The sequence below is a fragment of the Halomonas campaniensis genome (assembly GCF_014193375.1).
Taxonomy (GTDB): domain Bacteria; phylum Pseudomonadota; class Gammaproteobacteria; order Pseudomonadales; family Halomonadaceae; genus Halomonas; species Halomonas campaniensis.
Genome location: NZ_JACHZF010000009.1, coordinates 114,072 through 165,617, shown reverse-complemented (window position 1 = coordinate 165,617; position 51,546 = coordinate 114,072). Strand labels below are relative to the sequence as shown.

General features: G+C 69.3%; 46 protein-coding genes (1 of these 46 cut by a window edge). 15 read left to right on the top strand and 31 right to left on the bottom strand.

From position 1 onward, the window contains the following. Positions 1 to 96 precede the first annotated feature (96 nt). From BDK63_RS07925 to guaB, 5 genes are all read right to left on the bottom strand, one after another. Entirely contained in the window at positions 97 to 903 is an 807-nt protein-coding gene (locus tag BDK63_RS07925; protein WP_183330822.1) for a CPBP family intramembrane glutamic endopeptidase, read from the bottom strand. A gap of 98 nt (positions 904 to 1,001) precedes the next feature. After that, positions 1,002 to 2,378, bottom strand: coding sequence for a hypothetical protein (locus BDK63_RS07920; protein ID WP_221202551.1), 1,377 nt, complete (start codon positions 2,376 to 2,378; stop codon positions 1,002 to 1,004). Between the two features lie 2 nt (positions 2,379 to 2,380). Then, on the bottom strand, positions 2,381 to 3,142 hold the full coding sequence (locus BDK63_RS07915) for an ion transporter (protein ID WP_183330821.1): 762 nt from the start codon (positions 3,140 to 3,142) through the stop codon (positions 2,381 to 2,383). Positions 3,143 to 3,376: 234 nt separating this feature from the next. Then, complete coding sequence (guaA, locus tag BDK63_RS07910) at positions 3,377 to 4,954, bottom strand: glutamine-hydrolyzing GMP synthase (RefSeq protein ID WP_183330820.1); 1,578 nt, start codon at positions 4,952 to 4,954, stop codon at positions 3,377 to 3,379. 82 nt (positions 4,955 to 5,036) lie between these two features. Further along, positions 5,037 to 6,506: an IMP dehydrogenase gene (gene guaB, locus BDK63_RS07905; protein WP_183330819.1), complete on the bottom strand. Its 1,470-nt coding sequence runs from the start codon at positions 6,504 to 6,506 to the stop codon at positions 5,037 to 5,039. Positions 6,507 to 6,716: 210 nt separating this feature from the next. Here guaB and BDK63_RS07900 point away from each other — a divergent pair, with 210 nt between their 5' ends. The 3 genes from BDK63_RS07900 (at position 6,717) to BDK63_RS07890 (ending at position 9,614) form a co-directional block, all read left to right on the top strand. Beyond that, on the top strand, positions 6,717 to 7,271 hold the full coding sequence (locus BDK63_RS07900; RefSeq protein ID WP_343065290.1) for a PRC-barrel domain-containing protein: 555 nt from the start codon (positions 6,717 to 6,719) through the stop codon (positions 7,269 to 7,271). 121 nt (positions 7,272 to 7,392) lie between these two features. Beyond that, complete coding sequence (xseA, locus tag BDK63_RS07895) at positions 7,393 to 8,793, top strand: exodeoxyribonuclease VII large subunit (RefSeq protein ID WP_183330817.1); 1,401 nt, start codon at positions 7,393 to 7,395, stop codon at positions 8,791 to 8,793. Positions 8,794 to 8,960: 167 nt separating this feature from the next. Then, positions 8,961 to 9,614 (top strand): peroxiredoxin, encoded by a 654-nt coding sequence (locus BDK63_RS07890; protein WP_183330816.1) that lies wholly within the window; start codon positions 8,961 to 8,963, stop codon positions 9,612 to 9,614. A 110-nt stretch (positions 9,615 to 9,724) separates the two neighbouring features. Here the strand turns inward: BDK63_RS07890 and glrR are convergent, their stop codons facing one another. The 7 genes from glrR to BDK63_RS07855 all read right to left on the bottom strand — a co-directional run bounded on the left by glrR (position 9,725) and on the right by BDK63_RS07855 (position 18,688). Further along, the gene (gene glrR, locus BDK63_RS07885) at positions 9,725 to 11,113 is read right to left on the bottom strand and encodes a two-component system response regulator GlrR (protein WP_183330833.1); all 1,389 of its coding nucleotides are present in this window, start codon (positions 11,111 to 11,113) and stop codon (positions 9,725 to 9,727) included. Between the two features lie 58 nt (positions 11,114 to 11,171). Continuing rightward, a complete protein-coding gene (locus BDK63_RS07880) occupies positions 11,172 to 11,747 on the bottom strand; it encodes a hypothetical protein (protein ID WP_183330815.1) in 576 nt (191 codons plus the stop codon). 4 nt (positions 11,748 to 11,751) lie between these two features. After that, the gene (locus BDK63_RS07875; protein WP_183330814.1) at positions 11,752 to 13,245 is read right to left on the bottom strand and encodes a sensor histidine kinase; all 1,494 of its coding nucleotides are present in this window, start codon (positions 13,243 to 13,245) and stop codon (positions 11,752 to 11,754) included. Between the two features lie 870 nt (positions 13,246 to 14,115). Then, positions 14,116 to 15,153, bottom strand: a complete 1,038-nt coding sequence (locus BDK63_RS07870; protein WP_183330813.1) for a C45 family autoproteolytic acyltransferase/hydrolase — start codon at positions 15,151 to 15,153, stop codon at positions 14,116 to 14,118. A gap of 57 nt (positions 15,154 to 15,210) precedes the next feature. Continuing rightward, positions 15,211 to 16,524 (bottom strand): amino-acid N-acetyltransferase, encoded by a 1,314-nt coding sequence (gene argA, locus BDK63_RS07865; RefSeq protein WP_183330812.1) that lies wholly within the window; start codon positions 16,522 to 16,524, stop codon positions 15,211 to 15,213. 136 nt (positions 16,525 to 16,660) lie between these two features. Beyond that, a complete protein-coding gene (locus BDK63_RS07860; protein ID WP_183330811.1) occupies positions 16,661 to 17,926 on the bottom strand; it encodes an inorganic phosphate transporter in 1,266 nt (421 codons plus the stop codon). Between the two features lie 81 nt (positions 17,927 to 18,007). Further along, the gene (locus BDK63_RS07855) at positions 18,008 to 18,688 is read right to left on the bottom strand and encodes a TIGR00153 family protein (protein ID WP_183330810.1); all 681 of its coding nucleotides are present in this window, start codon (positions 18,686 to 18,688) and stop codon (positions 18,008 to 18,010) included. A gap of 104 nt (positions 18,689 to 18,792) precedes the next feature. Here BDK63_RS07855 and BDK63_RS07850 point away from each other — a divergent pair, with 104 nt between their 5' ends. Both BDK63_RS07850 and BDK63_RS07845 read left to right on the top strand, forming a co-directional pair. Next, a complete protein-coding gene (locus BDK63_RS07850) occupies positions 18,793 to 19,644 on the top strand; it encodes a CYTH domain-containing protein (protein WP_183330809.1) in 852 nt (283 codons plus the stop codon). A 33-nt stretch (positions 19,645 to 19,677) separates the two neighbouring features. Further along, positions 19,678 to 20,586 carry an ion transporter gene (locus BDK63_RS07845; protein WP_183330808.1) on the top strand — a complete coding sequence of 303 codons (909 nt, stop codon included), beginning with the start codon at positions 19,678 to 19,680 and terminating at the stop codon, positions 20,584 to 20,586. 52 nt (positions 20,587 to 20,638) lie between these two features. Here BDK63_RS07845 and BDK63_RS07840 read toward each other — a convergent pair whose 3' ends face one another. Next, positions 20,639 to 21,262, bottom strand: coding sequence for an L-threonylcarbamoyladenylate synthase (locus BDK63_RS07840; protein WP_183330807.1), 624 nt, complete (start codon positions 21,260 to 21,262; stop codon positions 20,639 to 20,641). A gap of 41 nt (positions 21,263 to 21,303) precedes the next feature. Then, entirely contained in the window at positions 21,304 to 22,233 is a 930-nt protein-coding gene (locus BDK63_RS07835; RefSeq protein ID WP_183330806.1) for a PHP domain-containing protein, read from the bottom strand. A gap of 121 nt (positions 22,234 to 22,354) precedes the next feature. On the opposite strand from BDK63_RS07835, the gene BDK63_RS07830 reads away from it, so the two are divergent. Both BDK63_RS07830 and mnmC read left to right on the top strand, forming a co-directional pair. Then, on the top strand, positions 22,355 to 22,654 hold the full coding sequence (locus BDK63_RS07830) for a YciI family protein (RefSeq protein WP_183330805.1): 300 nt from the start codon (positions 22,355 to 22,357) through the stop codon (positions 22,652 to 22,654). 160 nt (positions 22,655 to 22,814) lie between these two features. Next, positions 22,815 to 24,869 (top strand): bifunctional tRNA (5-methylaminomethyl-2-thiouridine)(34)-methyltransferase MnmC2/FAD-dependent 5-carboxymethylaminomethyl-2-thiouridine(34) oxidoreductase MnmC1, encoded by a 2,055-nt coding sequence (mnmC, locus tag BDK63_RS07825; RefSeq protein WP_183330804.1) that lies wholly within the window; start codon positions 22,815 to 22,817, stop codon positions 24,867 to 24,869. 186 nt (positions 24,870 to 25,055) lie between these two features. On the opposite strand, the gene BDK63_RS07820 is transcribed toward mnmC, so the two are convergent. The 13 genes from BDK63_RS07820 to ccmA form a co-directional block, all read right to left on the bottom strand. After that, a complete protein-coding gene (locus tag BDK63_RS07820) occupies positions 25,056 to 25,325 on the bottom strand; it encodes a YheU family protein (RefSeq protein ID WP_183330803.1) in 270 nt (89 codons plus the stop codon). Continuing rightward, a complete protein-coding gene (gene ligA / locus BDK63_RS07815; protein WP_183330802.1) occupies positions 25,322 to 27,382 on the bottom strand; it encodes an NAD-dependent DNA ligase LigA in 2,061 nt (686 codons plus the stop codon). Before ligA ends, BDK63_RS07820 begins: the two co-directional genes overlap by 4 nt. Before the next feature lie 123 nt (positions 27,383 to 27,505). Further along, on the bottom strand, positions 27,506 to 29,194 hold the full coding sequence (gene zipA / locus BDK63_RS07810) for a cell division protein ZipA (protein WP_183330801.1): 1,689 nt from the start codon (positions 29,192 to 29,194) through the stop codon (positions 27,506 to 27,508). 226 nt (positions 29,195 to 29,420) lie between these two features. Beyond that, entirely contained in the window at positions 29,421 to 32,912 is a 3,492-nt protein-coding gene (gene smc, locus BDK63_RS07805; RefSeq protein ID WP_183330800.1) for a chromosome segregation protein SMC, read from the bottom strand. Positions 32,913 to 32,931: 19 nt separating this feature from the next. Further along, a complete protein-coding gene (ccmI, locus tag BDK63_RS07800) occupies positions 32,932 to 34,176 on the bottom strand; it encodes a c-type cytochrome biogenesis protein CcmI (RefSeq protein WP_183330799.1) in 1,245 nt (414 codons plus the stop codon). After that, on the bottom strand, positions 34,173 to 34,646 hold the full coding sequence (locus BDK63_RS07795) for a cytochrome c-type biogenesis protein (protein ID WP_183330798.1): 474 nt from the start codon (positions 34,644 to 34,646) through the stop codon (positions 34,173 to 34,175). The genes ccmI and BDK63_RS07795 overlap by 4 nt, the downstream gene beginning before the upstream one ends. Next, a complete protein-coding gene (locus BDK63_RS07790) occupies positions 34,637 to 35,170 on the bottom strand; it encodes a DsbE family thiol:disulfide interchange protein (RefSeq protein ID WP_183330797.1) in 534 nt (177 codons plus the stop codon). The genes BDK63_RS07795 and BDK63_RS07790 overlap by 10 nt, the downstream gene beginning before the upstream one ends. Further along, positions 35,167 to 37,185, bottom strand: a complete 2,019-nt coding sequence (locus BDK63_RS07785) for a heme lyase CcmF/NrfE family subunit (RefSeq protein WP_281379254.1) — start codon at positions 37,183 to 37,185, stop codon at positions 35,167 to 35,169. Before BDK63_RS07785 ends, BDK63_RS07790 begins: the two co-directional genes overlap by 4 nt. 12 nt (positions 37,186 to 37,197) lie before the next feature. Beyond that, positions 37,198 to 37,719, bottom strand: coding sequence for a cytochrome c maturation protein CcmE (ccmE, locus tag BDK63_RS07780; RefSeq protein ID WP_183330831.1), 522 nt, complete (start codon positions 37,717 to 37,719; stop codon positions 37,198 to 37,200). Between the two features lies 1 nt (position 37,720). Continuing rightward, positions 37,721 to 37,960, bottom strand: coding sequence for a heme exporter protein CcmD (gene ccmD, locus BDK63_RS07775; protein WP_183330796.1), 240 nt, complete (start codon positions 37,958 to 37,960; stop codon positions 37,721 to 37,723). Beyond that, a complete protein-coding gene (locus BDK63_RS07770) occupies positions 37,960 to 38,700 on the bottom strand; it encodes a heme ABC transporter permease (protein ID WP_183330795.1) in 741 nt (246 codons plus the stop codon). Before BDK63_RS07770 ends, ccmD begins: the two co-directional genes overlap by 1 nt. Positions 38,701 to 38,714: 14 nt before the next feature. Next, positions 38,715 to 39,437, bottom strand: a complete 723-nt coding sequence (gene ccmB / locus BDK63_RS07765; RefSeq protein WP_183330794.1) for a heme exporter protein CcmB — start codon at positions 39,435 to 39,437, stop codon at positions 38,715 to 38,717. Positions 39,438 to 39,444: 7 nt separating this feature from the next. Continuing rightward, positions 39,445 to 40,089: a cytochrome c biogenesis heme-transporting ATPase CcmA gene (gene ccmA / locus BDK63_RS07760; protein WP_183330793.1), complete on the bottom strand. Its 645-nt coding sequence runs from the start codon at positions 40,087 to 40,089 to the stop codon at positions 39,445 to 39,447. A 216-nt stretch (positions 40,090 to 40,305) separates the two neighbouring features. Between ccmA and lexA the strand changes: the two genes are divergently transcribed. Further along, a complete protein-coding gene (gene lexA, locus BDK63_RS07755; protein ID WP_183330792.1) occupies positions 40,306 to 40,791 on the top strand; it encodes a transcriptional repressor LexA in 486 nt (161 codons plus the stop codon). Further along, entirely contained in the window at positions 40,791 to 41,408 is a 618-nt protein-coding gene (locus BDK63_RS07750) for an IMPACT family protein (protein WP_183330791.1), read from the top strand. Before lexA ends, BDK63_RS07750 begins: the two co-directional genes overlap by 1 nt. Positions 41,409 to 41,434: 26 nt before the next feature. On the opposite strand, the gene BDK63_RS07745 is transcribed toward BDK63_RS07750, so the two are convergent. Next, the gene (locus BDK63_RS07745) at positions 41,435 to 42,085 is read right to left on the bottom strand and encodes a GntR family transcriptional regulator (protein ID WP_246385937.1); all 651 of its coding nucleotides are present in this window, start codon (positions 42,083 to 42,085) and stop codon (positions 41,435 to 41,437) included. A 185-nt stretch (positions 42,086 to 42,270) separates the two neighbouring features. On the opposite strand from BDK63_RS07745, the gene BDK63_RS07740 reads away from it, so the two are divergent. The 6 genes from BDK63_RS07740 to BDK63_RS07715 all read left to right on the top strand — a co-directional run bounded on the left by BDK63_RS07740 (position 42,271) and on the right by BDK63_RS07715 (position 48,165). Further along, on the top strand, positions 42,271 to 42,843 hold the full coding sequence (locus tag BDK63_RS07740) for a chromate transporter (protein WP_183330789.1): 573 nt from the start codon (positions 42,271 to 42,273) through the stop codon (positions 42,841 to 42,843). After that, positions 42,840 to 43,370 (top strand): chromate transporter, encoded by a 531-nt coding sequence (locus BDK63_RS07735; protein WP_183330788.1) that lies wholly within the window; start codon positions 42,840 to 42,842, stop codon positions 43,368 to 43,370. Before BDK63_RS07740 ends, BDK63_RS07735 begins: the two co-directional genes overlap by 4 nt. Positions 43,371 to 43,500: 130 nt before the next feature. Next, positions 43,501 to 44,475: a Bug family tripartite tricarboxylate transporter substrate binding protein gene (locus BDK63_RS07730; protein WP_183330787.1), complete on the top strand. Its 975-nt coding sequence runs from the start codon at positions 43,501 to 43,503 to the stop codon at positions 44,473 to 44,475. 59 nt (positions 44,476 to 44,534) lie between these two features. After that, positions 44,535 to 45,005 carry a tripartite tricarboxylate transporter TctB family protein gene (locus tag BDK63_RS07725; protein WP_183330786.1) on the top strand — a complete coding sequence of 157 codons (471 nt, stop codon included), beginning with the start codon at positions 44,535 to 44,537 and terminating at the stop codon, positions 45,003 to 45,005. Positions 45,006 to 45,023: 18 nt separating this feature from the next. Further along, positions 45,024 to 46,538, top strand: coding sequence for a tripartite tricarboxylate transporter permease (locus BDK63_RS07720; protein ID WP_183330785.1), 1,515 nt, complete (start codon positions 45,024 to 45,026; stop codon positions 46,536 to 46,538). Positions 46,539 to 46,557: 19 nt separating this feature from the next. Next, positions 46,558 to 48,165, top strand: coding sequence for a gamma-glutamyltransferase family protein (locus BDK63_RS07715; RefSeq protein WP_183330784.1), 1,608 nt, complete (start codon positions 46,558 to 46,560; stop codon positions 48,163 to 48,165). Between the two features lie 88 nt (positions 48,166 to 48,253). Here BDK63_RS07715 and BDK63_RS07710 read toward each other — a convergent pair whose 3' ends face one another. The 3 genes in view from BDK63_RS07710 to BDK63_RS07700 are tightly spaced (at most 52 nt apart) and all read right to left on the bottom strand, a layout consistent with a single transcriptional unit that may run on beyond the window. After that, positions 48,254 to 49,576: a sodium ion-translocating decarboxylase subunit beta gene (locus tag BDK63_RS07710; RefSeq protein ID WP_183330783.1), complete on the bottom strand. Its 1,323-nt coding sequence runs from the start codon at positions 49,574 to 49,576 to the stop codon at positions 48,254 to 48,256. A gap of 11 nt (positions 49,577 to 49,587) precedes the next feature. Beyond that, the gene (gene oadA, locus BDK63_RS07705; RefSeq protein WP_183330782.1) at positions 49,588 to 51,417 is read right to left on the bottom strand and encodes a sodium-extruding oxaloacetate decarboxylase subunit alpha; all 1,830 of its coding nucleotides are present in this window, start codon (positions 51,415 to 51,417) and stop codon (positions 49,588 to 49,590) included. A 52-nt stretch (positions 51,418 to 51,469) separates the two neighbouring features. Next, positions 51,470 to 51,546, bottom strand: the 3' end of a protein-coding gene (locus BDK63_RS07700) for an OadG family protein (RefSeq protein WP_183330781.1). Its footprint extends 175 nt past the window's final position; 77 of the gene's 252 nt are visible here — the last part of the coding sequence; the start codon falls outside the window, past its right edge; the stop codon is at positions 51,470 to 51,472.

Sequence of the window (51,546 nt, the reverse complement as noted above, 5' to 3'; positions counted from 1 at the left end):
AACATCCCGGTCGGTGGAGCGGTTCCACTCGGAACTGGACACCGCGCCGGACGGTCTGGCTGAACCCGGACCAGGAAGACCCGCTGGTTCAACGCATCAGCGATTAGAAGCCGCCTGATTCCAGGTTCCAACAATCTTGACAGGCATCGGCCCGGTCCAGAGATAGACCAGGCCATAGAGCAGCCCGGCACCGAAGGCCACCAGCACGAAGGCGCCACCGCCCGCCAGGTGGGCGATGCCGAACAGGGCGCTGGACGCCACCAGGGCCAGAGCGACGCCCCAACGGGCCATCAGCCAGCGCTGCAGCATGCCGCGGAACAACAGCTCCTCGGCCACGCAGGTGTTGAGCAGGTTGGCGACGGCGAAGACCCAGAAGCCGGCGGGCAGGCCCGGCCGCCAGTCGATCAGCCCCAGCGCCGCGGCCAGCGCCATCAGCAGCCCTACCCCGCCCGCCACCAGGAGCGACAGCGCCCAGGGCGGCAACGGCCCGGGTGGAGACAGACTGCGCCCGAACAGCGGCACCCACCCGAGCAGCGCCCAGGCCACCAGCACCTTGTCGTGGTTGAAGTAGAGGCCGGTGGGCAGGCTGCCCTCCTTCCACACCATTCCCTCGGCCAGCGCCAGCCCGTCGTACCCCGGCCAGGCGTGCAGCACCAGGCCGGTGCTGGCCACCAGCCAGACGGCGATTCTCGCCGCCTGCAGCCAGGGCGGCAGCCGCTGCCCCCGCATCCAGGCGGTCAGCGCCACATAGCCCAGCGCCAGCACCACGAAGAGCCAGGTGGCATAGCCGACAAGCCCCGCCAGCAGCAGCACCGCCACCGCCCCGCCGACGCGCCAGCGCGCCTCGGCGCACAGGCCGAAGAGAATCAGAAGAAGGGAATAGGTGATACCGAAGGCGAGCAAGCGGACTCCATATCACTATAAATGCTGGTGGTGAGGCTCGCGGAATGACGGACGGCCTTCCCAATCATTTGCGCATTGGCGGCTATTCCCAGCCCCTCTTATTCCGCCGAATTCAAACCTTCTTCATTCGCTTTTCTTGCCTCCGACTCTTCATCATCAACATCGCCTTTCTTGTTGACTGGGTCGTTCCGGTGCAGCCGAGGCGGGGGGGCGACCCAAGCCCTGAGCCTTTGCCCGACCTGCTGGTAAAAATGCGGCACCGCTTTTTCCAACTCTTCGATAAATATCTTGTTGCCGGCAAAGCGATGGCCGAGATCAGCCATATAGAACACTTCGAAGGCACTAGGCACCACATTGGTTGTCGAGGACTCAATGATTGCCGCGTCCTCGATTACCTGGGCGAGTGGCTTCTGGGTCTCCTCGGCACGGCCAGGCCGAACCGCCTTGACGAACATGTTTTCCGTTTCAGCCTTGGCTAACTGCCTAGTAAGCCAGTTTACACGCGCGGTGCTACGCTTCTTGTCCTGCGGCGCAGAGAGGCGCATAGAGCAGACAATAGTTCGCTTGGTCAGATCAGCTGTTACGTCCAGATCGGTGGCGGCATCAGGCACTTCCAAACAGCAATTGAGCACCTTCTCCTTAGACAGCACCTCACAATCGTCCTTCAGCCGCTTCACAGGATCTGTACGATGGGCCCTGGGCAGCTTCAGCTTTACCGGCCTGCCCAGCTTGCGGCTCATCACGAGGCAAAGGTCTCGCTGCTCTTGGTGCCAGCTCGAGACGGTGTTCTCCACCTCCTCGCTTCCCTTGCCCAATACGGCGCCACTCTTTACCTTGCCGACCACCTCTTTCCACTCGCGGTTCATGCTGTCAAAACGAGAGATGCCGCTGGATTCATGGCCGAGGTAACGCAGCACCTCTTCCAGTAAGAATCGCTGATCTGGCGAAGTGATTTCGCCGGACTCCAATAGCAACGTTGCCTGAGTTACTGCATACATCCAAGACCAGTGATATAGCTCAACACCCTTGAGCATCGATTTTGGCACTTTCACTGGATGATGCGAGGGCATGGCAACAAATTGGTTGGTGACGGTAATCACCGCATCCACTTTATGTTTCTTTGCCTGCTGAAGGTATTGCTTAAGCTGCTCTTCGCCAATTTCAGCATTCCCGATCTTGGCCTCGACCAAGGCACTCCATGACTTGCGCCCAGTCTGCAGTAAGATCAACCCATCTGGGCGGTCACTCTTGGGCACGCCGGGATCGGCTTCCAAAACGATCTCGGTCCAGGCTCCCAATATGGCACGTCTTCCCACTCGCACTCCCAGGGAAAGAAGCATTTGCTGTCGGAACTCATGCACCCCACGCAGAGCAGCAAGCAGTACAGATGCCGCACGTTGCTCGCGATTGGTATCTGCAACGACGGGAATCAGTCGTGCTACATCTCCACGCTTTGCGAAATCAGGCCGTTCCATTGTCACTCTCCTTGCGTATTATCATTATTTTGAAAGGCATCACTGAACGCAGCGGCCAAGATACCGGTTGGCATAGCAATGATGCCAATGCCTGCTATGGCGGTCATGCCGGCAAATATCTTGCCAAGGGCGGTAATAGGTGTGACGTCGCCATAGCCCACGGTGGTCAGTGTGGCGATGCTCCACCAAAGGGCCCTCGGTACGCTGCCAAATGCCTCAGGTTGTTCTGCGGCTTCCACCACATAGAGGCAGGCAGAAGAAAACAACAACAGTAGGGCTGCCACTCCTACGCTGAGAAGAAGTTCATGGACACGAGCATTCAGGGCTTCGGCCAGTGCCGACCAAGCTCGACTGAATCGTCCCAGACGCGAAAGGCGCAATATGCGAAGGATGCGTAGCAACCGCAGCAGAAAGGCATTGCTATGAGTGAGAAAGCCCAAGAAGAAAGGCAGGATGGCCACTAGATCAATCAGGGCCCAGATGGAGAAGACATAGCGTATGCGGCCGCCAATTCCGCGATACCGTGGATCTTCTCCTGCCACATAGAGGCGTAGCAGATATTCTAAGATGAAGAGTGAGACGAATACCACCTCGAGAAAGGAGAGCACCCCCGGTATCAAACGGCGCACATTCGGCTCGGTCTCGAGGATGGCAACCAGCGAGGCCAGCAGGATCAGGATACAGATGAGCTTGTTGAGCGGTGACAGGCCTGGTTGATGCCAGGCTTCCGGGGCCAACTGCCGATGGAGGATGCTTCTATCCATACCTCTTGCCCACCCAGCGCCCTCTAAAGCATGGTACCGTCCGGCTCCGATAGGCGTGATAGACCCGCATGCCACCTCCCTTCGACAGATCCTTAGTCCATTACCACTTGCCACTGGCGGTCATCTCAAGTGACGTTAGCTTCAGTACAACGAACCCTGTAACGAAATGCAAAAAAAGGGGCCTACCCATTGGTAGGCCCCCTGACTGACAGGAGGGTCAATCTTTGGTGGCACTCACTCCCACTCGATCGTCGCGGGCGGCTTGCTGCTGACGTCGTAGGTGACGCGGGAGACGCCGGTGATCTCGTTGATGATGCGGTTGGAGACCGTTTCCAGGAGCTCGTAGGGCAGGTGGGCCCAGCGGGCGGTCATGAAGTCGATGGTCTCCACGGCGCGCAGGGCGATGACCCACTCGTAGCGGCGGGCGTCGCCGACCACGCCGACGGACTTCACCGGCAGGAAGACGGCGAAGGCCTGGCTGGTCTTGTGGTACCAGTCCGCGCGGTGCAGCTCCTCGATGAAGATGGCGTCGGCATCGCGCAGGATGTCGGCGTACTCCTTCTTCACCTCGCCGAGGATGCGCACGCCCAGGCCCGGTCCCGGGAAGGGGTGGCGGTAGACCATGTCGTAGGGCAGGCCGAGCTCCAGGCCGAGCTTGCGCACCTCGTCCTTGAAGAGCTCGCGCAGCGGCTCCACCAGCTTGAGCTTCATGGTCTCAGGCAGGCCGCCCACGTTGTGGTGGGACTTGATGACGTGGGCCTTGCCGGTCTTGGCGGCGGCGGACTCGATGACGTCCGGGTAGATGGTGCCCTGGGCCAGGAAGTCGACGCCCTCGATCTTCGCGGCCTCGGCGTCGAAGACGTCGATGAAGGTGTTGCCGATGATCTTGCGCTTGACCTCGGGGTCGGCCTCGCCCTCGAGGCGCGAGAGGAACTGCTCCTCGGCATCCACGCGGATCACCTTCACGCCCATGTGGCGGGCGAAGGTCTCCATCACCTGATCGCCCTCGGCCTTGCGCAAGAGGCCGTTGTCGACGAACACGCAGGTCAGCTGGTCGCCGATCGCCTTGTGCAGCAGGGCCGCCACCACCGAGGAGTCGACGCCGCCGGAGAGGCCGAGCAGCACGTGGCGGTCGCCCACCTGCTCGCGAACGCGATGGATCTGGTCCTCGATGATCTGGGCCGGGGTCCAGAGGCGCTCGGCGCCACAGATCTCCAGCACGAAGTGCTCGAGGATGCGCTGGCCCTGCAGGGTGTGGGTCACCTCGGGGTGGAACTGCACCCCGTAGAAGCGCTTCTCCTCCCAGGCCATGGCGGCGATGGGGCAGCTCGGCGTGGAGGCGGTGACGGTAAAGGCATCGGGCACCCTGGCCACCTTGTCACCGTGGCTCATCCACACGTCCAGCAGGCTCTTGCCCGTGGCGTGGTCGATATGGTCGGAGATGTCGCGGAACAGCGCGGTCGGCTCGTCGACGCGGATCTGGGCGTAGCCGAACTCGCGGACGTGGGAGCCCTCCACGGCGCCGCCGAGCTGCTCGGCCATGGTCTGCATGCCGTAGCAGATGCCCAGCACCGGCAGGCCCATCTCGAACACGCACTGGGGGGCGCGGGGCGAGCCCAGCTCGGTGACCGACTCCGGGCCGCCGGCGAGGATGATGCCGTTGGGGTTGTACTCGCGGATCTCGGCCTCGGTGATGTCGAAGGCGCGGATCTCGGAGTAGACACCGATCTCGCGCACGCGGCGGGCGATCAGCTGGGTGTACTGGGAGCCGAAGTCGAGGATCAGGATCTTGTGGGCGTGAATATCGGTCATGAAAGCGTCTCGGTATGGCGGCAAGCCGGATCCAAAAGCGAACGGCGGGGTTGCCCCCGCCGCGTCAGATCGGTGTGCGGGATCACCCCGCCCGGTAGTTCGGGGCTTCCTTGGTGATCTGCACGTCGTGCACGTGGGACTCGGCGAAGCCGGCCCCGGTGATCTGCACGAATTCCGGCTTGGTGCGCATCTCCTGGATGTCGGTGCAGCCGGTATAGCCCATGGAGGCGCGCAGGCCGCCCATCAGCTGGTGGACGATGGCGCCCATCATGCCCTTGTAGGGCACGCGGCCCTCGATGCCCTCCGGCACCAGCTTCTCGGCACCGGCATTCTTGTCCTGGAAGTAGCGGTCCGCGGAGCCCTGGCTCTGGGACATGGCGCCCATGGAGCCCATGCCGCGGTAGGCCTTGTAGGTGCGGCCCTGGTAGAGCTCGATCTCGCCCGGGGCCTCCTCGGTGCCGGCCAGCAGGCCGCCGACCATCACCGCGCTGGCGCCGGCGGCGATCGCCTTGGACAGGTCGCCGGAGAAGCGGATACCGCCATCGGCGATCAGCGGGATATCGAAGGGCTCCAGGGCCGCGGCGACGTTGGAGACCGCGGTGATCTGCGGCACACCGACGCCGGCGACGACCCGGGTGGTGCAGATGGAGCCGGGGCCGATGCCCACCTTGACCGCATCGGCGCCGGCCTCGGCGAGGTCACGCGCCGCCGCGGCGGTGGCGATGTTGCCGCCGATCACCTGGATCTGCGGGAAGTGCTCCTTCACCCAGCGCACCCGGTCGATCACGCCCTTGGAGTGGCCGTGGGCGGTGTCGACGACCACCACGTCCACGCCGGCCTCGGCCAGGGCGGCCACGCGGTCCGGGGTCTCGGGGCCGGTGCCCACGGCGGCGCCGACCAGCAGGCGGCCGTCGCCGTCCTTGGCGGCATGGGGGAAGGTGCGCGCCTTCTCGATGTCCTTGAAGGTGACCAGGCCGCGCAGGTGGAAACGGTCGTCCACCACCAGCATCTTCTCGACGCGGTGCTCCTGCATCTTGGCCTTGATGACATCCAGGCCCGTGCCCTCGGGCACGGTGACCAGGCGGTCGCGGGGGGTCATGATGTCGGAGACACTGTCGCCGTGGTTGGGCTGGAAGCGCATGTCGCGCTCGGTGACCAGGCCCACCAGGGTCTCGCCTTCCACCACCGGGAAGCCGGAGAAGCCGTGCTCCTCGGCCATGGCCAGCAGGTCGGCCAGCTTGGCCTTGGGCCCCACGGTGACCGGGTCCTTGACGATCACGCTCTCGTGCTTCTTGACCTTGCGCACCTCGGCCGCCTGGTGGGCGATGGTCATGTTCTTGTGGATGATGCCGATGCCGCCCTCCTGGGCCATGGCGATGGCCAGGCGGGCCTCGGTCACGGTATCCATGGCCGCGGAGACGAGCGGAATGTTCAGGAAGAGGTCGCGGGTCAGGCGGGTCCGGAGACTGACGTCCTTGGGCAGGACCTCCGAGTAGCCGGGCACGAGTAATACGTCATCGAACGTAAGAGCTTCTTGGGCCATACGTAGCATAATCGGCAACACCCAGTGAGCTGGTGGGAAGGAGGGAGGTGAAGTTAATCGACCATTATAACGGCCAAGGGCGGGTGCCGTCACGGGGTAGACGTGTCTCGAGCGGGTAACCGGCGACTACATTGGCACACACGGAATAACTGTCAGGCCGTCGCCCCTCGGCTAGGGTGTTAGGTGTCAGTCAGCCCACCCAAGGAAAGGAGTGACGACATGATGCGCAAGCAGACACTGACCCTCGCCGTTGCCGTGCTGTCCGGCGGCCTCGCCCTCGGCGCCCAGGCCCAGCCGGCCTACGAGCCCCAGGGCCTCTACTCCGCCGAGGACATTCTGGACGCCGATGTCTACCTCACCCGCGACCCCGACGAGCGGGTCGGCGAGGTCGAGGACATCCTCTTCGACGAGGCAATGCAGGTCACCGCCCTGGTGGTCGAGAGCGGCAGCGTGCTGGGACTCGGCGGTCGCGAGTTCATCGTCGAGCCCGGCCAGTTCACCCTGACCACCCACCGCGACGACGATGGCGACACCGAGCACCGCGTGATGCTGGAAGCGAGCGCCGAGCAGATCGAGGGCTACCCCGTCTACAGCGATGACTGGTGGGAACGGGCCCGCGAGCGCTCCCGCGAGGCGTGGCTGCAGACCCAGGAGGGCGCCGAGAGCGCCTGGCAGACCACCCAGGAAGGGGCCGAGCGCGCCTGGGAGACCACCCGCGAGAACGCCCAGCGCGCCTGGGAAGCGGCCCGCGACGCGGTGGGTGCCAACGACTGACCCCCGCCATCGCCCTCCCGAGAAGACCGAACTGCCGCCGGGCCCCGTGCCCGGCGGCACGTCGTTACGGCGCCCGGCGACGGACGTGGTAGGCTTGGGCAAACCGTCCTGCGAGCCCCGCATGTCCCTGTTCGACCCCGACACCCCCTCCCCGACTTCCCCCCAGGCCCTCTCCGTCAGCGACGTGAACCGCCGCGCGCGCCAGACCCTGGAGCGCGACTTTGGCGAGCTGTGGGTGGAGGGCGAGCTCTCCGGCGTCTCGCGGCCGGGCTCGGGACACGTCTACTTCACCCTCAAGGACGCGCGGGCGCAGCTGCGCTGTGCGCTGTTCCGCGCCCGGGCGCGCTTCGTCGGCGCCCCGATGCGCGACGGTGACCTCGTCAAGGTGCGGGGTCGGCTGTCGATCTTCGAGCCCCGCGGCGACTACCAGCTGATCGTCGAGGCGGTGCAGGCGGCTGGCGTCGGCGAGCTGCTGGCCGCCTTCGAACGGCTCAAGGCGCGGCTCGCCGAGGAGGGCGTGTTCGCCAATGCGCGCCCCCTGCCCTGCCCGCCGCGCCACCTGCTGGTGCTGACCTCGCCCACCGGGGCGGCGATCCGCGACGTGCTGGCGGTGCTGACCGCCCGCTGGCCGCTGGCCAGCGTGACGCTGATCCCGGTGCCGGTGCAGGGCCGCGAGGCCGCGCCGGCGATGATCGCCGCCCTGGGCCTGCTCAACCGCCAGCAGGCGCTGGACCCGGCCCGGGACGCCATCCTGATCACTCGCGGCGGCGGCAGCCTGGAGGACCTGTGGGCCTTCAACGACGAGCACCTGGCCCGCGCCATCTTCCACTCGCGGCTGCCGGTGATGTCGGCGGTGGGCCACGAGGTGGACGTCACCCTGGCGGACTTCGCCGCCGATGCCCGGGCGCCCACCCCGTCCGCCGCGGCGGAGCAGCTGGTGCCCGACCGACACGACCTCGACCAGCGCCTGGCGGTGCTGGCCGGGCGCGTGCGGCGCGCCACCCAGGGGCGGCTCGATCGCGAGGGGCAGCGCCTGGACCACCTGCGCGCCCGCCTGCGCCACCCGGACGAGGTGCTGGCGCGCCAGCGCACTACCCTGGCCCAGCTGGAGGGACGCCTGGCCCGTGCCATGCAGGGCCGGCTCGCCACCGAGCGGCGTCGGGCGCATCACCTGCGCCAGCGCCTGGCCGCCCACCCGCCGGGACGCCAGCGGGAGCAGGCCGCCCAGCGGCTGGCCGGCGCCCGGGATCGCCTGCACGCCGCCATGCCGCGGGCGCTGGCCCTGCATCGGCAGCGCCTGGCGGCGGTGGCCCGGGAGCTCCAGGCGGTCAGCCCGCTGGCGGTGCTGGGGCGGGGCTACGCGATCCTCGAGGATGAGCAGGGCCAGGTCATCCGCCGTGCCGGGGAGACCTCGCCCGGCCAGACGGTGACCGCCCGGCTGGGCGAGGGGCGGATCGAGCTCGAGGTCAAGCGACAAGCGGTATGCGACAACCTGCCTCGCTCGGGTAGCCCATCGAATTGATAGATTTTGGAATATGTATATTCCAACTGATGATAACTAAGCTTGTTCCCAACGACACCTTGACGCACCGGGCTCCATGCCTGATACGTCAAGGAACCAGACGCCTCCCCGAGCCCGACCGCCGGCCGACCGGGGAGGCATCGCCCACCCGACCAGGGAGATAGACCATGTCAGTGCGTATCAATGATGTCGTACCGGACTTCGAGGCCGACACCAGCCAGGGCCCCATTCGCTTCCACGAGTGGATCGGCGACAGCTGGGCGATCCTCTTCTCTCACCCCAAGGACTTCACCCCGGTCTGCACCACCGAGTTCGGCGCCGTCGCCAAGCTCAGTGAGGAGTGGAAGAAGCGCGGCACCAAGGTGATCGGCATCTCGGTGGATGGCGTGGAGGATCACAAGAAGTGGATCAACGACATCTCAAGCTATGCCAGCTGCGATGTCGGCTTCCCGATCATCGCCGACGAGGACCTGAAGGTCGCCAAGCTGTTCGACATGCTGCCGGCCGACGCCTACCTGCCGGACGGCCGCACCCCGGCCGACAGCGCCACCGTGCGCTCGGTGTTCATCATCGGCCCGGACAAGCAGCTCAAGCTCTCGATGACCTACCCGATGACCGTGGGCCGCAACTTCGCCGAGGTGCTGCGCGCCCTGGACGCCCTGCAGGCCACCACCAGCAAGGGCGTGGCCACCCCCGCCGACTGGACCGTGGGCCAGGACGTGATCATCCCGCCGTCGGTCTCCGACGAGGACGCCAAGGCCAAGTTCGGCGAGTTCGAGACCATCTTCCCGTACCTGCGCAAGACCAAGCTGCCGAAGTAAGGCCGCAGCGCCGACCCGCAAGCGCCACGGGCGCGTCTCGTGGCTCCCGCGCCCCCTGCTCCGGCAGGGGGCGCTTTCGTTCGGGCGGCAAGACGGCAAGGCGTCGAGGGCTACTCCTCGGCGTGGCGGGCGGCCGGCTTGAAGGTGCTCGGCTCCAGGTCGTGGCGGGCCAGCAGCTTGTAGAAGTCGGTGCGGTTGCGCCCGGCGATGCGCGCCGCCTGGGTGACGTTGCCCTCGGTGATCTTGAGCACCTTGATCAGGTAGCTGCGCTCGAAGGCGGCGCGGGCATCGTTGAAGGTGGGCAGGGCGTTGTCCTCGGCGGCCAGGGCCTGGGCCACCAGCGCCTCGGGGATCATCGCCGAGCTGGTCAGCGCCACGCACTGCTCCACCACGTTGACCAGCTGGCGCACGTTGCCGGGCCAGGCGCTGGCCGCCAGCAGGTTGAGGGCCTCCGGCGAGAAGCCCTTGACGAAGGGCTTGTGGCGGGCGGCGGCCTGGGCCACCTGGTGCTTGGCCAGCAGCGGCACGTCCTCGGCGCGCTCCTTGAGGGCGGGCAGGCGCAGGTTGACCACGTTGAGGCGGTAATAGAGGTCCTCGCGGAACTCCCCCTCGCGCATGGCCCGGTCGAGGTCGCGGTGGGTGGCCGAGATGATGCGCACGTCGATGGGCACCGAGGTGGTCGACCCCAGCGGGCGGATCTGCCGCTCCTGCAGCGCGCGCAGCAGCTTGACCTGCAGCGGCAGCGGCATGTCGCCGATCTCGTCGAGGAACAGGGTGCCGCCGTCGGCGGCCTGGAACAGCCCCTGGTGCTCGCTCACCGCCCCGGTGAAGGCGCCCTTGGCGTGGCCGAACAGCTCGCTCTCCAGCAGCTGCTCCGGCAGGGCCCCGCAGTTGATCGCCACGAAGGGCTTGCCGGCCCGGGGGCTGGCCTTGTGGATGGCGTTGGCCAGCAGCTCCTTGCCCGAGCCAGAGGGGCCGGTGACCAGCACGCTGACGTCGGAGGCCGCCACCATGCGGGCCTGCTCGAGGATGCGCTCCATCTCGGGGCTGCGGGTGATGATCGCCGCGCGCCACGACTCGTCGCCCTCGGCGACCTGGCCGGGGGCCTGGGCCAGGGCCTCCTCGATGGCGGCGAACAGCTCGTCGCGGTCCACCGGCTTGGTGAGGAAGCTGAACACCCCCTGGCGGGTGGCGCTGACGGCGTCGGGGATCGAGCCGTGGGCGGTCAGCAGGATCACCGGCAGGCCGGGGGCCTGGCGCTGGACCTCCTGGAACAGTGCCAGGCCGTCCATCTCGTCCATGCGCAGGTCGGTGAGGACCAGCTCGGGGCGGTCGGTGTCCAGCACCTTGAGGGCCTCGCGGCCGCTCTCGGCGGTGGTCACGCGGTAGCCGCGGCTCTCCAGGCGCATGCCGAGCAGCTTGAGCAGGCTGACGTCGTCGTCCACCAGCAGGATGTGGGGGCCGGCCGCACGATGGCCGGCCGCCCTCGCGCCGGGCAGGCGGGCGCCCTGGGTTCGCGCTTGCAGGGGGGTCGGATGCTTCACGTGTCGTCTCCCATCATTCGTTCTGCTGTCGCAGGTTGATGCTCTGCTCGATGGCGGTGAGCGCCTCGAGCTTCTCGGCCAGGGCGGCGTTCTCCTCCTCCATGGCGGCGGTCTGCTCCTCCAGGTCGGCGAGGGCCTGGTTGGAGGTCGCGAGACGCCCGGCCATGGCGCGGCGCCCTTCCAGCTCGTTGAGCCAGTAGCGCAGCAGCGGCTGCAGCTCAACCGGCGCGGCATGCAGGTCGGCCTTGTAGAGCTCGGAGGCCCGGTCCCACTCGCCCTCGCTGCCCCAGGCCAGGGCCACGGCGCGGGCCAGGCGCCGTTCGGCACCGGGGCCCTCCAGGCGCGACAGCATGGCATCGCGCCAGGCGCGGTTGCCGCGCTGGGAGGCGAGGCCGAAGGCCACCCAGTCGTTCAGCAGGCACTCCTCGTTGGCGAAGCCGGGCATGCCGGCATGGCAGCCCGTGGCCGCGGCCGCCGCGGAGGTGGTGGAGGACGACCTGGCCGGCTGGCCGAACGGGGCCTCGGGCAACAGTTCGCATCCGGCGAGCCAGGTGGCCGCCAGGCAGACCAGCAGGGGGCGAAGGTGCATGTCGTCAATTCCTTGCGTGAAGGCTCGCTTCTCCGGCGAGCGTCGAGGTGTCGTCGGTGGCCACGTCCGATGCCGGGGCGTGACGCGGCAGCGTGAGGCGGAAGCAGACGGCCAGGCGCGGGTCGTCGACCAGTGCCAGCTGCCCCCCCTGCAGGCGGGCGCAGTCGGCGGCCACCGAGAGGCCGATGCCGGAGCCCTTGAGGGGGCCCTTGCGGCGGGCCTGCCCCTGGTAGAAGGCCTCGAACAGCCGCGGGCGGTCCTGCTCGGCGATCGGCTCGCCGCTGTTGGCCACCTCGACCTCCAGGCGATCGCGGTAGCGCCGGGCACGGATCTCGAGGTCGCCGCCATCCGCCCCGTAGGCGATGGCGTTGGAAATCAGGTTGTCGAGGATGCGGACGGTGGCGGTGCGGTCGACCGTCCACGCCAGGGGGCCGTCGAAGGTGTCGATCCGCATGCCCTTGCTGTCCAGCGCCAGGCGGTGCTTGGCCAGCACCTCCTTGACCACGGTGGCCAGGTCGATGGTCTCGCACTCCACCTGGCTGTGCTGCAGCAGGTTGTAGTCGAGCAGCTGCTCGATCAGCCGCTGCAGCTCGCCCCCGCTGGCATCGATCAGCTCGAGGATCTCCAGCTGGCGCGGCGAGAGGTCGCCGGCCACCCCGTCGGCCAGCAGCGCGGAGCCCTCGCGCACGCTGGCCAGGGGGGTCTTCAGCTCGTGGGACATGTGGCGCAGGAACTGCTGCTTCTCGGCCTCGAGCTCGTCGAGGCGCGAGGCGAGCCAGTCGAGCCGCTGGTCGAGCTGGATCAGCTCGGCGGGACCCTGGACCGGCTTGACCTTCTGGCTGCGGGTGCCGCTGCCGATCCCCAGGATCCGCCGCTCCAGCTGGCGTACCGGCCGGATGATCAGCCAGGAGAAGAGCAGCATCAGCACCAGGCTCGCCGAGACCAGGGCGCCGGTCTGGAACCATAGCCGGGCCTGCACCGACTCGGCACGCTCGCGGATTGTCTCGATGCGGTTGTCGATATGGCGGTTGGTGGCGCGGCGCATCGCCTCGGTGCGCTGCGCGAAGGGCGGGAAGAGGTCGAGACGCGCCTCGAACTCCTCCAGCTCCAGGCCCGGCAGGCGGGCCAGGTCGACCAGCTGTGCCTCGAGGGCCATCACGTCGGGGTCGTTGGGCAGCAGCTCGCGCTGCTGGGCGAGCAGCTGACGATACTCCAGCAGCCGCTCGTCATAGATCTCCAGCAGGCTCTCCTGCTCGACCACGGCGTACTGGCGGGCGCTGCGCTCCATCTCCAGGGCCAGGGCGCCGAGGGTACGGGCACGCCGGGTCTCCTCCACGGCCTGGCGGGCGCTGACATCCGCCAGGCGCGACAGCTCCGAGAGCGCCTGGCCGGCCTGGAACATCAGCACCCCCAGCGGCAGCATCACCACCAGGAAGGCGAGCAGCACGAGCTGCAGCAACGAGCGAGGGCGCCAGCGACGCGACACACGGGTGGTCATGACCAGCGTTCTTTGCAGGAAGGTTCGCGGCGGGCCAGCGGGAGAAGCCGCCATCTTGTCGCCCTCAGGATACCAGAGTTCTGCCAATCGGCGCTCCTCCTCTCCGCTCCCCGGCCGGGTGCGGCGAAAAAAAGGGCCGGCAGAGCCGGCCCAATACGCAGGGAACTGAAGGGTTGGAAAGAGAGCCGTTCGACCGCCTGGTCGGTGCGCACGCCTGTCTTGCCATGGGCCAGAGGCCCCGAAGCCATGTAAGGCCATCTGCCACCAGGGGCTGGTCTCACATGCGGGTGGCGAACCATGCGTGGTACACCGCCCTGCTTCGTTCCTGGCACCACCGCCCCGGCCGGGCCGGAGGCGATGCTGCGCTGTTCGATCCCCCGTGAGGCCGAAGCCGTGGGGGAGAGGCATCCATGCCAGAGCATCCTTGCCCTTTGAGGTACACGTCCTTGACCGCGTCGGTACCCGTCTCATCGCAACCTTAAGTCACACATCGCTAGGAGCAGACGCTGATCGCTTCGGGGGCCGGGCGCACAGGGCAGTGATTGCCCGAACTCCCTTGGCGATCGAAAGCGGTTCGAGCCGTAGTGAACCGCTTCCGTTGCTCACCCTGACTATTGCGATAGCCGTGCCAGAAAACCCTGAAAGCCTTACTTTTCAACAGATTAAAAGTGGTCAGAAAGTGGCATGGGGGAACAGGGGACGAAATGACGGGCTCGAGAGGGGGTGGAACGGCCATTTTCGTTGCCAACTGGCGACAGGTTTTTCCTGCCTTTAGAAAAGCTCTTTACAGACAAGGGGTTGAAACGTTGGCAAATGGAGACATCGCGACAGCGGCCGACGCTCATGAGCGACAGGAAGCGCGTCGGCGCCTCAGCCAGCGGGGTGGCGGGGGTGGAAGCCGGCATGGACCGGAGCGGCGTCCGGCCGGTCATACAGCCGCCACGCCACCCCGTCGGGGCCCGGTTCGAAGACCGCCGTTGCCAGGGTGTTCTCGTGATCCGGGTCCTCGGGGTCCAGGCGCAGGATCGGCAGGCCCGCGGACTGCCGGTCATGCAGGATCGCCAGTGGCGCCAGGATGCCCGCCTCGATCAGGGCCTCGCCACGGCGCTGGCGGTCCGCGGAGGAGGCCGTGATGACCTGGCTGGCGAGCCCCCGACGATGGTGCAGGGCATGGTTGGCGTGGACCAGCGGGGCCTCCACCGGGCGGACCGACACCTCGCCCCCGCCGAACTCGAGGCTGACGATCCGACCCCCGCCCGGGGCCGCCAGGGTGAAGTGGAAGCCGCCGCTGCCGGGGTGGCGGCGAAGCAGCGCGAGCGCCTCGTCCAGGCCGGGCTGGTCGAGCACCGCCCGGCCCAGCACCATGCGCGGCACGTCCGGTGAGACGCCTCTCAGGCGCAGGTTGTTGACCGCCTGCACCAGGCCACCCCGGGTGATGGCCAGGGTATGGCCGGGCAGCGAGCCCGGGTAGCAGAAGGCCGTGAACCCGCCCCCCTGCCGGAGCCTGGCCTCGAACAGGAAGCAGTGCCCGCGCAGGCATGGCAGGCCGTCCTCGTTGTGGGCGATCAGCGGCCTCTTCCCCGGCACCACCAGGGTGGTGCAGCCATCCGGCACGCTGGCCAGCAGGTCGCCCCGGCAGTTCCAGGCGAAGACGCTCTCCAGGGCCAGTCCCAGGCCCTCGGCGAGCCCCTCCAGCTCGGCCCAGATGGCCGGGAAGTGGCGGCGGGTGGTGTCGGCCATGCGCGCCAGGTGGCCACGGTGCGCCGGGTCCATCACCGCCGCCCAGTCGGCGCTGGGCAGCAGGTGCTCATGGACCGCGCGACGCCCCGCCCGGCCCAGGGCCAGGCCCAGGGTGCGGGGATCGCCGGCGGCCCGCTGCCGGCCGATCAGGGAAGGCGATTCGGACATGGCGCTGGCACTCCCTCCTGCGGGGTTGGCGTGAGGCCCCACGGCCGGCCGCCGGGCTCAGCCCAGCGACTTGACCAGGATCTTCGACTTGCGGGCGTGGTTGTAGGTGTCACGCCGGAGCGGGGGCAGCGAATCGATGTCGGCCAGGCGGAAGCCATGCTCGAAGAACCAGTGGGTGGTGTGGGTGGTCAGCGCGAAGAGCGCCGACAGGCCGATGCGCCGCGCCCGACGCTCGATCTCGGCCAGCAGCAGCTCACCGCGGCTGCCGCCCCGGTAGTCGTCATGCACCGCCACGCAGGCCAGCTCGCCCATCTCGGCATCGCCGAAGCCATGCAGGGCGGCGCAGCCAATGATCATGCCGTCGCGATCGATTACCAGGTAGTCGTCGATCTCGTGCTCGAGGCGCTCCCGGGAGCGCGGCACCAGCATGCCGCGGCGCTCCAGGGGCTCGAGCAGCTCCAGCAGGCCGCCGATGTCGGCCAGCTCCGCCGGCCGCAGCTGCTCGTAACGGTGCTGGGTGATCATGGTGCCCACCCCGTCACGGGTGAACAGCTCGCCGAGCAGGGCATCGTGGTCGTGCCAGGAGAGCAGGTGGGTGCGCGCCACCCCGTGGCGGGCCGCGGCGCAGGCCGCCTCCAGGTGGCGCGACAGCTCGCTGCCGGGGGCGGCCTGGCGCAGCAGCGGCTCCGCCTCGGCCGGCGTCAGCTGCCGCTGCAGCTGGCCGCTGGCGTCGAACAGGCCGCTGGCCTCGCCGAGCAGGATCAGCTTGTCGGCGCCGAGCGCCATGGCGGCGTGCTGGGCCACGTCGGAGGCGTTGAGATCGAACACCTCGCCGGTGCTGGAGAAGCCCAGCGGAGGCAGCACCACCAGCGAGCCCTTCTCCAGCAGCCCCTCGATGGCCGAGGCCCGCACCCGGCGCACCTCGCCGCTGCGGTCGAAGTCGACCCCCTCGCGGACCCCCAGCGGCTTGGCCATCACCAGGTTGCCGGAGACCGCGGTGAGCTCCACCCCGTGCATCGGGGTGTTGGGCAGCCCCAGCGACAGCCGCGCCTCCAGCCACAGGCGCTGCTCGGCGGCGACCCGCTCGATGCAGGCCATCACCGGCGCGTCGGCGATCCAGCGCCCCTGGTGCAGGCCCGGCACGATGGCGGCCTCGTCCAGCGCCTGCTGCACCTGGGGGCGGATACCGAACACCACCACCAGGCGCACGCCCAGGGTATGCAGCAGCGCCAGGTCCTGGATCAGCTGCTCCCCTCGCCCTCGCGCCATGGCCTCGCCCTCGATCAGGATGACGAAGGTGCGCCCGCGGTGGGCGTTGATGTAGGGCGACGAGTTGCGGAACCAGTCGACGAAGGGAAAGCGTGTGTCCAAGGACCTCTCTCCGGGGGCGATGATTGCAGGGAAACGAGAGTCGAGGATAGCAGAGCGGGGAAAGCCGCGGCACCGCCCCGGAAAGCGACCGGGCCCGCGACAGCGCGGGCCCGATGCTGGCAGGGGGTGCCGGCGGCTAGCCGAAGATCCCCTTGAAGGTGAAGAAGAACAGGATGGAGAGGCCGGCACCGGCCGGCAGGGTGATCAGCCAGGACATCACGATGGTGCCGATCACGCCCAGGTTGAGCGCCGCCATGCCACGGGCCAGCCCCACCCCCAGTACCGCCCCCACCAGGGTGTGGGTGGTGGAGATCGGCAGGCCGGTGCCCGAGGCGAGCACCACGGTGGTGGCGGCGGCCAGGGTGGCGGCGAAGCCGCGGCTCGGGGTCAGCTCGGTGATGCCGGTGCCCACCGTGGCGATCACCTTGTGGCCATAGGTGACCAGGCCGACGACGATGCCGCCGCCGCCCAGCACCAGCACCCACCAGGGCACCAGGGCGGCGCTGTCGATGACGCCGTCGCTGCGCACCACGCTGATCACCGCCGCCAGCGGGCCGACGGCGTTGGCCACGTCGTTGGAGCCGTGGGCGAAGGCCATGGCACAGGCGGTGAAGATCATCAGCACGCCGAACACCCGCTCCACGTTGCTGAAGCCGAAGTGGTCGTCGGCACGGCGCTCGTACTTGATGCGCCGCTGCATGACGATGCCCACCCCCATGATCGCCACGCCGATCAGGAGGGAGAGCAGGAAGCTCTGGCCGAAGCTGAGGTCCAGCCCCACGTGCTTCAGCCCCTTGGTCAGGGTGACCATGGCGACGATGAAGCCCACCAGGAAGACGTAGCCCGGCACGTAGCGCTTGGCCGCGGCGAAGGGCTCGTGGGACTCGAAGATCAGGTGCTGCACCGACCTGAAGAGCACGAAGGCGATGGTGCCGGCCAGCAGCGGCGAGATCAGCCAGCTCGAGGCGATGGTGCCCACCTTGCCCCAGGCCACCGCCTCCATGCCCAGGCCCACGGCGCCGAAGCCGACGATGGCGCCGACGATGGAGTGGGTGGTGGAGACTGGCCAGCCCTTGGCCGAGGCGATCAGCAGCCAGATGGCCGCCGCCAGCAGCGCCGAGAGCATGCCGTAGACCAGGAACTGGGGGTCGGCCTCGAGCAGGGCCGGGTCGACGATGCCGCCGCGGATGGTCGAGGTGACCTCGCCGCCGGCCAGCCAGGCGCCGAGGAACTCGAAGACCACGGCGATCAGGATCGCCTGCTTGATGGTGATGGCCTTCGAGCCCACCGAGGTGCCCATGGCGTTGGCCACGTCGTTGGCACCGACACCCCAGGCCATGAAGAAGCCGAACAGGCAGGCCAGGATGATGAAGATTTCGCCGTGCTGCGCGATGATCGACATAGGGAGTTCGTCCTATGTGGCTTGTCGGGAGTGGCGTGCGCGAGATCGCCCGGGATCGCCGGGCGCATCACGCAAGAGGAGTCAGCGGGCCGTGAGGATCTGCAGGCGACTGCCCACCCGCTCGGCGCGATCGGAGAGTTCGCCGACCCAGTCGATGATCTTGTAGAGGAAGATCACGTCCACCGGCGGCAGCTCGCTCTCCAGCTCGAAGAGCCGGCGGCGGATGTCGATCTGCTGGCTGTCGGCCTGGTGCTCGAGCACGTGCAGTTCGCGGATCAGGCGATGCATCACGTCGGAGACGTTGCGGCCGAAGCCGGACTCGAGCAGGGTCTCGAGCTCTTCCATGGCCTCCCGCGACTGGGCCACGCAGGCCACCGCGGTACGGATGTAGTCGCGCATCGGCTCGGCCAGGGGCTCGGGGACCCGCATCCTGCGGCCGAGCATGATGCCGGTGATGTCGCGGACCTTGTTGGCCATCTTGTCCTGCACGCTGACCAGGTCGAGGATGTCGGTGCGCGAGACCGGCAGGAAGATGGTGTTGGGCAGGTTGAGGCGCAGGTCGGTCTTGAGCTCGTCGGCCTCGTGCTCGAGGCGAGTGACCGACTCGCGGATCCGGCCGGCCTCGTCCCAGTCCTCGGCCAGCGTGGCCTCGAAGAAGGGCAGCAGCTGGTCGGCACATTCGTTGGCCTTGACGATATGGGTCAGCAGCGGCTGGAATGGCGAGCGACCGAACATCGCGGAAAACGGGTTGGGAGTTACCATTGGCGTCGTGTGCCCTTGGGAAATGGCGGCGACAGTATAGTGACCCCACCCCGCTCCGTCATGAAAAAATCATCCAGACGTAACCCGATCGAGGTGGCAATCCGATGAGTCAGGAGATAGAGCTCAAGCTGGCGCTGGGCCAGGACGGCCCCGCGGCGCTGCGCCGCCACCCGCTGCTGGCGGCGCTGCCGGTGCGGGTGTCCCACCTCGGCAACACCTACTTCGACACCCCGGACGGGGCGCTGGAGCGTGCGCGGATGGCGCTGCGCCTGCGCCGGGTCGACGGTCGGGTGCTGCAGACGGTGAAGACCCGCGGCCAGGGCGGCGGCGGGCTCTCCACCCGCGGCGAATGGGAGTGGGAGGTGCCCGGCCCGGGGCTGGACCTCGAGGGCCTGGCGGGGCTGCCGCCGGCCGCGCTGGGCGACGAGGTGCTCGCCCGGCTCGCGCCCCGCTTCACCACCGACTTCCGCCGCGAGACTCGCGAGATCGCCCATGCGGGCAGCCGCATCGAGCTGGCCCTGGACGAGGGTGAGATCCTCGCCGGCGAGCGCCGGGTGGCCATCCGCGAGCTGGAGCTGGAGCTCAAGGCCGGCGCGCCTGACGCCCTCTGGTCGCTGGCCGAGGCGCTGGCCGAGTCGGTGCCCCTGCGCCCCTCGGATACCAGCAAGGCCGCCCGGGGTGGTGCGCTGCTGGCCGGGGGCTGGACGCTACCCGGGGGCGACAGCACCGCCGACCTCCTGCATCGCGCCGTGGTGGCCCTGGATGCCCTGGCGGACACCGGCGAGCCGACCTGGCGGGAGGCCGCCCGGGAGGCGCTGGCGCCGCTGGCCGACCGGGCTCCCGAGGCCCGGGAGCTGGCCCGGGGCCTGGACGCGCCCGACTGGCCGACGCCGGCCTTCGGGCTCGCCGCCCTGCGCCTGGCCCGCCGGCTGCCCGCTGACCGCGACCTCGCCTGACCCCCCCTCCCGACCCGTCCAAGGAAACCTGCCATGACGCTCGAGTTCAAACCCGGTGGCGAGGGCCTGCGCACCCGGGCCTTCCATATCATCTTCGAGTCGGACACGCCGGCGGCCAAGGGCTTCGATATCGCGCTGATCGTGCTGATACTGGCCAGCGTGCTGGTGGTGATGCTGGAAAGCATCGAGAGCCTGCGGGCGGATTACGGCACCCTGTTCTTCTGGATGGAGTGGGGGTTCACCATTGCCTTCACCCTGGAGCTGGCGGTGCGCCTCTACTGCCTCGAGCGCCCGATGCAGTACCTGCGCAGCTTCTACGGGGTGGTGGACGTGATCGCCATCCTGCCCACCTGGCTGACGCTGATCCTGCCCGGCGCCCACGCGCTGGTGATCGTGCGGCTGCTGAGGGTGCTGAGGATCTTCCGCGTGCTGCGGCTGATGCAGTTCGTCGGCGAGGGGCGCCTGCTGATGGATGCGCTCAGGCGCAGCATCCGCCAGATCTTCCTGTTCTTCTTCGCCATCTTCATGGTGGTGACCATCTTCGCCGCCGTGATGTACCTGATCGAGTCCCCCGAGGCCGGCTTCACCAGCATCCCCCAGTCCATCTACTGGGCCATCGTCAGCCTGACCACGGTGGGTTACGGCGATATCGTGCCGGCCACCCCCATCGGCCAGGCGATCACCGTGATGCTGATGCTGATCGGCTACTCGATCATCGCCGTGCCCACCGGGGTCTTCTCCGCCCAGGTGATCCGCTCGATCCGCGAGGAGCGCTACTCCGACGAGGCCTGCCCGGGATGCGGCCACGACCGCCACGAGCGCGGCGCCCTCTACTGCCTGAAGTGCGGCACCTGGCTCGACGAGGACACCCCCGACCCGCACCTCTCCGAGGAGGAGCAGGCGGCCTGGTGGCAGGCCCGCAAGGGGAAGGAGAGGAAATAAGGGTAAGGAGGGCGAGGCGACGCCGCCGGCTCAGGCCGGCGGCGCGGGGCGGTTACTCGCGGAACGGCGCCACGTCGCCGCGCCCCTCGCGGAGGATCGTCGGCGGCAGGTCGCGCAGGTCCACCACGCTGGTGGCCTCCAGGTGGCAGGCGCCGCCGTCGATGATCAGGTCCAGGTGGGCGCCGAAGCGCTCGCGGATCTCCTCGGCGTCGGTCATGGGCAGTTCCTCGCCCACCGGGATCAGGGTCACGCTCATCAGCGGCTCGCCCAGCGCCTCGAGCAGTGCCAGGGTGATGCGGTGGTCCGGCACCCTCACGCCGATGGAGCGGCGCTTGGGATGCAGCAGCAGCCGCGGCACCTCGGTGGTGGCATTGAGGATGAAGGTATAGGCGCCGGGCGTGTGCGCCTTGAGCAGGCGGAAGACGGCGTTGTCCACCTTGGCGTAGGTGCCGATCTCGGAGAGGTCCGAGCAGACCAGGGTGAAGTTGTGCTTGTCGTCCAGGGAACGCAGCCACTTGATCTTCTCGATGGCCTTCTTGTCACCGAGGTGGCAGCCCAGCGCATAGCCGGAGTCGGTCGGATAGGCGATCACCCCACCGTCGCGGATGATCTGGATCGCCTGGTCGATGAGGCGCTTCTGGGGATTATCGGGGTGGATCTGGAAGAACTGGCTCATGGGGGCGCTCCCTGTGCAGTGGCCATGATGGGATGGGGTGACTATAGCGCGCCGGCGTCCCGGGTCGCCCGCGGCAGGCCGACGACGTCGGCGAGCCGGGGGTGGGTCCACACCGGCAGGGTGGCCGTGCGCGGCACGGGGCTCATGCTGCCCGGTGCCAGGTGGCCACCGGGAAAGTGGAAGTCGCTGCCCAGCGAGGCGTAGAGCTCGCGCTCCTGCAGCTGGCGGGAGAGGTCCCGGGTGACGTCGGCGTTCTGGAAGCCGCTGACCAGCTCGGCGGCCTGGCCGCCGGCCGCGCGGAAGGCGTCCAGCAGCAGGCCTCGCTTGCGCCGGGTCAGGCCGTGGCGCAGCGGGTGGGCCAGCACTGCCACGCCCCCCGCCGCGACGATCCAGCCCACCGCCTCGGCGAGCTCCGGCCACAGCGCCTTGACGTCGCCGGCCTTGCCGTCGCCCATGTGCTTCTTGAAGGCCGTGCCGATGTCGGGCACCAGGCCCGCGGCGACCAGCGCCCGGGCGAAATCGGGACGCCCCAGGGGACGGTCGCTGCCCGCCTGCTCGCGGGCCCTCTGCAGGGCATCTGCGAGGCCGACCTTCTCCATGCGCTCGGCGATGCGCTCGGCGCGCCGGGTCCGGGCCTCCGCCTGGCTCGCCAGCCCCTCGACCAGGGGCCCCCGGGCGCCCCGGGGCAGCAGGCCGACCACGTGGATGTTGATGCCAGCCCAGCGGGTGGAGAGCTCGGTGCCGGGGATCAGCACGAGCCCTTCCCGCGTCGCGGCGGCCGACGCCTCGGCCACGCCGGCCACGGTGTCATGGTCGGTCAGCGCCAGGTGCGTGAGCCCTCGCGCCCGGCACAGCGACACCAGCTCGGCGGGCGGCAGGGCCCCGTCGGAGGCGGTGGAGTGCATGTGCAGGTCGATGGAGAGCGGGGCGGGGTCACCCTCGAAGCGGGCGGGGAGTGGATACATTGGCATGACGCCGGCAGACGACTTTGTCAGAATGGCTTTCCATGGTGCGCGCCCGGCCGGCGACGGTCAATGCCGCACCCAGCGGTTTCTCGCGGCGCGAGCCGCCCCATCCGAGGAAGCGACAGCAATGCTCTACGCCATCATCAGCGAAGATGTGAACAACAGCCTGGAACGGCGCCTGGCCGCGCGCCCGGACCACCTGGCCCGCCTCGAGGCCCTGCGCGACGAGGGCCGCCTGGTGCTGGTCGGCCCCCACCCGGCCATCGACAGCGAGGATCCGGGCGAGGCGGGCTTCACCGGCAGCCTGGTGGTCGCCGAGTTCGAGAGCCTCAAGGAGGCCCAGGCCTGGGCCGACGCCGACCCCTACATGATCGCCGGGGTCTACGCCAGGGTCACGGTGAAGCCGTTCAAGAAGGTGATGCCCTGACCCGCTCCCGTCACGCTGCCCTGTCCACAGGCGGGTTTTGCACAGAGTCTGTGGATAACACTGTTGAAACGCCGCGGATGACTTTCCCCAGCCGGGATCACAGGCCGCCGCGGCACCATTGATCAGATCCTGACCAGCCACGCCCACCGACGGAGCCCCCGTGACCGCTGCCCCCGATGGCCTGCCCCCGCTCGCCGCCCTGGAGACCGCCCGCCTGGACTGGCAGCGCGATGACAGCGGTGAAGCGGCCCCCCGCTCCACCGCCTTCGACGACGTCTACTTCTCGCGCCACGACGGCCGCGCCGAGACCGAGCACGTCTTCCTCGCAGCCAACCGCCTGCCCGAACGCTTCCGGGCCTGGCGAGAGGCACGCCCCTTCGTGGTCGGCGAGACCGGCTTCGGCACCGGCCTCAACATGCTCTGTGCCTGGGCCTGCTTCGACACCCAGGCCCCGGCGGGCGCGAGGCTGCACCTGCTCTCCACCGAACGCTTCCCGCTCACCCGCGAGGACCTGGCCCGGGCGCTCGCCGCCTGGCCCGACCTCGGCCCCCGCGCCGCGACGCTAGTCGCCCAGTGGCCCGAGCCGGTGGCCGGCGTGCACCGCCTGTGGCTGGATGAGCGGGTCACCCTCGACCTGCACTTCGGCGATGCCGCCGAGCGGCTGGGGCTGCTCGACGGCCGGGTCGACGCCTGGTTCCTGGACGGCTTCGCCCCGGCCAGGAACCCCGAGATGTGGCGCCCCGAGCTGTTCGCCGCCATGGCCGCCCGCTCGCGCCCCGGCGCCACCTTCGCCACCTTCACCTGCGCCGGGGTCGTCAAGCGCGGCCTGGCCGCGGCAGGCTTTGCCTGGCGCAAGGTACCGGGCTTCGGCCGCAAGCGGGAGATGCTCGCCGGCGAGATCGCCGCGCCACCGCTGGATGAGCGGCGAACCCGCACCCCCTGGTTCACGCCCCCCGCCGCCCGGCCACCGCGCCATGTGGCGGTGATCGGCGCCGGCATCGCCGGGGCCAGCGCCGCCGCCGCCCTGGCCCGGCGCGGCATCGCGGTCACCCTGATCGACCGCTTCGACCGCGCCAGCCTCGGCGAGACCCACCTGCAGGGGGCGCTCTACGTGAAGCTGGCCGTGGACACCAACCTGCAGAGCCGCACCTACCTGGCCGGGCTGCTGCACAGCCGACGCTGGCTCGAGAGGCTCGACCCCGAACAGCGGCTGTGGCGTCCCAGCGGCGTGCTGCAGCTGGCCCTGAGCGAGAGGGAGCAGGCGCGGCAGGCGCGCTTCCTGTCCAACCACCCGCTGCCCGAGAGCGTGGTGCGCGGCCTCGACGCCGAGGCGGCCAGCGCGGTGGCCGGCATCGAGGTGCCGGGGCCCGCGCTGGACTACCCCTGTGCCGCCTGGGTCCGGCCGCTCTCGCTCTGCACGCACCTGGCCGCCACCTCGGGCGTCGCCTTCCGGCAGGGCGAGGTGACGGCGCTGGAGAGGGACGCCGACGGCTGGCGCCTGGGCCTGGCCGACGGCGAGGGGCTTCGGGCTGACCAGGTGGTGGTCGCCGGGGCCAGCGAGGCCGCCGGCTTCGCCCAGACCGCCGCCCTGCCCCTGCAGCCGGTGCGCGGCCAGGTCAGTCAGCTTGCGGTTCCCGAAGTCGCCCCCACCCTGGGTCGGGTGGTGTGCGCCGGCGGCTATGTGCCGCCGGCGGCGGACGGTGTGCTCAACTTCGGCGCCACCTTTGCCCCGGGAGAGACCGACCCGGCGGCGCGCGAGGCGGACCACGCCGCCAACCTGGCCGAGCTGGCCCGGGGCCTGCCCGCCTTCGTCGAGGCGCTGCGCGCCGCGGGGGCGGACCTCTCCCCCGCACGGCTCACCGGCCGGGTGGGCGTAAGGGCGGCGAGCCCCGACAAGTCGCCCTACGCCGGGCCGGTGCCCGACGCCGAGGCGTGGCGGGAGGACTACGCGGCGCTGGCCCGGGACGCCACCCGGGTGCCCGACATCACGGGGCGCCACCACGAGGGGCTCTGGATCAGCGCCGCCCACGGCTCCCGGGGGCTGGCCAGCGCGCCGCTCTGCGCGGAGCTTATCGCCTCGATGATCTGCGACGAGCCGCTGCCCCTGGAGCAGCCCCTGGTGGACCACCTGCACCCCGGCCGGCGGCTGATCCGCGACCTGATACAAGGGAAGCATGACTCAGCATCAGCGAGAGGCGTCGGTAACGGCTCGTAGAGGGGGTCCTACGCCAGGGGTGAGGAGCACTGCTCCGAACGGGCTGGCCATGGATGGCCAGCACCGGACCTGCAAGCGGAGCGGGACGCGAGAGCGAAGCAGGGCGTCGGTAGCGCCCAGGGACGGGTTCACAGCGCCCCCTCGAGAGCTGTTGCCGAATCAGCCTCGAGCGTTGTTAGCCAAGTCTTACCCTTCTTCCTCATCATCGGCCAGGTCCCTGCCGAAGGCCCGCCACTGGGCCAGAGTCATCACCTCGGTGCTCTCGGTCTGCAGGTCATGGGCGATGACCAGCTCGTCCCGCTCGAGCTGGCGCCTGAGCTCGGCCACCCAGCCGCGCATGCCCTCACCGGTGTCGGTGGTGTCATAGCCCTGGCGGGTGACGAAGGCCTCCAGCAGGGCGTCCAGGGTCTCGCCCGGCAGCATGCGGTAGGGAATCTCCACGAAGCGTCCGCTCATGCGTCGTCCTCCCCGTCGGCGCCCTCGCCCGACTCCCAGGCGGCCAGCCGCTCGAGGAAGGCCGCCTCGTCCAGCACCGGCACGCCCAGCTGCATCGCCTTCTCGAGCTTGCTGCCGTTGGCCTCGCCGGCCACCAGCCCGGCGGTCTTCTTCGAGACGCTGCCGGCCACCTTGGCCCCCAGCGCCTGGAGGCGCGCCTTGCCCTGGTCGCGCGTCATGGTCTCCAGGGTGCCGGTGAGCACCCAGGTCTGGCCGGCCAGGGGCTGCGGGCGCTCGCCCACGGCCTCCTCTTCCCAGCGCAGGCCGCAGGCGATCAGGTCCTCGATGGTCTCGCGGTTATGGGGCTGGCGGAAGAAGGTGTGCACATGGGCGGCCACGATGGGCCCCACGTCCTCCACCGCCTCCAGCGCCTCGATCTCCGCTCCCATCAGCGCCTCCAGGGTGCCGAAGTGGCGGGCCAGGTTGGCCGCCGTGGCCTCCCCCACCTCGCGGATGCCCAGGGCGTAGATGAAGCGCGAAAGCGTGGTCGCCTTGGCCTTCTCCAGCGCCGCCACCAGGTTCTCGGAGGACTTCTGCCCCATGCGCGGCAGCGTGGCGAGCCGCTCGGCCTCCAGCCGGAAGAGGTCGGCGGGGGTGGTGATCCAGTCCCGCTCGACCAGCGTCTCGATCAGCTTCTCACCCAGGCCCTCGATATCCAGCGCCCGTCGCGAGGCGAAGTGCTTGAGCGCCTCCTTGCGCTGGGCCGGGCAGTAGAGGCCGCCGGAGCAGCGTGCCACGACCTCGTCCTCGAGGCGCTCGATCTGGGAGCCGCAGACCGGACACTGCTCGGGGAAGACGATCTCGCGGGCATCCGCCGGACGCAGCGCCTCGACCACGCGCACGACCTGGGGAATCACGTCGCCGGCGCGGCGGATGGCCACGGTGTCGCCGATCATGACCCCGAGGCGAGCGATCTCGTCGGCGTTGTGCAGGGTGGCGTTGGAGACGGTGACGCCGGCCACCGAGACCGGCTCCAGGCGTGCCACCGGGGTGATGGCGCCGGTACGCCCCACCTGAAACTCCACCTCGTTGAGCCGGGTGGTCTCCTCCTGGGCGGGGAACTTGAAGGCGATGGCCCAGCGCGGCGCCCGGGCGACGAAGCCCAGCTCGCGCTGCAGGCGCAGGTCGTCCACCTTGATCACCACACCGTCGATGTCATAGCCGAGGCCGTCGCGCTTCTCTCCCAGGGTGCGACAGTAGTCGATCAGCCCGCGGCTGCCGGTCACCACCCGGAGCTCGCCGCTGGTGCGGAAGCCGAACTGTCCCAGGTGCGCCATCAGGGCACTGTGGGTGGGGTCGCCCGGGGCGGGATCGATACGCGCCACCTGATAGGCGCTGAACTCCAGCGGGCGGGTGGCGGTGACCCGGGGGTCGAGCTGTCGCAGGCTGCCGGCCGCGGCGTTGCGAGGGTTGGCGAAGACCTTGGTGTCTTCCTGGCGCGCGCGCTCGTTCATCGCCTCGAAGCCGGCATGGCTCATGATCACCTCGCCGCGCACCTCCAGCAGGTCGGGCCAGGCCTCGCCGCGCAGCTTCAGCGGGATCGACTTCAGGGTCCTGAGGTTCGAGGTGATCCCCTCGCCGGTGCGTCCGTCGCCGCGGGTGGCCCCGCTCACCAGCACGCCCGCCTCGTAGACCAGCGACACCGCGGCGCCGTCGAGCTTGGGCTCGCAGCAGAAGGCCAGCGACTCGCCATCCACCTCCAGGCGGTCACTGATGCGCTTGACGAAGGCCTCAAGCTCCTCTTCGCTGAAGGCGTTGTCCAGCGACAGCATGGGCACGGCGTGCTGGATCTCGGGGAAGCCGGCGTCGGGGGCCGCCCCGACTCGCTGGGTGGGCGAGTCCGGAGTGACCAGCTCGGGGTGGGCGTCCTCGAGCGCCTGCAGTCGACGCAGCCGGCGGTCGTAGTCGGCGTCGGTGAGGGTCGGGTCGTCGAGGACGTAGTAGCGGTAGTTGGCGTCGTCGAGTTCGGCGCGCAGCCGCGCGACCTCGTCGCGGATCTGCTGGTCGGGCTGACTCATGGTGTCCCTGGTCCGGTGTCACAAAGGCCGGGCTATTCTCGCACACCCGCGTTTCATGCACCCCATAAAGGAACAACCCCATGAATTCATGGGGTTGTTCCTCTTCAAGCGGCTGGCTCGGCGCTAGTTCACCTGGTAGCGGTTGAGCCGGTTGCGCCGCACGAACTCCTGCACCCGCTGGCGGGCGAACTCCACGGTCTGCGCGGTCATCACGCTGTGGTTCTCGTCCTTCAGCTCGCCGCCGAGGTGGCGGACGATGACCATGGCGGTCTCGACCATCGCCTCGAAGGCCGCCGAGGCGTCCTCGGCCCCCGGCATCGGCATCAGCAGGGTGATCCCCGGGGTGCGGAAGTCGTCCATGGAGTGGATCGGGAAGGTGCCCGGTTTCACCACGTTGACCATGGAGAACTGCAGCTGGCTCTCCGGATCCTCGGTCTCGAAGCGGTGGAAGATCCCCATGTCGCGGCTGTAGCGCAGCCCGCAGGCGAGCATCAGGTCGAGCAGCGTCGTGCCGGAGAAGCCCTCCTCGTCCCGGGACATCACGCTGATGACGATGATCTCGTCGGCGTGGCTCAGGGCGTGGCGGGCGTGCTCCGCGCTGACATCGTGGCGCAGGGCCTTCTCCAGCACCGGGTGCACGCGCACCTTGTCGCTGATTGCGGGCTCTTCCGCCTCGGGCAGAGCATTCGACTCCGCCTCGACGTCCGGGTGACCCGAGTGGGCGTCGTCGTCATGGCGGCGGGCCCGCGGCGCGGCGAAGAGCGGGTCGTCGTCATCGGCATCGGCAATGGCCTCGGCCTCGAGCCGGCGACGCTCGGCATCGCGGGCGGCCTTCTCCTCCTCGGCCCGGGCCTGGGCCAGGCGGCGCTGTTCGGCTTCGCGGGCGGCCTTCTCGGCACGAGCCGCGTCACGGCGCTCCTTCTCGAGACGCTTCTGCTCGCGGCGCTCGGCCAGGGTCTTCTGCAGGGAGGCGCCGAAGCGCTGCACGGAGGCCCCGACGCGCTTGGAGCCGCTCTTGAAGGAGTCGCTCATGCCGTCGAGATCCACCAGCCGGTAGCGCTCAGCCTCATGGGACTCGTCGTGGTCCTCGGGGTCGGCCGCCAGCGGTTCGGACAGCGAGGCGTCGAGCTCCGACGGCGACTCGTCCAGCGCGGAGAGGCTCGGCTCCCGACGCTCGGGGGACGCCGGCGACGGCGCCTCCGGCGTGGCCGGGACGTCGGAGGCGACAGGGCGCGATGCGGTCTCGGGCGCGGCGTCGCGGTGTGGCTCGATCGACACCTCGGCAGGCGTCGCCTCGGGTGCCTGACGCACCTCTTGCTGCCGAACCGCTTCCTGCCTAACCTCTTCCTGACGCAGCGCTTCTTTCCGCTCTTTACGCTCGTTCTTCTCTTTGCGCTCTACCCGCACGTCCGGCTGCCTGGCGTGTTCCTCTTGCCCCGCGACTTCCCGGGCCTGCGGCTTGCCGACACGGTCGGCGGAGGCCGCGACGGGATCACGGGGCTCACGGGCCTCCCTGAAGCTGGCCAGCACGCGGGAAGCGCCGGGATGCTCCTGGCGCTCCAGCTTGGGCTTGGGTTGCACACGGCTGTAGTCCGCGGGCCTGACGACTCGCGCCCCTCCGTTGGGCAGTTCCCAGTTGAGTTCGGCGGCGCGGGCCGCCTCGTCGGGGTCGAGGTCGGTGCCTCCGGCATCATCCGCCACCTCGTCCAGGCGCGGGACCTTCCTCTGGCGCTGGAGGCGACGCACTCCATCCACCACGATGAGGGTCACCAGCGCCAACCCCAGGATGATCAGCCACTCTCTAAGTTCCATGGGTCGTCAGCCTTTTGCTAAGGCGCCATGCCTGATGGTTGTCCGTCAACAGCATAGCGCGATTGCCAAAAAAGGGGCCAATTTTTTTATTTGTCAACCCCCGGCGATTTTTCACCGTGAGTCGACGATGCCCCGTGCAATCGCCCTTCGATAATCCCCGTGCATCCATGCAATGCAGCATTACTGATCTCCTTGTTACCCCTTTTGGGGCCAACGTTCAAGCCTCTCAGGCCTCGGCCAGGGCGGCCGCCTCCTCGACGCCCACCGCCACCAGACGGGAGACACCCGGCTCCTGCATGGTCACCCCCATCAGACGCTCGCCCGCTTCCATGGCGATCTTGTTGTGGGTGATATAGATGAACTGGACGCTCTCGGACATCTCCTTCACCAGCTTGGCGTAGCGCCCCACGTTGGCGTCATCGAGAGGAGCATCCACCTCGTCGAGCATGCAGAAGGGCGCCGGATTGAGCTGGAAGATGGCGAAGACCATCGACAGGGCGGTCAGCGCCTTTTCGCCACCGGAGAGCAGGTGAATGGTGCTGTTCTTCTTGCCGGGGGGGCGCGCCATGATGGCCACCCCGGTTTCCAGCAAATCCTCGCCGGTCAGGGTCAACCATGCGGTTCCACCGCCGAAGACCCGAGGGAAAAGCGACTGCAGCCCGGCGTTGACTCGCTCGAAGGTGTCGCGAAAGCGGGTGCGGGTTTCCTGGTCGATCCGGCGGATGGCCCGGTCGAGGGTCTCCAGCGCTTCGCTGAGCTCGGCATGCTGCGCCTCGAGGTAGTCGCGCCGTTCGGCCTGCTGGTCGTACTCCTCGATGGCCGCCAGGTTGATCGCGCCGAGCCGGCGAATGCGCTCGCCCAGCTCCTCCAGGCGCGCCTGCCAGGCCGACTCGGTGGCGTCGGGGTCCAGCTGCTCGGCCAGCGCCTTGGCATCGTGCCCCAGTTCGCGGAGCTGCTCGTCCTGGGTCTCGGCCTTGAGGCTCAGCGCCTGGACCTGCATGCGCGCCTCCTGTAACCGTTCGCGGATGCCCTCGAGGTTGCGCTCATGGCCCTGGCGGGCCTGCTCGTCCTCGCGCAGCCGCTCGACCAGTTCGGCGGCCCGGGCGCGCACGGCATTCAGCGCCCGCTCCTCGCGCTCGCGGCGATCGAGCAGCTCGTCGAGACGCTCGCGGCGCTCCTCCTCGGGCTCGCGAAGCAGCTCGCGCTCCTCCTCGAGCTCTTCCGCGCGCTGCTCGAGGCGCTCCCGCGCCTCGCCGGCCCGTCCCTGCTGCTCGGCCAGGCCCGCGCGCTCGGCGGCGAGCCGTTCCTGCTCCAGCGCCAGGCGCTGCAGCTGGTCGGCCAGGGGACGCTGGCGACCGCGCAGCGAGACCAGCCGCTCGCGGGCCTCGCCACGCTCGCGGTCGAGGCGCTCGCGCCGCTCGGCGCCCTCCTCGAGCCGCGCCATGGCCTGCTGCCAGCGGTCGCGGCTCTCCTCGATGGCCAGCAGCGCCTCCTCGCGGGACTCGCCGAGGCCGGCGAGCTCCTCCGCCAGCTCCGCGGCACGTCCCTCCAGGTGCTCCAGCCGACTGGCCAGGCCGCTGTCCTGCACCGCCAGCTGCTGGCGGCGCTGGTCCAGCTCGCGCTCCTCCAGGCGACACGCCTCCAGGTCGCCCTCGGCCCGCTCGGCCCGTTCGGCGGCCTCCGCCAGCCGCTGCTCCTGCTCGGCCAGGCGCGCCTCGACCGCTTCCAGCGCCTCGCGGGCCTCGGCCTGTCGGCGCCGGCTCACCAGCAGCGCATCGGGCCCCTCGCCCTGGCCACGGTGCCGGGCCCAGCCTGGCCCGAGCCAGAGGCCGTCGGGGGTGATCAGGCTCTCCCCCGGCGCCAGGTCGCCGCGCTGCGCCCAGGCATCCTCCCGGGCGTCGACGCAGCGGATCCCGATCAGCCAGCGCCCGGCGGCACCGGCGCCCTGCACCCGAGCCGCCAGGCTCTCCGTGGGGGCCGGCGGCGACTCGGCGTCGATCAGGCCCAGCTCGGCAGGCGCCTCATCCAGGGCGGCGCGCCCCGCGTCCAGGGGGACCAGGCGGGCACGCAGCCAGGGCGCCAGCACCCAGGAGACGGCCGCTTCCCAGCCGGCCTCCACCGACAGGCTCTCGCCCAGGCGGGGGGCGTCGGCCAGGCCGTGGGCCGACAGGTGGCTGTCCAGCGCCTCGTCATGGTCGGCCAGCCCGGCCTGGATCAGCGCCTCCAGGGAGGCGAGCTCGCCCTGCAGCTCGCTGCGACGCTGGCGATCCGCCTCGCGGGCCGCCTCGGCCTCGCGGGCCTGCTCCCGGGCGCCGTCGCGATGCTGCTGCAGCGCTTCGCGGCGCGCCTCCAGGGCCTCACGCTCGAGCTCCAGCTCGGCGAGCCGCTCGGTGAGCTCGCCACGCTGCTCGGCCAGCAGGGCGATGTCGGGCAGCTCCTCGTGCTGCTGGCGGCGGCGGCGCTCGTCGCCCTCGATCCGCTCCAGCCGGGATTCCAGCTCGCGCAGGCGATCCTGGCTGCGCTCGGCCTCGCGGCTCGCCTCGCGCCACTGCTCGTTGAAGGCTTCCCAGGCGGCGTCGGCCTCCTCGGCCTCCGGCTCGGCCTCCTCGAGGGCGGCCTCGAGCTCCTCGAGCTGTTCGGCCAGCGCCTCGCGCTCGGGGACCAGGGTCTCCAGGCGCTCGTCCAGGCGTAGCCGACGCTCGCCGTCGTCCTCGCCGAGGCGGACGAGCTCGGCCAGCTCGCGCCGGGCCGCCTCCAGGTCCCGGGCGAGCTGGGCATCGCGGGCGCGGGCGTGCTCGATGTCCTGCTCGAGGCGGGCGATGGCGGTGGTGGTCTCGAAGAACTGCGACTGCTGGCCATCCAGCTCGGTGGCGAGTCGGTCGTGGTCGGCGCGGGCCTCCTCGAGGCGGGTCTCGCACTGGCGCAGCCCGAGCACCTCGCGCTCCACCCCGGTCTCGAGTTCGCGGACCCGGGCCTCCTCCTCGCCCTGGCGGGCGCGCAGGTCACGCCCGCGCAGCAGCGCCAGCTCACCCTTGACCCGGTGCTCCTCGTTCTTGAGCGTCTGGTAGCGGCGGGCGGCCTCGGCCTGGCGCTTGAGCCGCTCGAGCTGCTTGTCGAGCTCCTCGCGGATATCGTCCAGGCGCTCCAGGTTCTCCTGGGTGCGGCGCATGCGGTTCTCGGTCTCTCGGCGGCGCTCCTTGTACTTGGAGATGCCGGCGGCCTCCTCGAGGGTCGCGCGCAGCTCCTCGGGGCGCGCCTCGATCAGCCGCGAGATCATGCCCTGGCCGATGATGGCGTAGGAGCGCGGGCCGAGGCCGGTGCCCAGGAAGAGGTCGGCGATGTCGCGGCGGCGACACTTCTGGCCGTTGAAGAAGTAGCTGGACTGGGCGTCGCGGGTCACCACCCGCTTGACGGCGATCTCGGCGTACTGGGCATAGACGCCGCCCATGGTGCCGTCGCGGTTGTCGAACAGCAGCTCGATGGAGGCCTGACCCACCGGCTTGCGGCCGGTGGAGCCGTTGAAGATGACGTCGGTCATCGACTCGCCGCGCAGGGTCTTGGCCGACGACTCGCCCATCACCCAGCGCACCGCGTCGATGATGTTGGACTTGCCGCAGCCGTTGGGCCCGACGATGGCGGTCATGTTGCCGTCGAAGGGCACCGTGACCGGGTCGACGAAGGACTTGAAGCCGACCAGGCGTATCGACTTGAGGCGCATCGTCGGCTACCCGGACCGGTTATTCGAAGACACGGTCGACCACCACCTCGACCGGCTCGCCGTCGACGTCGCCCACCGGCACCTCGGCCAGGTCGCCGAACAGGTCGCCGGCCTGGGGGCTGGCCTGGCCGCTGGCCGAGACGCGCACCATCAGCCGGGCCTCGCTGACCTGGGAGAGGCTCGCCTCGGGCGACATCGACCGGCTGTCGTCGAGCACCAGCGCGGCCGGCAGGTCGGCCAGGGTCAGGCGGGCGACGGCGAGCGGCGGCAGTTCGCCCTCCATGTCGCGGGCCACCACGAAGACCGCCGCGTCGTCGTCCAGGAGGCCGGCCAGGTCATCGTCGAGGCGGACCCGCACATGGATCCCGGGGCCCTCGGCCATTGCCAGCTCCTGCTCATCGGGGGGCACGCCCAGGCGCTCCTGGGCGACCTGGATGCCCTGGCGCAGGGCCTCGCCGGAGGAGGGGTCCGACATGCCGGCGATGGCGCGACGCCAGTGGCCGATGGCGGCCTCGTAGTCGCCGCGGTCGAAGGCCGCGATACCCAGCACGCCCAGCACGGTCGGCTGGCTGGAGTCGCGCTCCAGGGTCTCGTCGACCAGCGACTGGACCCGGGGAGTGAGCCGGCGGTCGGCCACGAAGAACTCGATCTGGGCCAGCTGGCCGAGCAGCGACGGGATCCGCCCCTCGATCTCGATCAGCCGCTCCAGGGCGTGGATCGCCTCGCGCCCCTGGCCCATGTCGCGGTAGAGCGGGAAGAGCGCCATCCAGACGTTGGGGTTGCCCGGCTGGCGGGCGGCCTGCTCCTCGAGCCGCTCGACCAGCATCTCGATGGAGCCTTCCGGATGGTTCTGCACCTCCTGCTGCACCGCCAGCAGGGTAAGGTCTCCCTCGGCGCCCTGCTGCTGGTACCAGATCACGCTGGCCACCACCACGGCCACCATCACCACCGGCACGGCCAGGCGCCCCGAGGCGGATCCCTTGAGCGGCGCGCGCTTCAGGCTCTCGGTATCCTCGAGCAGGCTGCGCTCGAGCTCGAGGCGGTCCTCCTCGAAGCGTGCCTGGTCGATGTCGCCGCGCTCGCGGGCGGCCTCCAGCGACGCCAGGCGGCGCTGGAAGATGGCCACGTTCTGCTCGGCGGTGCGGTCGTTCTGCTCGTGGTCGCGCTGGGCGTCATGCAGGGCCCGGGCGCGACGCAGCGGGGCCGCCAGCAGCCACAGGGCCGGCAGCAGCAGGACGGCGAAGGCAATCCATAACAGGGTCATTCGGTTCTCTCGCGATTGATCAGGGCTTGCAGGCGGGCGCGCTCCTCGGCAGAGAGCGCCTGCGCAGAGGCGTTGCGGCGGGACCGCACGATGAGCATCACCAGCAGGCCGCCGAGCACCACCAGCGCCGCGGGCAGCCCCCAGAGCAGGAAGGTGCGGCCCTCCAGGCGGGGGTTGTAGAGCACGTAGTCGCCGAAGCGCTGCACCATGTGGTCGCGGATCTCGATGTCCGAACGGCCATCCTGCAGCAGCAGGTAGACGCGGTCGCGCATGTCGCCGGAGACCGGCGCATCGGAGTCGTTGATGGCCTGGTTCTCGCAGGTGGGACAGCGCAGCGAGGCGGTCAGGCTGCGATAGCGCTGCTCCAGCACCGGGTCATCGAACTCCCGCACCTCGATGGCCGCGGCCTGGGCGAGGCCGGCCACCAGCAGCAGGGCAAGCGTCGTGATCAGGGATCGCATCAGCGCCATCTTTCCACCTCCGGCAGGATCTTGTCGCGGACGTCACCCGGCGCGATATAGCCCACATGGTGATAGCGGATCACCCCGTCGGCATCCACCAGGAAGGACTCGGGCGCACCGAACACGCCCAGTTCGAAGCCCAGCTCGTTGTCCGGGTCGAAGATGTTGATCTCGAAGGGGTCGCCGAACTCCTCGAGGAAGCCAAGCCCCTTCTCCCGGGTGTCCTTCCAGCTGATGCCGACCATGCGGATGTCGTGGCGCTGGGAGAGGTCGAGCAGCTGAGGCATCTCGCGCTTGCACTCGGGGCACCACTCACCCCAGACATTGACCAGGGTGAGCTCGCCGGTGGTCAGCAGCGAGCGGTCCACCCGGCGCTCGGGGTCCTCCAGGGTGGCGAGGTCGAACGCGGGGAAGTCGCGGGCCATCAGCGCCGACTCCCGGTGGAAGGGGTTCAGCGACAGCCCCTGGTAGAGGAACAGCGACAGTGCCAGGAAGCCGGCCAGCGGCAGCAGCAGCAGCAGGCGACGGTTCATGCGGCCGCCTCCTTGCCGCGTCCACCGGAAGCGGCCTTGAGCGCGGCCTCCTCCGGGTCACGGGCGGTGGCCAGGCGGCGGTAGCGCTTGTCGGCCACGGCCAGCACGCCGCCGAAGGCCATCAGCAGGCCGCCGAGCCACAGCCAGCGCACGAAGGGCTTGTACTGCACCCGCATGGCCCAGGTGCCGTCGTCCAGGTCCTCGCCCATGGCCACGTAGAGGTCGCGGAAGAAGCCGGGACGCAGCGCCACCTGGGTCATCGGCATGCCGGTGGCCAGGTAGAGCCGCTTCTCCGGGTTCATGGTGAAGCTGCGACCGCTGTCGCCGCGCTGCACTTCGATCACCGCGCGGTCGGCCAGGAAGTTGGGGCCGCGACGCTGGGCGAGTTCGATCATGGTGAAGGTGTAGCCGGCGACCTGGACGCTGTCCCCCGGCCCCATGCGCACGTTGCGCTCGATGTTGTAGTTGGAGACCACGGCCACGCCGATGATGGTCACCGCCACGCCCAGATGGCCGAGCTGCATGCCCCAGTAGGCCAGGGAGAGCTTCTTCAGGCCCGCCCCCGGGGAGCTGGCGTGGCGGGTCTTGTCGATGAGGTCGCGGACCATCGGCAGCACGATCCACAGCGCGGCGATCAGGCCGATGGCCACCGGCGCGCTCCAGCGCTCGGCGAACACCAGCGGCAGCGCCATGCCCAGCACCATGGCCACCACGGCCGCCAGCCACAGCCGGCGGACCAGCAGGCGCGGGTCGGTCTGCTTCCAGCGTGCCACCGGCCCCAGGCCCATGAACACGCACATGAGCAGCGTCAGCGGCACGAAGAGCGCGTTGAAGTAGGGGGGGCCCACGCTGATCTTGCCGAGGTCGAGGGCATCCAGCAGCAGCGGATAGACGGTGCCCATCAGCACGGTAACCGTCATGATCACCAGCATCAGGTTGTTGATCAGCAGCAGCGCATCCCGGGAGAGCCAGTTGAAGCCCACGCGATTGCTGACCCGCGGCGCCCGCAGGGCGAAGACCAGCAGCGACAGGCCCACGGTGATGCCCAGCAGCATCAGGATGAAGAAGCCGCGGGACGGGTCGTTGGCGAAGGCGTGCACCGAGGTGAGCACCCCGGAACGCACCAGGAAGGTGCCCAGCAGCGACAGCGAGAAGGTGGAGATCGCCAGCAGCAGGGTCCAGCTCTTGAAGGCGCCGCGCTTCTCGGTGACGGCCAGGGAGTGCATCAGCGCAGTGCCGGTCAGCCAGGGCAGCAGGGAGGCGTTCTCCACCGGATCCCAGAACCACCAGCCGCCCCAGCCCAGCTCGTAGTAGGCCCACCAGCTGCCCAGGGCGATGCCCACGGTCAGGAAGGCCCAGGCCAGGTTGGTCCAGGGGCGCGCCCAGCGCGCCCAGGCGGCATCCAGGCGGCCGCCCAGCAGCGCGGCGATGGCGAAGGCGAAGACCACCGAAAAGCCCACGTAGCCCATGTAGAGCATCGGCGGGTGGAGGATCAGGCCGATGTCCTGCAGCAGCGGGTTGAGGTCGGCGCCATCGGCCGGCATGTTGGGCAGCAGCCGCTCGAAGGGGTTGGAGGTGACCAGGATGAACAGCAGGAAGCCGACGCACACCAGGCCGAGCACGCCCAGCACCCGGGCCACCACGTCGCGGGGCAGCTCCCGGGAATAGCGGGCCGCAAAGTACCCCCAGCCGGCCAGCATCAGGCTCCACAGCAGCACCGAGCCCTCATGGTTGCCCCACACGGCGCTGAACTTGTAGTACCAGGGCAGCATGGAGTTGGAGTTGTTGGCCACGTTGACCACGCTGAAGTCGTCCAGCATGTAGCTCGCGGTCAGGCAGGCGTAGGCGATGGCCACGAACAGGAACTGCCCGGCCGCCATGGGCCGGGCATAGGCCATCCACAGCGGCCGGCGGGTCGCCGCACCGGCCAGCGGCATCACCGCCTGGACCGCCGCCATCAGCAGGGCGATGACCAGGGCGTAGTGGCCGATCTCGGGAATCATCTGGGTCAGCATGGGCACTCCGAATCAGTACGAGCCGCTGGTGGCGCCGTCGCCGTTCGCTTCCCCGGCTTCCAGGCGCTTGGCCACCTCGGCGGCCTTCTGCTGGAAGTCCTCCGGCTTGTAGCCGGCCTCCTCCAGGGCTTGGGCCACCTCGGGGGGCATGTAGTTCTCGTCGTGGCGCGCCAGCACCTGGTCGGCCTTGAGGTAGCCGTCGTGCTGCAGCTGGCCGACCACCACCACGCCCTGCCCCTCGCGGAAGAGGTCGGGCAGGATGCCGCTGTAGTGCACGCGCAGGTCGTCGACGTAGTCGGTCACGGTGAACTCCACGTCGAGGCTGTCGGGGTTGCGCACCACGGTGCCCTCCCGGACCATGCCGCCGGCGCGGATCTGGCGTTCATAGGGCGCCTCGCCGGCGGCGATCTGCACCGGGCTGAAGAAGAGGTTGATGTTGGCGCGCAGGGCATAGAGGGTCAGGCCCACGGCCACGGCCGCCAGCGCGACCAGCCCCAGGATGACGTAGAGCTTCTGCTTGCGCTTCGGTGTCAGGCTAAGTGTCATGGCGATTACCACCCATGTGATGTGAAACTCCAGCCATTTCGCTCTGGTTGGCGCCCAGGCGCTCCTCGCGCCGCACCCGGCGCTGCAGGTTGCGCAGCAGTTGGCGACGCTCGGCGCGGGCGTGCAGCACGATCGCCACCAGCAGTGCGCCGGTCACTCCCCAGGCGGCCCAGACGTAGGGGGCATGGCCCCCCATGGCGATAAATTCGTTAAAGGATTCGAAGGCCATCAGCGCTCCCCTCCGGCCAGGTCACGCACCCAGCGCTTGTTGGACTCGCGGCGCAGGATCTCGCTGCGGGTGCGCATCAGGGTCAGGGCGATGAAGAAGCTGTAGAAGCCCAGCACCATGATCAGCAGCGGCGCCCACATCTCCATGGGCATGCCGACACGCCCGGTGATGGTAAAGGTGGCCGGCTGGTGCAGGGTGTACCACCAGTCCACCGAGTACTTGATGATCGGGATGTTGATCACGCCCACCATGGCCAGCACCGAGGCGGCCCGGGAGGCGCTGTCGCGGCTGGCGAAGGCGCCGCGCAGGGCGATCACTCCCAGGTAGAGGAAGAGCAGGATCAGCATCGAGGTCAGGCGCGCGTCCCACATCCACCAGGTGCCCCAGGTGGGCACGCCCCACACCGCCCCGGAGAACAGCGACACGAAGGTCATCGCCGCACCCAGCGGTGCCATCATGGCGGCGGCCATGTCGGCCACCTTGATCTTCCAGACCATGTAGACCAGGCCGCACACCGCCATGCTGACGAAGATCGACTGCGCCAGGAAGGCCGACGGCACGTGGACGTAGATGATGCGGAAGCTGTTGCCCTGCTGGTAGTCGGCCGGCGCAAAGGCCAGGCCCCAGACGGTGCCGACCAGGATCAGCGCGGCCGCGGCGACCCAGAAGAACGGCTGCAGCCTGGCCCCGATGGCGTAGAACCACTTGGGGGAACGCAACTTGTTAATGAAGGCCCACATGCTTCTTCCACCTCTCAACCGTTGATGCTGATGCGCAGTGACGCCGCGATCGCCCAGGGGGCCAGCATCAGCGCCAGCGCCAGCAGGGCCCCCAGGATGGCCAGATGGGCCGCGGCCCCGTCGCCCAGGATGGCCGCCTGCACCGCGCCGGCGCCGAAGATCAGCACCGGGATATAGAGCGGCAGCACCAGCAGCGACAGCAGCACGCCGCCGCGGGAGAGTCCCACGGTCAGCGCCGCGCCGATGGCACCGATCAGGCTCAGGCTGGCCGTGCCGAGCGCCAGCGAGAACGCCAGTGTCGGGTAGCTGCCGGCCGGCAGCGACAGCATGATCCCCAGCACCGGCGCCATCATCGCCAGCGGCAGGCCGGTCAGCAGCCAGTGAACCGCCACCTTGGCCAGCCCCAGCATCGCCAGCGGCTGCGGCGTCAGTAGCAGCTGCTCCAGGGAGCCGTCGTCGTAGTCACCGCGAAACAGGCTGTCCAGGGAGAGCAGCGCCGCCAGCAGCGCCGCCACCCACAGCAGGCCCGGCGCGATGGTGGCGAGCAGCTGCGGATCCGGCGAGATGCCGATCGGAAACAGGGTGATCACCAGGGCGAAGAACACCAGCGGGTTGAGCACCTCGCTGCGGCGGCGCAGCAGCAGGGTCAGGTCGCGCTTGAGCGTTGCCCACACTGCGACCGTCAGGCCGCCCCGGGGTTCCCCGTCGGCGACCGGCCTGTCATCGGTATCGATCATGGGTGTCTCACCGCTCGGCATCTTGCCCTCCCCGCCCGAGGCGGATGCGCCGCAGCTCTCCCGAGGCCTTGAGTTCATGGTGGGTGGTGACCAGCACGCAGCCGCCCGAGCGGGCATGGACGATCAGCCGCTCCTCCAGCGCCGCCACGCCATCGCGGTCGATGGCGGTGAAGGGTTCATCGAGCACCCACAGCGGACGCGGCGTCAGCTCCAGGCGCGCCAGGGCCACCCGACGCTGCTGCCCGGCCGACAGCTGGGCCGCCGGCACGTCCTCGAAGCCCGCCAGACCCACCGACTCCAGGGCCGCCAGGCGCGCGGCCTCGTGGCCCGCCCCCCCGGCCAGCGCCTGGTACCAGGCGAGGTTCTCCAGCGGCGTCAGGGCGCCCTTCACGCCGGGCGCATGGCCCAGGTAGAGCAGGCTCGAGAGGAAGGCCTGGCGAGCCTGGCGCATCGGCCGGTCGTTCCAGAACAGCTCGCCCTGATAGTCGGCCAGCTGTCCGGAGAGGATCTTCAGCAGGGTGGTCTTGCCGCTACCGTTGGGACCCTCGACCCGGACGATCTCGCCGGCGCGGATGTCCAGGTCGAGATCCTCGAACAGCCACCGATCATCCCGTTCACAGGCCAGCTTTCGGGCTTGCAGGCGCAGGGTCAAGGCACACTCCGGCATGGGGGTAATTTGGCTCGAGACTCTACACGGAAAGGCGTTTTGCTACCAGTCGACCGACTGCGTCAGCGGGTCGCGGTTGACCTGCATCAAGCGGCCTGCCGATCGGCTTCCTTGCCAGATCGGCAGCCCCTGCTATGCTTCGACAACACTGTACGTTTCAACAGGGGTTCGCTGCCTGACCGCCGACAGGAGATCCACGCCATGCCCGAGGCCACCTCCCACTTCCTCTTTCGCCGCCCCAACCTGCCCCTGGCCGTCGCCTGGGAACCGCTGCCGGCCGACGCGCTGGCCGACGAGGCGATGACCGAGATCCCGCTGCTCGGCAGCGTCTCGGCGGGCCTGCCCATCGAGGCCTGCCTGGACAGCGCCAGCATCCACGTGCCCACCCGCATGGTGCGACGCAACACCTATGCCCTCAAGGTGCGCGGCGACTCCATGATCGATTGCAACATCTTCGACGGGGATGTGATCATCATCGAGCGTCAGGAGAGCGCCGAGAACGGCGAGACGGCGGTGGTGATGATCAACGACCAGGAGGTCACCCTGAAGAAGCTCTACATCGAGAAGTCCGGGGTTCGCCTGCAGCCCGCCAACGAGAGCATGGCACCGATCTACCTGAAGAACAGCGACATCCAGGTGCTGGGCCTGGTGATGGGCGTGGTTCGCCAGGGGGAGATGGCCGCCTGATGCGCTACCCGGTGCCCGACCTGCCCCCCGGCGAGCGCCAGGAGACCGAGCTCGAGGTCGAGCGCAGCCGCTTCCTGACCTGGCTCTGCCACGCCCCGGAGGTGGCGGCCTTCGAGTCGCTGCTGACCGAGGCGCGCCGCCTCCACCCCGGCGCCAGCCACCACTGCAGCGCCTTCATCGCCGGCCCGCCGGGGGAGCAGGCCGCCATCGGCTTCTCCGACGACGGCGAACCCGGCGGCACCGCGGGACGGCCCATGTATCAGGTCCTGGAGGGCTCCGGCCTCGGCCAGGTCGCCTGCGTGGTCACCCGCTACTTCGGCGGCACCAAGCTGGGCACCGGCGGACTGGCCCGCGCCTACGCCCAGGCCGTCGCCCAGGCCCTGGAGGCCCTGCCACGCCGGGAGGTGGTCGAGCGCACCGCCCTGCAGCTGAAGGTCGACTTCGCCGGCGAGGCCGAGGCCCGCGGCTGGCTCGGCGGCCGGGAGATCCCCGTCGAGGCCGCCGACTTCGGCCCCGACGGCGTCGTGCTCACCGTCGGCTGGCCCAGCGACCAGCCCGTTGACCTCGCCGCCCTCGAATCGCGCCTGCGCGGCCGGCTCGCGCTCGTCGAGGCCTGACCCCGAGGGCCGGCGTCGACCGCAGCTCAGCGTGTCAGGCGGCCTCGGGAAAAGCTGCCCAGCGCCACCTCGTAGGAGCGCTGGATATGGTCATCCATCAGGGCCCGCGCCCCCTGAGCATCGCGCTCCAGGGCCAGGGCCACCAGCTCGCCATGCTGGGCATCCAGCACCCGGCGCACCTCCGGCGCCTCGGGCGCCAGGCGACGGTAGCGGTCGAACTGGTCGTGCAGCTGCTCGATGAAGCGCAGCAGCCAGGCCGAGCCGCAGGGAGCAACCAGGGTGCGATGGAAGCGCCCATGCAGCCGCTCCCACTCATCGCCGCTCTCCGGGGCCTGATCGGCGCGCTTGAGGCGATGGGCCGCCGCGAGCAGCTCCGACTCCCACTCGGCATCGCCCCGTGCGATCGCCCGCTCCAGCGCCATGCCCTCCAGCTCGCGGCGCATCCCGGCGATATCGTCCAGTTCGTCGCGGTCCAGCCTGGGCACGCGAAAGCCGCGCTGGTTCTCCTGGATCAGCAGCCCGTAGGCCGCGAGGCGATTGAGGGCCTCGCGCAGCGGGCTCAGCCCGACATCGTAGCGCGCCTTGAGCGAGCTGATCGCCACCTTCTCCCCCGCCTCGAACCGCCCGTTGACCAGGTCCTGCCGCAGGGTGTCGTAGATGCGGCTGGACGTGGTCATGCGTCCCTTCCGTTTGGGTATGGCCATTTCCCCTCCTCGACGTCCGCTCCCGCCAACACTTGACGCTCCTTTCCGCGCCGCCCTATAGTCGGTGAAGACAATATAATCGATTTTCTATCGCAAAGACGACCAATGAGAATAAAAACCATCGACTGCCCTGCCATCGACTCCCTGGAGGTGACCCCTTGAGCGCCCCCGACAAGGCGACCCTGGGCGCCCTCTTCTGGGCCTTCACCCGCATCGGGCTGCTCGGCTTCGGCGGAGGGCCGGCGATGATACCGCTGGTCCAGCAGGAGGTGGTCAAGCGCCATGCCTGGCTCTCCGACGAGGAGTTTGCCGACATCCTCGCCATCGGCAACACCCTGCCGGGGCCGATCGCCACCAAGATGCCGGGCTACATCGGCTATCGGGTGGCCGGCCTGCCGGGCTGCCTGATCGCCGTGCTGGCGGTCATCCTGCCGATGATCGTCGCCATGATCCTGCTGCTCGGCCTGTTCAGCCGCTACCGCGACGTGGACTGGATCCGCGGCATGGGCCAGGCGGTCGTCCCGGTGGTCATGGTGATGATGGCGCAGCTGACCCTGGACTTCTGGAACAAGTCGCGCCTGGCGCTGGGCTGGGGGGTCAGCCTGGCCATGGCGGCCACGGCGGGGGGGCTGATCTACCTGGTGGGCCTCCATCCCGGCTGGGTGGTCGGGGCGCTGCTGGCGGCGGCCCTGCTGCGGCCGGCCGGTACCGCCGAGGAGGCCAGCCGATGATCTACTGGGAGCTGTTCCTCGCCTTCTTCATTCCCAACATCATCGGCTATGGCGGCGGGCCGGCGATCATCCCGCTGATCGAGGCCGAGGTGGTGGGTCGCTACGGCTGGATGAGCGCCCAGCAGTTTGCCGAGACCCTGGCGCTCGGCAACGCCCTGCCCAGCCCCATCGCCACCAAGATGGCCGGCCAGATCGGCTACGATATCGCCGGCGTCGGCGGGGCCCTGGTGGCGGTGCTGGCCACCGTGGTGCCCTCCCTGCTGCTGATGCTCGGCGCCCTGGGGCTGCTCTACCGCTACCGCGACTCCCCGCGGGTGAAGCGCATGAGCCAGTGGGTCCGCCCGGTGATCGCCATGATGATGGCCTGGCTGACCTGGAGCTTCCTCAGCGAGGGACTCCAGGGCGCCGGGATGCTGCATACCCTGCTGATCGGGGCCGCCGCGGCGATCGCCCTGCTGCACTTCCGCACCCACCCGGCCTTCGTGGTGCTGGCCGCCCTGATCTACGGAGGACTCTTTCTCGGGTGAGCACCGCCCGACGCCTGTCATCGACAACGCCATAACAAGACCCGACACGGGAACACGCGCTCACACCCTTGCCGCCTCCCGGCGGAGGCCGGCATGACAACAACAGCCACAAGACCCGAGGTGTACCACCATGACGCGCAACACACTGATCCGTACCCTGGCCGCCATCGGCCTCGCCGGCGGCGTCGCCTTCTCGGCCACCGCCCAGGCCGACTATCCCGAGCAGGACATCCGCCTGATCATTCCCTACGGTCCGGGCGGGGCCACCGACATCATCTTCCGCCTGATCTCCCAGGAGGCCGAGCAGCACCTGGGCGAGTCGATCGTCCCGGTCAACATGGCAGGGGCCGGCGCCACCCTGGGCTCGCGCAACGTCAAGGACGCGCGGCCGGACGGCTATACCCTGCTCGGCAGCCACGACACCATCGCGCTGTCCAAGCTCGCCGGCACCGTGGACTACTCCTATGACGCCTTCGAGCCCATCGCCCTGCTGACCCAGACCATCAACATTCCCGCCGCCCACGCCAACCATCCGGTGCAGAGCGCCGACGAGATCGCCGACTACGTTCGCGAGAACCCCGGCCAGGTGCGCTTCAGCATGATCCCGAGCTCCACCGACCACTTCTTCTGGGTGCAGTTCTTCGACGAGGCCGGCATCGACATGGCCGACGTGCGCCTGGTCGGCTACCCGGACACCGGCGAGCAGGTCTCCGCGCTGCTGGCCGAGGAGATCGACTTCGCCATGTTCAACCTCCCCTCCGGCGGCGCCTTCTTCGAGGACGGCACCTTCCGCCCCCTGGGGGTTGCCCACCCGGAGCGGCTCGACGGCCTGCCCGACGTGCCGACCCTGCGCGAGATGGGCATCGAGATGGATCACTCCACCAGCCGTGGCCTCTTCGCCCCCAAGGGCACCCCCCAGGAGGTGCTCGACACCGTCGCCGAGGCCTATGGCCAGGCGCTGGAGAACGAGCAGGTGCGCAGCCGCATCGAGAACGAGTTCGGCTCGGTGGTTCGCTTCCTGGCCGGTGACGACTACCGGGCCTTCCTCGACGACAACGAGGCCGCCCTGTCCGCCGCCGCCGAGAACATCGACTTCCAGAACTGAGACCAGCGCGCACCCGCTGGCCCGGCAGTCCGGCCAGCGGGGCGCCGGAGAGCTCCCCCATGTTGACGCTAACCAAGGACCGCGCCCTGGCGCTGGCCATGCTGGTGCTCACCGCCGTCATGCTGGCGGAGACCCGCCACATCCGGCCACCCACCAGCTGGCAGCCCTACGGCTCGGCCCTGTTTCCACGAATCCTGCTGGTCATCATCGGCCTGCTCGCACTGCTGATCCTGGTGCGCTCGCTGATGGCGGGCGTGCCGCCGCGCACGGCACCGCGGCGCACCTTCACCGCCTGGCTGGCCCACCACCGCATCGTGCTGTGCCTCTTCGCGCTGTTCGGGGCCTATGCCCTGCTGCTGCCGTGGGTCGGCTACCTGGCCGCCACCATCGGCTTCCTGGTGGCATCGCTGGCCCTGCTGCTGGGCATCGACTCGCGCCGCAAGTGGGCCATCAACCTGGCGGTGAGCCTCACCCTGGCGCCGCTGGTCTACGTGATCTTCCGCTTCGGCCTCAACGTCTGGCTGCCCTGACCGACCACGGAGAGCCCCATGGCTGACTTCTTTCTTCAAGCGCTCGCCCAGGTCGGCAGCCCCTCGGTGCTGCTGCTGATCCTGGTCGGCGTGCTGTTCGGCATCATCGGCGGGAGCATCCCGGGCTTCACCGTCACCATGGCGATCCTGGTGGTCTTCCCCTTCACCTTCGCCATGGACCCGGTCAGCGGCGTCTCGCTGATGGTCGGGGTCTTCGTCGGCGGCTACTCGGGGGGGATCGTCTCGGGGGTGATGCTCGGCATCCCGGGCACGCCCTCCTCGATCACCACCGTCTACGACGGCTACCCCATGGCCCAGAAGGGCGAACCCGGGCGGGCCCTGGGCATCGGGGTGGCGGCCTCCTTCCTCGGCACCCTGATCAGCGTGGCCGTGCTGGTCTTCTTCGGCCCGCTGATCGCCGGTTTCAGCATGAACTTCCGCCCCTGGGAGATCACCGCGCTGATCATCTTCGCCCTGACGCTGGTGGCGGGGCTGTCCAACGGCGCCCTGCTGAAGGGGCTGCTCGCGGCGGTACTGGGCCTGCTGATCACCACCGTGGGCTACGACCGCAACAGCAACCTGCGCTTCGACTTCGGCCTGCCCGCCTTCAGCTCGGGCTTCGAGATCCTGCCGGTGATGATCGGCATCTTTGCCTTCTCCCAGCTGATGGGCAACCTCGAGAAGCTGCGTGACGAACCGAGCGATGCCCGGGGGGTGGATACCAACGTCTCCATCCCCTACGGCCGCATCCTTCGCGACATGGCCGGCCAGAAGCTCAACACCCTGCGCTCCTCGCTGATCGGCAGCCTGGTCGGCGCCCTGCCCGGCACCGGCGGCACGGTGGCCAACTTCATCAGCTACGACCAGGCCAAGAAGTTCTCGCGCCATCCGGAACGCTTCGGTACCGGCACCCCGGACGGCATCGTTGCCTCCGAGGCCTCCAACAGCGCCGTGGCCGGCGGTGCCTTCGTGCCGACCCTGGCACTGGGCATTCCCGGCGACCTGCCCATGGCCATCATGATGGGGGTGCTGATCCTTCACGGGATCACGCCGGGGCCGCTGATGTTCGAGCAGAACCCGGTGCTGGTGGGGGCGATCTACGCCAGCCTGCTGATCGGGGCCGTGGTGATGGTGCTCTGCCAGCTGCTGCTGGTCCGCTGGTTCGCCAAGATCTCGCTGATTCCCCAGCAGATCCTGGTGCCGGTGGTGCTGATGCTGTGCGCCATCGGCTCCTATGCCCTGAACAACAACCTCTTCGATATCTGGGTGCTGTTCGGCTTCGGCATCCTCGGCTACCTGCTGTGGAAGGCCGAGGTGCCGCTGACCCCGCTGATCCTCGGCGTGGTGCTGGGCAACAACCTGGAGCGCCAGCTGTTCCGCGCCCTGGAGCTCGACAGCAGCTGGCTGACCTTCCTGACCCGCCCCCTCTCGGCGCTGTTCCTGGCCCTGGCCGTGGCCTCGGTCATCTTCTCGCTCTACCAGAATCGCAAGATCCAACGCAACCAGCTCGCGGCGCGACGCACCGACGCCTGAGCCACCAAAGGAGTTCTCCATGCGGCATGATGCACGCTACTACCCGAGCCCTTCGCGACGCACCGCCAGCTTCGGCCGTCGCGGCATGGTCGCCACCTCGCAGCCCCTGGGCGCCCAGGCCGGCATGCAGATCCTGCAGCAGGGCGGCAACGCCGTGGATGCCGCCATCGCCACGGCGGCGGCCCTGACCGTGGTGGAGCCTACCTCCAACGGCATCGGCAGCGATGCCTTCGCCATCGTGTGGATCGACGGCGCACTCCACGGCCTGAACGCCAGCGGCCCGGCGCCCCGGGCCGCGACCCCCGAGGCGATCCAGGCCCTGGGCCATGAGCGCGTGCCCGAGCACGGCCTGCTGCCGGTGACCGTGCCGGGCGCACCGGCCGCCTGGGCCGCCCTCTCCGAGCGCTTCGGCAAGCTGCCGTTTGCCGACCTGCTGGCCCCGGCCATCGCCCTGGCCGAGGAGGGCTTCCCGGTCTCGCCGATCGTCAACCAGATGTGGGAGGACGCCCACGAGAGCTATTCCCGCTACGACGATCCGGCCTTCCTGCCCTGGTTCGCCACCTTCGCGCCGAAGGGCCATGCCCCGCGTCCCGGCGAGCTCTGGTCGTCGCCGGACCACGCCCGCACGCTGCGCGCCATTGCCGGGAGCCACGCCCGAGACTTCTATGAGGGGGAACTGGCGGACCGGATCGATGCCTTCTTCCGCGAGCATGGCGGCCTGCTGCGCCGCGAGGACCTGGCCGACTTCAGCCCCGAGTGGGTCGAGCCAATCAGCACCCGCTACCGCGGCCACGACATCTGGGAGATTCCCCCCAACGGCAGCGGCATGATCGCGCTGCAGGCGCTCGGCATGCTCGAGCGCATGGGCGAGGAGGGACGCGACCCGGTGGAGACCCTGCATCGCCGCATCGAGGCCACCAAGCTGGGCTACGTGGATGGCCTGCGCTACATCACCGAGGCGGACGCCATGGGGCCGAGCGTCGAGCAGATGCTTGCCGACGACTACCTCAAGGCCCGCGCCAGCCTGATCGGCGACACCGCGCTGGACCCGGTACATGGCAACCCGATCATGGGCGGCACCGTCTACCTGGCCACCGCCGATGCCGACGGCAACATGGTGTCGTTCATCCAGAGCAACTTCAAAGGCTTCGGCTCCGGGATCGTGGTCCCGGGCACCGGCATCAGCCTGCAGAACCGCGGCTGGTCCTTCTCGCTGGACCCCGAGCATCCCAATGTCCTGGCGCCCGGCAAGCGCACCTACCACACCATCATCCCCGGCTTCATCACCCGAGACGGCGAGGCCGTGGGGCCATTCGGGGTGATGGGCGGCTTCATGCAGCCCCAGGGGCATGTCCAGGTGATCACCGGGATGCTCGACGACCACCTCAACCCCCAGGCGGCCCTCGACATGCCCCGCTGGAAGTGGACCCGGGGCAGGACCGTCGAGGTCGAGCCGCACTTCCCCGACCACCTGGCCCAGGCCCTGGCGCGCCGCGGCCACCACATCGTCAAGGTGGCCGACAGCCTGAGCTTCGGCCGCGGCCAGGTGATCCTGCGCGACCCGGAGACCGGGGTGCTCTGTGGCGGCACCGAACCCCGCACCGACGGAGCCGTGCTGCCCTGGTGAGGTAACCGCCGGCCCGGATACGCCAACGGCGCCCCGAGGGGCGCCGTTGGCGTTGGCATGGAGGTACCGCATGGGGTACCGGTGGGCCTCAGCCCAGGTACTTGATCATCACCCCCGCGGCCACCGCCGAGCCGATCACCCCGGCCACGTTGGGCCCCATGGCGTGCATCAGCAGGAAGTTGTGCGGGTTGGATTCCAGCCCCACCTTGTTGGCGACCCGGGCTGCCATGGGCACCGCGGAGACGCCGGCGGCGCCGATCAGGGGGTTGATCGGCATCTTGCTGACCAGGTTCATCAGCTTGGCCATCAGCACCCCGGCCGCGGTGCCGATGGCGAAGGCCACCATGCCCAGCCCCATGATGCCCAGGGTCTCCACCGCCAGGAAGCTCTCGGCCATCAGCTTGGAGCCTACGGCCAGGCCCAGCACGATGGTGACGATGTTGATCAGGGCGTTCTGGGCGGTGTCGGTCAGACGTTCCACCACGCCACACTCGCGCATCAGGTTGCCGAAGCAGAACATCCCCAGCAGCGGCGAGGCATCCGGCAGGAACAGCGCCACCAGCACCAGCAGGGCCAGCGGGAAGACGATCTTCTCGAGCTTCGACACCGGACGCAGCTGCGTCATGGTGATCTCGCGCTCCTTCCTGCTGGTCAAGAGCTTCATGATCGGCGGCTGGATCATCGGCACCAGCGCCATGTAGGCGTAGGCGGCCACCGCGATGGCACCCAGCAGCTCCGGCGCCAGCACGCTCGACACGTAGATCGAGGTGGGGCCGTCGGCGCCGCCGATGATGCCGATGGCGGCGGCCTGGTTGAGCGAGAAGTCCATCCAGCCCATGGCCGACATGCCCACCGCGCCGAACAGGGTGGCGAAGATGCCGAACTGCGCGGCCGCGCCCAGGAACAGGGTCCGCGGGTTGGCCAGCAGCGGGCCGAAGTCGGTCATCGCGCCCACGCCCATGAAGATGATCAGCGGGGCGATGCCGGACTCCACGGCGACCTTGTAGAAGACGTAGAGCAGGCCGTCGCCGTAGCCGACGTTCATGGCCACGTCCTTGGCGGCCCGCAGCTGGTCCGGCGAGGCGCCGCCATCGACGATCAGCTTCAGGGTGCTGCGCCAGGCCTCCTCACCGGCCAGCGGGTCGAGGGTGGCCCCGAGGGCGGCGGCGATCTGCTGCAGCACCGCGGGGCGCGCCACCTCGATGGCCTGGTCCAGCGCCGAGATGGCAAGACCCGCCTCGGGGATATTGGCGAGGATGCCGGCGAAGCCGATCGGCACCAGCAGCAGCGGCTCGAACTTCTTGGCGATGGCGAGATACAGCAGCCCCAGCCCGACCAGGATCATCACGGCCTGGCCGGGGGTCAGGTTGTAGGCCCCCGAGCCGTACCAGAGGGTTACCAGCTTATCCATGGGAAGGCCCCTCAGAGCTCGATCAGGACGTCACCGACGGCGACGCTGTCGCCCTCGCTGACCTTGATGGCCGACACGGTGCCGGCGCTCGCCGCACGCACCTCGGTCTCCATCTTCATGGCCTCGAGGATGATCACCACGTCGCCCTCGGCGACGCTGTCGCCCTCGCGCACGTTGACCTTGAAGATATTGCCCGCCAGCGGCGCGGTGATGGCCTCGCCGGTCGGGGCCGCCGGGGCGCTCTCGGCGGGCGTGGCGGCCGCGTCCTTCTCGGCCACCTGGCCGATCTCGCCGCCCTCGGCTACCTCGACCACGTACTGCTTGCCGTTGACCTTGACGGTGTAGGTCTCGGGGCCGGCCGGCGCGCCGCCGCTGACGGCAGGCGCCTTGGCCTCGGCCTGCGGCGAAGCGGCCGGCAGGTTGGCGCCGGCCTCCGGGGCCTGGGGCGCCGGCTCGAAGGCGTCGGGGTTGTCACGGTTCTTCAGGAACTTCAGGCCGATCTGCGGGAACAGCGCATAGGTGAGCACATCGTCGATCGTGCGCTCGCCCTCGGCCAGGCGGATGCCGTCGGCCTTGGCCTTCTCCTTGAGCTCCTTGGTCAGCTTGTCCATCTCCGCCTCGAGCAGGTCGGCGGGACGGCAGGTGATGGGTGCCTTGCCCTCCAGCACGCGGGCCTGCAGCTCCCGGTTGAATTCGGCCGGCGCGGCGCCATACTCGCCCTTGAGCAGCGCCTGGACCTCCTTGGAGATCGACTTGTAGCGGCTGCCCATCATCACGTTCATCACCGCCTGGGTGCCGACGATCTGCGAGGTAGGGGTGACCAGCGGGATGAAGCCCAGGTCCTCGCGGACCCGCGGGATCTCCTGGAGCACGTCGTCGAGCTTGTCGCCGGCGCCCTGCTCCTTGAGCTGGCCTTCCATGTTGGTGAGCATGCCGCCCGGCACCTGGGCGATCAGGATGCGCGAGTCGATGCCCTTCAGCGAGCCCTCGAAGGCGGCGTACTTCTTGCGCACCTCGCGGAAGTAGGCGGCGATCTCCTCGAGCAGCTCGAGGTCCAGGCCGGTGTCGCGCTCGGTGCCCTGGAGGATCGCCACCACCGACTCGGTGGGGCTGTGGCCGTAGGTCATGGACATCGAGGAGATGGCGGTGTCGACATTGTCGATGCCGGCCTCGGCGGCCTTGACGATGGTGGAGGTGGAGAGGCCGGTGGTGGCGTGGCACTGCATGTGGATCGGGATGTCCACCGCGGCCTTGAGCTTGGTCACCAGCTCATAGGCATCGTAGGGCTTGAGCAGGCCGGCCATGTCCTTGATGCACAGGGAATCGGCGCCCATGCCGGCGATGGTCTTGCCGAGCTCGACCCAGCCGTCCAGGGTATGCACCGGGCTCACGGTATAGGAGAGCGTGCCCTGGGCGTGGCCCTCGACGTCGCGCACCGCCTGGATGGCGCGCTCCAGGTTGCGCGGGTCGTTCATGGCGTCGAAGACGCGGAACACGTCGACGCCGTTGGTCTTCGCGCGCTCGACGAAGCGGTCCACCACGTCATCGGCGTAGTGGCGATAGCCCAGCAGGTTCTGTCCGCGCAGCAGCATCTGCTGGGGGGTGTTGGGCATGGCCGCCTTGAGCTCGCGGATGCGCTCCCAGGGATCCTCGCCCAGGTAGCGGATGCAGGCGTCGAAGGTGGCGCCCCCCCAGGACTCGAGCGACCAGAAGCCGACGCGGTCGAGCTTCTCGGCGATGGGCAGCATGTCATCCAGGCGCAGGCGCGTGGCGAAGAGCGACTGGTGGGCATCACGCAGGACGACGTCGGTGATGCCGAGCGGGCGAGCGTTGTCAGTCATGGGAGTGACCTTGTCATTTTAGGGAGTCGGAAAGGCGAAAGGGGGGAGACCGTCAGCGGCGATGGCGCTGACGGTAGCGATGCAGGGCGGCGCCAATCACCACCATCAGCTCCTCGTCCTCCTGGCGCG

Bases quoted from the DNA above. Each gene is read 5' to 3' on its own strand.
- BDK63_RS07730 (WP_183330787.1), top strand. From the start codon at position 43,501: ATGACGCGCAACACACTGATCCGTACCCTGGCCGCCATCGGCCTCGCC.
- BDK63_RS07720 (WP_183330785.1), top strand. From the start codon at position 45,024: ATGGCTGACTTCTTTCTTCAAGCGCTCGCCCAGGTCGGCAGCCCCTCG.
- BDK63_RS07795 (WP_183330798.1), bottom strand. From the start codon at position 34,646: ATGGCGCTGATGCGATCCCTGATCACGACGCTTGCCCTGCTGCTGGTG.
- BDK63_RS07900 (WP_343065290.1), top strand. From the start codon at position 6,717: ATGATGCGCAAGCAGACACTGACCCTCGCCGTTGCCGTGCTGTCCGGC.
- ccmD (WP_183330796.1), bottom strand. From the start codon at position 37,960: ATGGCCTTCGAATCCTTTAACGAATTTATCGCCATGGGGGGCCATGCC.
- oadA (WP_183330782.1), bottom strand. From the start codon at position 51,417: ATGACTGACAACGCTCGCCCGCTCGGCATCACCGACGTCGTCCTGCGT.
- xseA (WP_183330817.1), top strand. From the start codon at position 7,393: ATGTCCCTGTTCGACCCCGACACCCCCTCCCCGACTTCCCCCCAGGCC.
- ligA (WP_183330802.1), bottom strand. From the start codon at position 27,382: ATGAGTCAGCCCGACCAGCAGATCCGCGACGAGGTCGCGCGGCTGCGC.
- BDK63_RS07830 (WP_183330805.1), top strand. From the start codon at position 22,355: ATGCTCTACGCCATCATCAGCGAAGATGTGAACAACAGCCTGGAACGG.
- lexA (WP_183330792.1), top strand. From the start codon at position 40,306: ATGCCCGAGGCCACCTCCCACTTCCTCTTTCGCCGCCCCAACCTGCCC.
- ccmI (WP_183330799.1), bottom strand. From the start codon at position 34,176: ATGACCCTGTTATGGATTGCCTTCGCCGTCCTGCTGCTGCCGGCCCTG.
- BDK63_RS07855 (WP_183330810.1), bottom strand. From the start codon at position 18,688: ATGGTAACTCCCAACCCGTTTTCCGCGATGTTCGGTCGCTCGCCATTC.
- BDK63_RS07710 (WP_183330783.1), bottom strand. From the start codon at position 49,576: ATGGATAAGCTGGTAACCCTCTGGTACGGCTCGGGGGCCTACAACCTG.
- BDK63_RS07920 (WP_221202551.1), bottom strand. From the start codon at position 2,378: ATGGAACGGCCTGATTTCGCAAAGCGTGGAGATGTAGCACGACTGATT.
- BDK63_RS07835 (WP_183330806.1), bottom strand. From the start codon at position 22,233: ATGCCAATGTATCCACTCCCCGCCCGCTTCGAGGGTGACCCCGCCCCG.
- BDK63_RS07890 (WP_183330816.1), top strand. From the start codon at position 8,961: ATGTCAGTGCGTATCAATGATGTCGTACCGGACTTCGAGGCCGACACC.
- guaA (WP_183330820.1), bottom strand. From the start codon at position 4,954: ATGACCGATATTCACGCCCACAAGATCCTGATCCTCGACTTCGGCTCC.
- BDK63_RS07785 (WP_281379254.1), bottom strand. From the start codon at position 37,185: ATGCTGACCCAGATGATTCCCGAGATCGGCCACTACGCCCTGGTCATC.
- BDK63_RS07820 (WP_183330803.1), bottom strand. From the start codon at position 25,325: ATGAGCGGACGCTTCGTGGAGATTCCCTACCGCATGCTGCCGGGCGAG.
- BDK63_RS07880 (WP_183330815.1), bottom strand. From the start codon at position 11,747: ATGCACCTTCGCCCCCTGCTGGTCTGCCTGGCGGCCACCTGGCTCGCC.
- BDK63_RS07840 (WP_183330807.1), bottom strand. From the start codon at position 21,262: ATGAGCCAGTTCTTCCAGATCCACCCCGATAATCCCCAGAAGCGCCTC.
- smc (WP_183330800.1), bottom strand. From the start codon at position 32,912: ATGCGCCTCAAGTCGATACGCCTGGTCGGCTTCAAGTCCTTCGTCGAC.
- BDK63_RS07860 (WP_183330811.1), bottom strand. From the start codon at position 17,926: ATGTCGATCATCGCGCAGCACGGCGAAATCTTCATCATCCTGGCCTGC.
- guaB (WP_183330819.1), bottom strand. From the start codon at position 6,506: ATGCTACGTATGGCCCAAGAAGCTCTTACGTTCGATGACGTATTACTC.
- BDK63_RS07850 (WP_183330809.1), top strand. From the start codon at position 18,793: ATGAGTCAGGAGATAGAGCTCAAGCTGGCGCTGGGCCAGGACGGCCCC.
- BDK63_RS07725 (WP_183330786.1), top strand. From the start codon at position 44,535: ATGTTGACGCTAACCAAGGACCGCGCCCTGGCGCTGGCCATGCTGGTG.
- BDK63_RS07735 (WP_183330788.1), top strand. From the start codon at position 42,840: ATGATCTACTGGGAGCTGTTCCTCGCCTTCTTCATTCCCAACATCATC.
- BDK63_RS07875 (WP_183330814.1), bottom strand. From the start codon at position 13,245: ATGACCACCCGTGTGTCGCGTCGCTGGCGCCCTCGCTCGTTGCTGCAG.
- BDK63_RS07845 (WP_183330808.1), top strand. From the start codon at position 19,678: ATGACGCTCGAGTTCAAACCCGGTGGCGAGGGCCTGCGCACCCGGGCC.
- BDK63_RS07770 (WP_183330795.1), bottom strand. From the start codon at position 38,700: ATGTGGGCCTTCATTAACAAGTTGCGTTCCCCCAAGTGGTTCTACGCC.
- BDK63_RS07750 (WP_183330791.1), top strand. From the start codon at position 40,791: ATGCGCTACCCGGTGCCCGACCTGCCCCCCGGCGAGCGCCAGGAGACC.
- ccmB (WP_183330794.1), bottom strand. From the start codon at position 39,437: ATGATCGATACCGATGACAGGCCGGTCGCCGACGGGGAACCCCGGGGC.
- BDK63_RS07870 (WP_183330813.1), bottom strand. From the start codon at position 15,153: ATGTCCGAATCGCCTTCCCTGATCGGCCGGCAGCGGGCCGCCGGCGAT.
- BDK63_RS07790 (WP_183330797.1), bottom strand. From the start codon at position 35,170: ATGAACCGTCGCCTGCTGCTGCTGCTGCCGCTGGCCGGCTTCCTGGCA.
- BDK63_RS07915 (WP_183330821.1), bottom strand. From the start codon at position 3,142: ATGGATAGAAGCATCCTCCATCGGCAGTTGGCCCCGGAAGCCTGGCAT.
- BDK63_RS07715 (WP_183330784.1), top strand. From the start codon at position 46,558: ATGCGGCATGATGCACGCTACTACCCGAGCCCTTCGCGACGCACCGCC.
- BDK63_RS07745 (WP_246385937.1), bottom strand. From the start codon at position 42,085: ATGACCACGTCCAGCCGCATCTACGACACCCTGCGGCAGGACCTGGTC.
- zipA (WP_183330801.1), bottom strand. From the start codon at position 29,194: ATGGAACTTAGAGAGTGGCTGATCATCCTGGGGTTGGCGCTGGTGACC.